Source organism: Vibrio sp. Y51_MX_L26, from assembly GCF_024181935.1.
Lineage (GTDB): Bacteria > Pseudomonadota > Gammaproteobacteria > Enterobacterales > Vibrionaceae > Vibrio > Vibrio diabolicus.
In genome coordinates, this window is the sequence record NZ_JAMZAS010000002.1 from 1 (window position 1) to 50,143 (window position 50,143).

At 45.0% G+C, this 50,143-nt stretch carries 42 protein-coding genes and 1 tRNA gene; 29 read left to right on the forward strand and 14 right to left on the reverse strand.

What is annotated here, in order from left to right; translation table 11 throughout:
* Positions 1–160: 160 nt before the first annotated feature.
* Complete coding sequence (locus NL645_RS06195; protein WP_047009495.1) at positions 161–928, reverse strand: 1-acyl-sn-glycerol-3-phosphate acyltransferase; 768 nt, start codon at positions 926–928, stop codon at positions 161–163.
* Positions 925–1,653 (reverse strand): beta-ketoacyl synthase chain length factor, encoded by a 729-nt coding sequence (locus tag NL645_RS06200; RefSeq protein WP_253651432.1) that lies wholly within the window; start codon positions 1,651–1,653, stop codon positions 925–927. Before NL645_RS06200 ends, NL645_RS06195 begins: the two co-directional genes overlap by 4 nt.
* 77 nt (positions 1,654–1,730) lie before the next feature.
* Here NL645_RS06200 and NL645_RS06205 point away from each other — a divergent pair, with 77 nt between their 5' ends.
* The 4 genes from NL645_RS06205 (at position 1,731) to NL645_RS06220 (ending at position 5,437) form a co-directional block, all read left to right on the forward strand.
* Positions 1,731–2,129: a hypothetical protein gene (locus NL645_RS06205; RefSeq protein WP_012842027.1), complete on the forward strand. Its 399-nt coding sequence runs from the start codon at positions 1,731–1,733 to the stop codon at positions 2,127–2,129.
* Positions 2,130–2,156: 27 nt separating this feature from the next.
* Entirely contained in the window at positions 2,157–3,224 is a 1,068-nt protein-coding gene (locus tag NL645_RS06210) for a methyltransferase (protein ID WP_253651433.1), read from the forward strand.
* 7 nt (positions 3,225–3,231) lie between these two features.
* Complete coding sequence (locus tag NL645_RS06215; RefSeq protein WP_253651434.1) at positions 3,232–4,476, forward strand: NAD(P)/FAD-dependent oxidoreductase; 1,245 nt, start codon at positions 3,232–3,234, stop codon at positions 4,474–4,476.
* 220 nt (positions 4,477–4,696) lie between these two features.
* On the forward strand, positions 4,697–5,437 hold the full coding sequence (locus tag NL645_RS06220; protein ID WP_006742867.1) for a transglycosylase SLT domain-containing protein: 741 nt from the start codon (positions 4,697–4,699) through the stop codon (positions 5,435–5,437).
* A gap of 9 nt (positions 5,438–5,446) precedes the next feature.
* Here the strand turns inward: NL645_RS06220 and NL645_RS06225 are convergent, their stop codons facing one another.
* Positions 5,447–6,751, reverse strand: a complete 1,305-nt coding sequence (locus tag NL645_RS06225; RefSeq protein ID WP_164666897.1) for a hemolysin family protein — start codon at positions 6,749–6,751, stop codon at positions 5,447–5,449.
* A gap of 176 nt (positions 6,752–6,927) precedes the next feature.
* Here NL645_RS06225 and NL645_RS06230 point away from each other — a divergent pair, with 176 nt between their 5' ends.
* The 9 genes from NL645_RS06230 (at position 6,928) to NL645_RS06270 (ending at position 19,711) form a co-directional block, all read left to right on the forward strand.
* A complete protein-coding gene (locus NL645_RS06230) occupies positions 6,928–8,136 on the forward strand; it encodes a DEAD/DEAH box helicase (RefSeq protein ID WP_170903036.1) in 1,209 nt (402 codons plus the stop codon).
* Positions 8,137–8,389: 253 nt separating this feature from the next.
* A complete protein-coding gene (locus NL645_RS06235) occupies positions 8,390–9,052 on the forward strand; it encodes a TrkA family potassium uptake protein (RefSeq protein WP_006742864.1) in 663 nt (220 codons plus the stop codon).
* On the forward strand, positions 9,049–10,416 hold the full coding sequence (locus NL645_RS06240) for a TrkH family potassium uptake protein (protein ID WP_069527688.1): 1,368 nt from the start codon (positions 9,049–9,051) through the stop codon (positions 10,414–10,416). Before NL645_RS06235 ends, NL645_RS06240 begins: the two co-directional genes overlap by 4 nt.
* A 356-nt stretch (positions 10,417–10,772) precedes the next feature.
* Complete coding sequence (locus NL645_RS06245) at positions 10,773–13,757, forward strand: M6 family metalloprotease domain-containing protein (protein WP_253651435.1); 2,985 nt, start codon at positions 10,773–10,775, stop codon at positions 13,755–13,757.
* 174 nt (positions 13,758–13,931) lie between these two features.
* On the forward strand, positions 13,932–14,744 hold the full coding sequence (locus tag NL645_RS06250; protein ID WP_005390499.1) for a hypothetical protein: 813 nt from the start codon (positions 13,932–13,934) through the stop codon (positions 14,742–14,744).
* Between the two features lie 176 nt (positions 14,745–14,920).
* Positions 14,921–16,390, forward strand: coding sequence for a protein adenylyltransferase SelO (locus NL645_RS06255; protein WP_253651436.1), 1,470 nt, complete (start codon positions 14,921–14,923; stop codon positions 16,388–16,390).
* 212 nt (positions 16,391–16,602) lie between these two features.
* The gene (locus NL645_RS06260; RefSeq protein WP_005390503.1) at positions 16,603–17,601 is read left to right on the forward strand and encodes a TRAP transporter substrate-binding protein; all 999 of its coding nucleotides are present in this window, start codon (positions 16,603–16,605) and stop codon (positions 17,599–17,601) included.
* A gap of 70 nt (positions 17,602–17,671) precedes the next feature.
* On the forward strand, positions 17,672–18,346 hold the full coding sequence (locus NL645_RS06265; RefSeq protein WP_005390505.1) for a TRAP transporter small permease: 675 nt from the start codon (positions 17,672–17,674) through the stop codon (positions 18,344–18,346).
* 3 nt (positions 18,347–18,349) lie between these two features.
* Complete coding sequence (locus NL645_RS06270) at positions 18,350–19,711, forward strand: TRAP transporter large permease (protein ID WP_005390510.1); 1,362 nt, start codon at positions 18,350–18,352, stop codon at positions 19,709–19,711.
* A gap of 42 nt (positions 19,712–19,753) precedes the next feature.
* Here NL645_RS06270 and NL645_RS06275 read toward each other — a convergent pair whose 3' ends face one another.
* The 3 genes from NL645_RS06275 to NL645_RS06285 form a co-directional block, all read right to left on the reverse strand.
* A complete protein-coding gene (locus NL645_RS06275; protein WP_041853050.1) occupies positions 19,754–19,936 on the reverse strand; it encodes a hypothetical protein in 183 nt (60 codons plus the stop codon).
* A 78-nt stretch (positions 19,937–20,014) separates the two neighbouring features.
* Entirely contained in the window at positions 20,015–21,352 is a 1,338-nt protein-coding gene (locus tag NL645_RS06280; RefSeq protein WP_253651437.1) for a sigma-54 dependent transcriptional regulator, read from the reverse strand.
* A 4-nt stretch (positions 21,353–21,356) separates the two neighbouring features.
* Positions 21,357–23,162 (reverse strand): ATP-binding protein, encoded by a 1,806-nt coding sequence (locus NL645_RS06285; protein WP_253651438.1) that lies wholly within the window; start codon positions 23,160–23,162, stop codon positions 21,357–21,359.
* Between the two features lie 527 nt (positions 23,163–23,689).
* On the opposite strand from NL645_RS06285, the gene tig reads away from it, so the two are divergent.
* The 7 genes from tig (at position 23,690) to NL645_RS06325 (ending at position 32,596) form a co-directional block, all read left to right on the forward strand.
* A complete protein-coding gene (gene tig / locus NL645_RS06295; protein WP_005390526.1) occupies positions 23,690–24,997 on the forward strand; it encodes a trigger factor in 1,308 nt (435 codons plus the stop codon).
* 105 nt (positions 24,998–25,102) lie between these two features.
* On the forward strand, positions 25,103–25,729 hold the full coding sequence (gene clpP / locus NL645_RS06300; protein WP_005382347.1) for an ATP-dependent Clp endopeptidase proteolytic subunit ClpP: 627 nt from the start codon (positions 25,103–25,105) through the stop codon (positions 25,727–25,729).
* A gap of 70 nt (positions 25,730–25,799) precedes the next feature.
* On the forward strand, positions 25,800–27,080 hold the full coding sequence (gene clpX / locus NL645_RS06305; RefSeq protein ID WP_005390528.1) for an ATP-dependent protease ATP-binding subunit ClpX: 1,281 nt from the start codon (positions 25,800–25,802) through the stop codon (positions 27,078–27,080).
* Between the two features lie 129 nt (positions 27,081–27,209).
* On the forward strand, positions 27,210–29,561 hold the full coding sequence (lon, locus tag NL645_RS06310) for an endopeptidase La (RefSeq protein WP_005390529.1): 2,352 nt from the start codon (positions 27,210–27,212) through the stop codon (positions 29,559–29,561).
* 191 nt (positions 29,562–29,752) lie between these two features.
* The gene (locus tag NL645_RS06315; RefSeq protein WP_005382341.1) at positions 29,753–30,025 is read left to right on the forward strand and encodes an HU family DNA-binding protein; all 273 of its coding nucleotides are present in this window, start codon (positions 29,753–29,755) and stop codon (positions 30,023–30,025) included.
* Between the two features lie 201 nt (positions 30,026–30,226).
* Complete coding sequence (gene ppiD, locus NL645_RS06320) at positions 30,227–32,086, forward strand: peptidylprolyl isomerase (protein WP_005390530.1); 1,860 nt, start codon at positions 30,227–30,229, stop codon at positions 32,084–32,086.
* 225 nt (positions 32,087–32,311) lie between these two features.
* The gene (locus NL645_RS06325; protein ID WP_253651575.1) at positions 32,312–32,596 is read left to right on the forward strand and encodes a helix-hairpin-helix domain-containing protein; all 285 of its coding nucleotides are present in this window, start codon (positions 32,312–32,314) and stop codon (positions 32,594–32,596) included.
* 98 nt (positions 32,597–32,694) lie between these two features.
* On the opposite strand, the gene rrtA is transcribed toward NL645_RS06325, so the two are convergent.
* Positions 32,695–33,246, reverse strand: a complete 552-nt coding sequence (rrtA, locus tag NL645_RS06330) for a rhombosortase (protein ID WP_005390532.1) — start codon at positions 33,244–33,246, stop codon at positions 32,695–32,697.
* 3 nt (positions 33,247–33,249) lie between these two features.
* On the opposite strand from rrtA, the gene NL645_RS06335 reads away from it, so the two are divergent.
* Positions 33,250–33,864: a tRNA-uridine aminocarboxypropyltransferase gene (locus NL645_RS06335; RefSeq protein ID WP_237311907.1), complete on the forward strand. Its 615-nt coding sequence runs from the start codon at positions 33,250–33,252 to the stop codon at positions 33,862–33,864.
* A 6-nt stretch (positions 33,865–33,870) separates the two neighbouring features.
* On the opposite strand, the gene NL645_RS06340 is transcribed toward NL645_RS06335, so the two are convergent.
* The 3 genes from NL645_RS06340 to NL645_RS06350 all read right to left on the reverse strand — a co-directional run bounded on the left by NL645_RS06340 (position 33,871) and on the right by NL645_RS06350 (position 37,098).
* The gene (locus NL645_RS06340) at positions 33,871–35,193 is read right to left on the reverse strand and encodes an anti-phage deoxyguanosine triphosphatase (RefSeq protein WP_167426774.1); all 1,323 of its coding nucleotides are present in this window, start codon (positions 35,191–35,193) and stop codon (positions 33,871–33,873) included.
* Between the two features lie 15 nt (positions 35,194–35,208).
* Positions 35,209–35,793, reverse strand: a complete 585-nt coding sequence (gene yfbR / locus NL645_RS06345; RefSeq protein ID WP_046874210.1) for a 5'-deoxynucleotidase — start codon at positions 35,791–35,793, stop codon at positions 35,209–35,211.
* 90 nt (positions 35,794–35,883) lie between these two features.
* The gene (locus NL645_RS06350) at positions 35,884–37,098 is read right to left on the reverse strand and encodes a pyridoxal phosphate-dependent aminotransferase (protein ID WP_005390543.1); all 1,215 of its coding nucleotides are present in this window, start codon (positions 37,096–37,098) and stop codon (positions 35,884–35,886) included.
* A gap of 217 nt (positions 37,099–37,315) precedes the next feature.
* Here NL645_RS06350 and NL645_RS06355 point away from each other — a divergent pair, with 217 nt between their 5' ends.
* The 7 genes from NL645_RS06355 to NL645_RS06385 all read left to right on the forward strand — a co-directional run bounded on the left by NL645_RS06355 (position 37,316) and on the right by NL645_RS06385 (position 44,828).
* Entirely contained in the window at positions 37,316–38,623 is a 1,308-nt protein-coding gene (locus NL645_RS06355; RefSeq protein ID WP_006743248.1) for an isochorismate synthase MenF, read from the forward strand.
* The gene (gene menD, locus NL645_RS06360) at positions 38,620–40,338 is read left to right on the forward strand and encodes a 2-succinyl-5-enolpyruvyl-6-hydroxy-3-cyclohexene-1-carboxylic-acid synthase (RefSeq protein ID WP_253651439.1); all 1,719 of its coding nucleotides are present in this window, start codon (positions 38,620–38,622) and stop codon (positions 40,336–40,338) included. Before NL645_RS06355 ends, menD begins: the two co-directional genes overlap by 4 nt.
* Positions 40,325–41,152: a 2-succinyl-6-hydroxy-2,4-cyclohexadiene-1-carboxylate synthase gene (menH, locus tag NL645_RS06365; protein WP_253651440.1), complete on the forward strand. Its 828-nt coding sequence runs from the start codon at positions 40,325–40,327 to the stop codon at positions 41,150–41,152. Before menD ends, menH begins: the two co-directional genes overlap by 14 nt.
* Positions 41,145–42,011, forward strand: coding sequence for a 1,4-dihydroxy-2-naphthoyl-CoA synthase (gene menB, locus NL645_RS06370; RefSeq protein ID WP_012842018.1), 867 nt, complete (start codon positions 41,145–41,147; stop codon positions 42,009–42,011). Before menH ends, menB begins: the two co-directional genes overlap by 8 nt.
* A gap of 126 nt (positions 42,012–42,137) precedes the next feature.
* On the forward strand, positions 42,138–43,127 hold the full coding sequence (gene menC, locus NL645_RS06375; RefSeq protein ID WP_253651441.1) for an o-succinylbenzoate synthase: 990 nt from the start codon (positions 42,138–42,140) through the stop codon (positions 43,125–43,127).
* Positions 43,112–44,539 (forward strand): o-succinylbenzoate--CoA ligase, encoded by a 1,428-nt coding sequence (gene menE / locus NL645_RS06380; protein WP_253651442.1) that lies wholly within the window; start codon positions 43,112–43,114, stop codon positions 44,537–44,539. Before menC ends, menE begins: the two co-directional genes overlap by 16 nt.
* A 100-nt stretch (positions 44,540–44,639) precedes the next feature.
* Complete coding sequence (locus NL645_RS06385; RefSeq protein ID WP_005390556.1) at positions 44,640–44,828, forward strand: hypothetical protein; 189 nt, start codon at positions 44,640–44,642, stop codon at positions 44,826–44,828.
* Here NL645_RS06385 and NL645_RS06390 read toward each other — a convergent pair.
* The 3 genes from NL645_RS06390 to NL645_RS06400 form a co-directional block, all read right to left on the reverse strand.
* The gene (locus tag NL645_RS06390) at positions 44,818–45,753 is read right to left on the reverse strand and encodes a YeiH family protein (RefSeq protein ID WP_118789411.1); all 936 of its coding nucleotides are present in this window, start codon (positions 45,751–45,753) and stop codon (positions 44,818–44,820) included. The genes NL645_RS06385 and NL645_RS06390 overlap by 11 nt on opposite strands.
* 116 nt (positions 45,754–45,869) lie before the next feature.
* Entirely contained in the window at positions 45,870–47,744 is a 1,875-nt protein-coding gene (locus NL645_RS06395; RefSeq protein ID WP_182032634.1) for an MFS transporter, read from the reverse strand.
* A gap of 13 nt (positions 47,745–47,757) precedes the next feature.
* Positions 47,758–48,348: a TetR/AcrR family transcriptional regulator gene (locus NL645_RS06400; RefSeq protein ID WP_006743255.1), complete on the reverse strand. Its 591-nt coding sequence runs from the start codon at positions 48,346–48,348 to the stop codon at positions 47,758–47,760.
* Positions 48,349–48,726: 378 nt separating this feature from the next.
* On the opposite strand from NL645_RS06400, the gene NL645_RS06405 reads away from it, so the two are divergent.
* On the forward strand, positions 48,727–49,599 hold the full coding sequence (locus NL645_RS06405) for a Tim44 domain-containing protein (RefSeq protein ID WP_046874203.1): 873 nt from the start codon (positions 48,727–48,729) through the stop codon (positions 49,597–49,599).
* Between the two features lie 426 nt (positions 49,600–50,025).
* On the opposite strand, the gene NL645_RS06410 is transcribed toward NL645_RS06405, so the two are convergent.
* Positions 50,026–50,110, reverse strand: a tRNA-Tyr gene (locus tag NL645_RS06410).
* Positions 50,111–50,143: the final 33 nt, after the last annotated feature.

Here is a 50,143-nt window from a genome sequence, read left to right on the forward strand (position 1 = left end):
TTGCGGATAAATTATCGACCGAGAAAATGTTTAGACTTCAAGCAGCCAGCAATTGTATTTAAAGAAATGGCATTGGCTGCTTGATATTAGCGAGTGTCGCACTTCGCAGTTGAATTCGGGCTTAATGTCGTTGTGTAACTGTTCCACTGGGACCTGCTTATTAATAAAAGTTTTCTGGAAAAATGTTTTCAGCTAGGTGCTGTTGTAAGCGTCGCGCCGCTATTGTCGGCGACGTAGTTTGCTTTATAAAAGGGTCAATCTCAACTTTATCCTTAACTTCAACCCTGAAAAAAGGCTTTGTTGCCGGTACTTGATACCATTTTTTCTCTTTTGTGAGGAAACTTGGCGTTACCGTAATATGGACAACTCTTAAATCTCGTTCTGTTCTTACCGCAATTTGTGCTGCGCCGCGTTGTAATTTTGGTTCTACACCAGGTGTTGTTCTTGTCCCTTCAGGAAATATAAGCAACACGTTGCCTTTGTTAAATCGTTCATCACAAAGTGCTAATAAATCATCCGGCGCTTCATTGGGAATATATCCGGCTGCTTTTACGATGTGCTTCATAAAAGGATTCGACCATATTGCCGATTTTACTAAACAGTCGCAGCGATTTAATTGTGAAGCAATGAGAACGTAATCGATTAAACTCGGATGGTTGGCAACAATTAAACAATTACGATCTTGTTGAAGAATATCGGCACCAATAATTTCGTAATCGATTGCTCCACTTAACTTCATCAATTTACAAAAGGTGTTGAATGAATATCGAATGGCACCTTGAACTTTATATTCACGTTCGGTTTGATCCGAAACGAAAATACGAATGGTCGGAATAACAATGAAGCTCAGTGTTAAACCACCTAACCCAAATACTGAAAAACAAAAGCCGGTTGCTAGCACACGCCAATACTGATTTAAGCGACTCATTGCTTGTGCCATTCCCAAATTTGTTGCGGAGCGTGAATAGTCCACTGATTTTTATCTGACAAGTAGTGTTGCAAAAACGCTAAGCCTTGTGGCAACGGGTGGTTTGAGCATTTTGCACTGATGCCGCTTTGCACCGTGAAGCCATCTCCATGAGAAAGTATCAAACCGAGTCCAAACCCTTGGTATTGTTGGTTTTCATATTCTAAATAAGAGTCAGGCATAGGCTCATCAAAGTCAACAAGCAGCACTTTTTTATCAGGATTGTCGGACAAAAACAGCCATGCTTCTAATATTGCACTTTGGAATGTGTTTTCTGCCGCAGCGATCGAAGTTAGGGGGATGGGCTGTTTGGTTGCAATAGTGGCAAGCCCTGCGGCGGTATTATGTACGGACTGAGAAAAAGCCATCGGAGACGCTTCTTCTCCGTTAATAATATCTTTAACTAATGCAACACTGCGATGCAATTCGCCATGACGACTCGAAAATACGAGGTAATCAACCTGATGTTGATTAAGCAATTCGATTGCCGTTTGCACTGCCAGTTTGCTAAGTGGACTCATTCTTCTGCGCATCATCGCAGGAATATCTGCAACATTGATTTTGCCATCTTCTGGCCATGTTATCTCTGTTGCCCATTGTTTCCATTCATTGGATTCGGATAAACCGAATGAATTCGCTGTCCACGCATCAATATTGAACGAAATGTTGATCTTCGAGTTTGGCATATTGGGTTAAATTGTTTATTTTACAGCTCGATACAAATTGGGTTTTGCCCAAAGTCATAATAAAAAAGGAAATTATCATGTCGCGTTTTAAGCTGTATGTCTCGTTATTATTAACTTTGCTTCTTGTCGGTTGTGGACGAGTACAACCTGTAATGAATGTGGAGGATACTCCAGTTGCTTATGATCTTCAAAATAAACAAGTAAAAATGGCTATTGTGCAATCGGCAACCAACCGAGGTTGGACGATTGAAGAAGTAAGCCCAGGTGTTCTTATTGCAAAAATTCACGTTCGTAAACACTTTGCAGAAGTAAAAATTCCATATAACAACAAATATTACTCAATTATTTATCTCAACTCAGTAAATCTAAAAGCCAGCAATGGCAAAATCCATCGCAATTACAATCGTTGGATAAACAACTTGAATGTTGATATTCAACGAGCTATTGCATTGTTAGGCTCTCAGTCTAAACAATAAAAATATTAATTGCAGTTAGGTTTTTCCGTGTTAAATCAAAATAATGACCCTTTTAATGCTTTTGAAGCAAAAACAGAAGCTCAGAAGTTATCTTTTGCACCAATCGTGTTCCAGACCGCCAGAACGCTCCGAGATTTAGGTATTTTAGCCGCGCTAGACAGCGCCGGTTCACAAGGCATGAGTGCCACGGACATTGCCGAGAAAACGGGCGTGTCAGAATATGGTGTCAAAGTATTGTTGGATATGGCGATTAGCGCACATATTGTTTTATGGGAAAGACCTAACTATTCGCTTGCGAACCTTGGTTTTTACCTTCTTCACGATGGTATGACGAACGCAAACATGGATTTTACGGCTGATGTCTGTTACGCCGCGATGATGCATCTGACGGAAGCGATTCAAGAAGGTAAGCCTTCAGGTTTGAAAGAGTTGGGCAATTGGGAGACGATTTATCAAGGTCTGTCGACGCTGCCAGACCAAGCCAAACAGAGTTGGTTTAAGTTCGATCACTTCTATTCGGATCGCTCGTTTCCATTACTGCTTAAAGAAGTGTTTGCAAGCAAGCCAAAGCACCTAGTGGATATTGGCGGAAATACCGGGAAATGGGCTATTCAGTGTTGTAAGCATGATCCTGATGTTGAAGTTACTATTGTCGATTTGCCGCAGCAATTAGAAGTGGCGATGTCAAATGTCTCAGAAAACAAGTTCGCCGAACGTGTACGTCCATACCCTGCCAACATGCTTGATAAAGCACAAACATTGCCTGAGCATGCTGACGTATGGTGGATGAGCCAGTTCTTGGATTGCTTTTCACCAATTGAGATCCTAAATATCCTTAAAAAAGTCAAAGCCCAGTTAACGAAGGGAGATACTATTTACGTATTGGAGCTATTTTGGGATGCCCAAAAATACGCGGGTGCTTCCTATAGTCTTAATGCAACCTCTCTCTACTTTACCTGTTTAGCCAACGGCAATAGTCGTTTTTATCGCAGTGATGATTTCTTAGAAATTGTCGAAGCGGCAGGTTTATCGGTCGCCGAAAGAACCGACAACATTGGCCTTGGTCACACCTTATTAAAACTACAAGCAAACTAAATTCAGAATGAAAACAGAGCTCAAGCAAGTTGTCGTCGTAGGAGCGGGCCCATCTGGCTCCACCGTTTCTGCGTTATTAAAATCGCGTGGCATAGATGTCGTTGTCATAGAAAAAGCCACCTTTCCACGTTTCTCTATCGGAGAAAGCCTGCTTCCTGCATGTATGGAGGTTGTCGAGCAAGCCGGAATGACCAATGCGGTAAAGCAGTTTGGCTTCCAATATAAAGATGGCGCTGCATTTCGTCGCAATGGTGTTTACACCCAGTTCGATTTTACGGACAAATATACCCCAGGGCCGGGTACGACGTTTCAGGTGCAACGTGCCAGTTTTGATAAAGTGCTCGCCGACAGTGCCGCAGAGCAGGGCGTCGATATTCGTTATCAACATGAGCTAGTTAGCTTGGTGTTTGAAGGCAAAAAATCGCGCTTAGAAGTTGTTGGTCCGGATAAACAGGCCTATCAAATCGAAGCAGACTTTGTTTTGGATGCGAGTGGTTTTGGCCGTGTTTTGCCACGCTTGTTGGATCTTGAAGAGCCTTCTTGTCTTCCTCCAAGAAAAGCGATATTTACTCACATTGAAGATCGTATCTCTCCACAAGAGCCAGAGTACGATCGTAATAAAATTCTGATTTCCGTGCATCCTGAAAATCACGATGTGTGGTACTGGCTAATTCCATTCTCGAATGGTACATGTTCGTTTGGTGTGGTGGGTGAGCCTGAGTTTTTTGAGCGATACCCAGAGGATAAGCTTGCAGCTTTGCAGCAGTTGGCGAATGAAGAGCCGGGGTTGGCTTCTTTGTTGCGAAACGCGAAGTACCCAAATCCAGCAGGAGAGTTGGGTGGCTATTCAGCGAACGTCAAACGCTTAGCGACAGAAAACTACGCACTGCTTGGTAATGCCGGCGAGTTTCTTGATCCTGTGTTTTCATCGGGTGTCACTATCGCCATGAAATCGGCGGAATTTGCGGCCGATTGCGTAGCTCGTCAATTAAATGGTGAAGTGGTTGACTGGCAAGAAGAGTATTCGGAACGCTTGATGGTGGGTGTGAATACATTTCGCACTTATGTAGAGGGGTGGTACAGCGGCACATTGCAAGATGTGATCTTCTATCAAAACCCGAATCCACGTATTAAGCAGATGATTAGCGCGATTTTGGCTGGGTACGCTTGGGATACAAACAACCCTTACGTAAAACAAAGCGAACAACGTTTGTCGACGCTCGCTGAGCTGGTTCGAGAAGCGGAACTGTAAGAGTATAAATTCTCTTAGCTGAGAATGCGTAAACCTAGGTCTTACCGAGAAATTGGTAAGACCTTTTTTATTCTCGGCAACACCTTTTTATTTGTACTTCGAGCTTACTGGAGACATCTTGACCACTTGTTTCGAGGTGTATCGAATTTGAGAAAATTTATAGTGATTATGATCACATACATACTCATTGTTGCTGATATTTATATTAAACGTGTAGGAAATGGATTACATTTTGGGAGTGTTCCCTAAATCCGGCTTCGTTGTGAAAACGGTTTATAAGCAACTGTATAAATTAGTAAAGTTCCAAAAACTGCACCAAAAAAAAGATAAGTTTCTTGCCAAATCAATTCGCTTGGTGAGTTCGAACCATCGACTGCGCCAAACACTTCCTTTACTTTCTCGAATTGTCAAAGAACACGACGCGCCAACTGTCTCTTCGGTTGTTGATCCCGAGAACGCGGTGGCGTGGGGAGGCAAAGTTTCTCCAGAGTTCAAATGCAAAGTCATTCGTATTAGTGAAGAGCTGGAGATCAACCCTAATCATCTGATGGCCTGCATGGCATTTGAAACCGCTGAAACCTTCAGTCCAAGCATCAAAAATGGTTCAGGAAGTGGGGCGACAGGGTTAATTCAATTTATGCCCTCTACCGCTGAGTCATTAGGAGTGAGTACGAAAACTCTTGCGAGGATGAGCGCGGTCGAGCAACTTGACTATGTAAAAGCCTATTACTGGCCATATCGCCATAAAATCAATAGTCTGGAAGATGCGTATATGGCAATTCTCTATCCTGCTGCGATTGGCAAACCGTCTTCTTTCGTTTTGTTCAAGCAAGGCTCGATTGCATACCGACAAAATGCGGGTATCGATCGTCACAATACAGGAAAAATCACGCTTAATGATGTTTCCTATAAAGTGAGGAAAAAACTAGAAAAAGGTTTACAGCCCAATTTGATGGGATAGGACCGTGCTTTATTCCACTTCGCTATTGTTAGTTGGTGTATCGGTGTCTTTGGTGACTCTGACTTGCATAATGCGATGTTTTTTAACGAGGAGTATGTCAAATCGCCAACCTTGGTAGTGAATGTGCTCCCCAACATTTGGGACTCGACCATAAAGCCATGTCAAAAGCCCATTTAATGTTTGAAAGCCTTCTCGCTCTTCGCCTTCTATGCTGCTCAGTTCGAGTTTATTCTTGAGCTCATTGAGCGGGATCAACGCGTCCATCAACCAGCTGCCATCTTTTTGTTGCTTGGCCCACACTTGCTGTGGAGCCATGCCCAGTTCTCCAGCAATTGACTTTAACAAGTCGTAAAGGGTTACTAGGCCTTGTACATCACCATACTCATCGACAATAAAGACCATTTCCGCACTGGTTTGTTGCATGTAGTTAAGGAGAGGTAACCCTTTCATTGACTCGGGTACAAAACGCGGACGCTTGAGCTGTTTAGCCAGTTTACTGATAGACAATTCGTCATATTCATCGAGCAGGACTTTGGATGAAATGGTACCAATAATATTGTCCAAACTACCCTTACAGACTGGCCATACGGAGTGTTGGGTTTGGCGAAGGTCAGTAAGGATGACATCAATAGGTTGGTTGGCATCTAGGTAATGGATATCGCACCGTGGTGTCATTAACGATAATGCTAAACGATCGTTAAGGTGGAGTAAGTTGCGAATCATCAATTGCTCTTGTGGCTCAATCGCACCGGACTCAGAGCCTTCGCTAACAATAGCAAAAATATCCTCCTCGGTAACAATCTCACCGTTGCTGTCGTTTTGGCGCAATAATCGGAGAAAAGTATCGGTTGAAAACGTCAATAAGAAGACAAAAGGAGTGGTGAGCTTGGCGAGCCAGTGGATCGGATAAGCTACGATAATAGCGATGGTTTCTGCGTTGTTTTGTGCAAAGCGCTTGGGAACGAGTTCTCCCACCACAATCGCGAAGTAGGTGATCATGAGCACGACGCTCGTCGTTGAAAGTACCGTGGCTATCTCTCTTTCTAGCCCTTGGGTTACTAACCAATTTTCGAATGGTACTGAAAGCGTTGCTTCACCAAAAATACCACTTAATAGCCCGATGACGGTAATGCCTATTTGGATCGTGGAAAGAAACTGAGTCGGATTGTTTTTAAGTTCGAGCGCTAAAGCGGCAGAGGCGTTGTGTTCTGCAATTAATTTTAGCCTTCCGCTTTTGGCTGCGACTAGAGCGATCTCTGACATAGCAAACGCGCCATTGAGTGCGATTAATCCAACCAGCAGTAATACGTCCATAACGTTTCCCAGTAATGTACACGTTAGCAGCATAACTAGATTCACGCGCAAGAAATGTGATGTTGCGAGTAAATCATGCAGCGCTCTATTATCGGGCTCTACGCGCATGAATCCTTCTGTTACTTCACTGGGATTCTGATACACTACGCGCCCATTTCCTCTGTTGAGACGTTTCTATGCCATTTTCTAAGCTTGGTTTAAGCGCATCGATTACTGATGCAGTAAAAGCGCTAGGTTATGAAAAACCGACCTCTATCCAACAAAAAGCCATTCCAATCGTACTGCGTGGTAGCAACTTAATTGCTGCAGCACAAACGGGGACAGGTAAAACGGCCAGTTTTGTTCTACCAATCTTAGAAAAGCTTAGTCAAGGCGAAACGCAACGTAAAAAACGCGCTCGCGCTATTATTCTTACGCCCACACGCGAGCTTGCGCTTCAGGTTCATCAAAGCATTGAAGCTTATGGTAAAAACTTACCGCTGCGCTCAATGGCGATGTTTGGTGGTGTGGATTATGCGCCACAAAAACAAGCCTTGATCGAGGGTGTCGATATTGTGGTAAGTACGCCGGGACGTTTGATTGACCTGTACGGTCAACGCGCTATTCACTTTGATGAAGTGGAAATGCTAGTGCTTGATGAAGCGGACAAAATGTTGGACATGGGATTCATCGATGCGATCGATAAGATCGTTGATTGCATGCCAGAACATGTTCAAAGTCTGCTGTTCTCGGCAACGCTATCTAACCCTGTTCGTGATTTGGCGAAGAACGCGATTATTGATCCTGAAGAGATCACGATTACAAAACACAGTGCATCTAAGTCGAACATCAAGCAGTGGATCACCACCGTCGATAAGGACATGAAGTCGTCGCTGTTAAGTCACATGCTCAAAGAAAACGACTGGTCACAAGTACTGGTATTTATTGAAACCAAACACGGTGCTGCCAAGCTTGTTAGCCAACTTGAAAAGCGCGGCATTGTGGCTGAAGCGTTTCACAGCGGCCGTAATCAGCGCGTTCGCCAAGAATTAATAGAAAAGTTCAAAGCCGGTGAAATCCAGTACCTAGTCGCAACTGGTGTTGCAGCGCGCGGTATTGATATCGATAACTTGCCCGTTGTTATTAACTACGACTTACCGTATCCAGCAGATGAATATGTACACCGTATTGGTCGTACTGGTCGTGCTGGCGCACAAGGTGAAGCGATCTCATTAGTCTCAAAAGATGATTTTAAAAACCTTTGTATGATCGAGAGCCGTTTAGGGCACTTGCTAGAGCGAGTGGAAATTGACGGCTTTGCACCAAGAAAGCCAGTGCCGATTTCTATTTTAAATTACGTACCTAAGAACAAGCGTAAACCGCACGATAAGCGCGAATCAAAATAGCCTATTTTATCTCTACGATCCAAAAGCCGCATTGTTGCGGCTTTTTGCGTTTTAGGGAGTTTCACTCATGGGTTGACAGTGTTGGCTTTTATGCCGTAATGAGGAAAAAAGTTAATTTATGTCATACGCTTAACACTCAAAGTGAGTCAGCTTTCGTAAAGCTTTTGTCAATTCTCTGTCCTCAGGTTTGCACAAGGTTAGGAATGGGCGCAGACTTTTTTGCTTGCTAGTGAATGCATAAGATGAGGCATAAATGAAAACAGGTGATAAGCAATTCGCCGTTATTGGTCTTGGCCGATTTGGTTTGGCAGTGTGTAAAGAGCTACAAGATTCAGGAGCTCAAGTTTTAGCGGTTGATATCAACGAAGACAGAGTCAAAGAAGCTGCCAGTTTTGTTAGTCAGGCAATTGTGGCTAATTGTACTCACGAAGAGACGGTTGCTGAGCTTAAGCTTGATGATTACGACATGGTGATGATTGCTATCGGAGCGGACGTTAACGCCAGTATTCTCGCCACACTGATCGCCAAAGAAGCGGGAGTGAAGTCAGTATGGGTTAAAGCCAACGATCGATTTCAAGCGCGTGTCCTGCAAAAGATTGGTGCGGACCACATTATCATGCCTGAACGTGACATGGGGATACGTGTCGCGCGTAAAATGCTCGATAAACGGGTTCTTGAGTTCCACCCTTTAGGTAGTGGCTTAGCCATGACGGAGTTTGTGATTGGATCTCGTTGGATGGGTAAGACATTAAGTGACCTCGCACTGTGCAAAGTCGACGGTGTGCAAGTACTCGGGTTTAAACGGGGCCCAGAAATTACCAAGGCGCCAGACCTTAATACCAAGCTAGAAATTGGCGATCTCATTATTGTGGTTGGCCCGCAAGATGCGCTGGCAAATAAATTAAAATCACTATGACGCAGTTTCATCAAAAAGGCGTTTTTTACGCGCCAGATGGTAAACGAGAAAAAGCCAAGGGTAACGAGCCGCGGATTATATTGCTGAGTTTTCTCGGTGTGTTGCTGCCTTCTGCCGTGCTGTTAACCTTGCCAGTTTTTTCTGTTACAGGCCTTTCGATAACGGACGCTTTGTTTACCGCAACATCCGCCATCAGTGTGACAGGGCTTGGTGTTGTCGATACCGGGCAGCACTTTACGTTAGCCGGGAAGATCTTGCTGATGTTTTTAATGCAAATCGGTGGATTGGGGCAGATGACGTTGTCGGCGGTTTTACTCTATATGTTTGGTGTGCGTTTAAGCTTACGCCAGCAAGCGTTAGCGAAAGAAGCGCTAGGGCAAGCTCGACAGGTCAACTTAAACCGACTGGTGAAGCGGATTGTGATTTTTGCGCTTGTCGCAGAATCTATTGGGTTTATTTTCCTTTCCGTTCGTTGGGTTCCTGAAATGGGCTGGCAAACTGGCATGTTTTACGCGTTATTTCATGCGATTTCTGCGTTTAACAACGCAGGGTTTGCTCTGTTTTCAGACAGTATGATGAGCTTTGTGAATGACCCGCTGGTCATCTTTACCCTGGCCGGGTTATTCATTTTTGGTGGGCTTGGTTTTACTGTTGTCGGAGACATCTGGCTGAACTGGCGTAAAGGTTTCCACTTTTTGCATCTTCATACCAAAATCATGCTTATCGCGACACCGATATTGCTCCTCGTTGGAACGGTGATGTTTTGGTTACTCGAGCGGAGTAATCCAAATACAATGGAATCGTTACCTGTGGCGGGTCAATGGTTGGCGGCATTCTTCCAATCCGCTAGTGCTCGGACGGCCGGATTCAACAGTGTCGACTTGGCGCAGTTTACCCAGCCAGCGTTATTGATCATGATTGTTCTGATGTTGATTGGTGCTGGGTCCACCTCAACGGGGGGCGGTATTAAGGTTTCCACATTTGCCGTTGCGTTCATGGCTACATGGACCTTTTTGCGCCAAAAGAAGCACGTGGTTATGTTTAAACGAACCGTAAACTGGCAAACCGTGACTAAGTCACTTGCCATTATCGTTGTGAGCGGCGCCATTCTGACAAGCGCGATGTTTTTATTGATGCTCACAGAGAAGGCAAGCTTTGATAAGGTCATGTTTGAAACCATTTCCGCATTTGCGACGGTAGGGCTTACCGCTGGTTTGACGGCAGAGCTTTCTGAACCTGGCAAGTACATTATGATCGTGGTGATGATCATTGGTCGTATCGGGCCACTCACGCTTGCCTACATGTTGGCCCGCCCTGAACCTACCTTAATCAAATACCCAGAAGACGCCGTTCTTACAGGGTAAAGTAGTGTTTATCTGCACCCCACCGACCATAACGAGCACTGATTAATAGCAGTGCTCGTACATTTATAAAATATGTGGGACGTTGCCCAATTTTATCTACAAAGTCGCAGAAGTTTATTTCTTCTTCCTTTTGTTTCGATACTATTCATTCACTCAATTTATACCCTCGGAAGCCACACTTACAAAAGTATTTGGGCATCCGACGCTTTTGTAACGTGATGCTAAATAATATTGTGTTATCTGAGCGAATTGATACCAGCCTTAGTCGTTAGCCACTTAACCTCATTCTATGTTTATGGGTTACTGTGTACTGGCTGTGCTTGGTATTAAACGAATCGAAAAGATGGAGCCGTACTTTGAAGTTCAACACACTCGCCTTGACTATGCTAACTGCGCTTCTTGCAGGTAAGAGCATGGCAACTACTCCGCCATCACCAGTTTGGCATACTATTGCGTTGAGCGATGGTACCTCTAGTGAGGCAATTTTACGCGGCACTGCCGATTTCCACTGGTTTGAAGATAAACAAGGTAATGCCTTGGTTCATGAAGATGGCATTTGGTTTTTTGCACAGATTCAGCGCGAGTCAGACATCCCAACGTTACGCTCGACGGGTGTTGCTAAAACTCAATTTAGTGATGCGCCTGAATCGGCGAAGTTTCGCCCGGATCTACAAGTTAAGCCGCAGTTATCTTCTCTAAAAACCATTGAACCGATGGCGCGCCAAAATCTATTGCGTTCGGCGCAAGGTTATCAGGCGATGAGTAGCTCATCGGTGAAGCAACAACCACTGTTGGTTGTGCAAGTCTCCTTTGATGACCAAGCAATGGTGCATGACTTCGAACAACGTGTGTTTAATACCGATGGCCAAAGCGTTGTCGATTATTTTGATAAAAACTCTCAAGGGAAATTCAAAGTTGTCCCTGCGATTGAGAGTTATGGTACCGCGAATGATGGTGTGATCAATGTGACCGTGGCGCAAAGCCATCCAAATTGCTACTCTAGCTCAACTGACAAGACTTGCACTGCCAAGTTGAATGCGGTCTTCACCGAAGCGTATCAAAAACTGGATCCGTACTTTAATCTTTCGGCTTACGACAGCAATCAAAATGGTACCGTAGAACCGTCAGAACTCTCAGTTATGTTTATTTTTGCGGGTGGCGACCGTTCAACCGGATTCCTTGATCGTCCTTCTATTTGGCCTCATAAATTCTCTCACGACGATGTGACACTAGATGGCAAAAAAATTGCCGATTATTGTGTGTTTGCTGACTACCAAGTTGATCATCAAGCGACGTTAGGCGTAATCGTACATGAGCTTGGCCACTTAATGCTTGGCTTGCCGGATTTGTACGCAAGGAACAGTGATGCCTCGATCGGTTCTTGGGGCGTGATGGGTGGTGGTTCATGGGCACAGAAACCGGGAGACTCATACGCAGGAGACACGCCAGTGAACATGAGCGCCTGGAGTAAACACGCCGCTGGTTTCGTAGTACCAACGATCACTCATGAAAGCCCGATGCCTATTTCCGTGAACAACGACGATGTCAAACTGGTGTATCTCGACCCATACTTGAAAGAGTTTGGCCCACGCGTTTATTTGGAAAACCGTACCTTTAGCGGTTACGACCGAGCATTGGCGGCAGAAGGCATACTAGCGACGTCGGTTAATGTCCAGAATCGCTTTAACGATGTTGGCGCGATGCAGGTTCAAATCATGCAGGCCGACGGTCTGAATGAGTTAGAACATGATGGAAGCAGTGATGCCGGCGATTTGTATCCTAATGGTGGCAATGTCATTTCAGATACATCGACCCCGGGTCTGAGAGCGATCGCCGGGTTTGATACTGGGGTTCGTATTTCCAACATTGCCAGCAATACCAACGGCGGCAGTTTTTCTCTTGAGCATATAAACGAGCCAAATAAATCGGCATGGTTGAACTCTCTTCACCAAGGTTATGTGTACGCAAGTGGCAGTAACACCCTGGCGGTATCATTGGATTTGAATGCTGAGACAAAGCTTGATGGTCTTCAACTTTACGCGCAAAGCAATAGCGCTCAAAGTGACATGACTTATCGAGTATGGCGATTCCCATTCTCAGGTAACGTGGGCTACCGATTAATATTGGATCAGAACAATGCTGAACTTTTACAGCAAGGTAGCTTCCAAAAGCCATCCCGAATTTTATTCCCTCAACCGAGCCAATTAAGTGCGGGTCAGCACCTGTTAGTAGTGGAATTAGAAGGCGGTGAATTTGAATCGAACTTTGACTTTGGCCGCTTACTAAAAACTGAAAAATCATCCCTGCCTGTAATGTGGACTGGTAATTACAATGAGATAGGTACGTTTGGTTTAGAGCAAGCCGGGTTCTCTTATGTTCCGTTTGCAGCACTCTTGAATGTGGAGGCGAACAACATTGTTGAAGCGAAAGCGGACTCACTGCAAACCGATAAGAATACGCCAATCGATCTGAACTTGATGGACAATGATTTCATGGCCTTAGGATATCAGTTCAATGTGGACATTGTGCAGAAGCCTGAGCACGGCACCATTTCTGGCAACCAATACCAACCTGAAGCTAACTTCGTTGGTTTGGACAGTTTCCAATATCGTTTGCTGTCTACGGACGGCGTGTATTCGTCTTCGGTTGTGAGCGTGCAGGTCGAAGTACTTGGTAGTAATGAAGCACCAAAAGCGCTCATCGATGTGGATAGCCAAAAGATTACTGCTGGGCAGAAAGTAACATTGTCGGCGGCAAACAGCACAGATGCGGATGGCGATGTGTTGAACTACCGATGGGAGCAATTGGCTGGTACTTCAGTTTCTATCGGAAATTCGACCAGTGCTACGGCAAGCTTTACAGTGCCTCAAGGTATAAAAGCGGGTGAGGTTCTGACATTCCGTCTAACCGTTACTGATCCAAGTAATGAAACCTCCAGTGCTACCGTCAATTTAACCATGCAAAACGCAGCGCCAGTCACGCTAGCAGATACGGCGACCGTTGCCGTTGGTGAAAGCATTGTGATTGATGCTGCTGGCAATGATTCGGATGTGAATGGCGATAAACTGGTTGTAGAAAGCGTACAGAACCTAACGGGCGTGGGAAGTGCGAGTGTAGAAAATGGCAAAATTCGTTTTCAAGCTCCGGATAGTGCGGTTGATAACATCAAGCTGCAATACACGGTTTCAGATGGCAACGGTGCTACCGCAATGGGAGAAGTGACTGTGACGGTTGTCGCTTCCTTGAAAACAACGACATTCAAGAACTCTGAAGGTAGCGGCAGTGTTTCTTATTGGGCTCTGATGTTACTCGTTGCATTGGGCTGGCGACGCCGCGTCTAAAACGATATCGAATTACGGTATAAGCCACTCACATTGAGTGGCTTATTTTTTGTGCCTGTTTTACTTCCTAATACTTCTCATTATCTTATGAGATGTGTTTCTCATTATTTTTAAAGCGATTTTTCTATTCAGCGGTTACCCTATGGGCAGATTTTCATAAATTAAGGATGTTGTATGTCAACCGAGGACTTTTCTGTTTCGGCAATATGCCGAGAAGCAGCAGTGATGGTCAGAAGGAACCTACTCGCAATTGTCATTGCTTGTATTCCATTGATCATCGTGCACTCAATTTTTGTGTTTATGTATCCTGAAATGACGGGGCAAGATCAAGCGAACGCTCAAGAAGGAAACATCGCGGGATTTTATTTCGTCACAATCATTTTATACCCACTTGTTGCCGCGATGGCGGCTGTGCGTGTACACCGAATTTATTTGGTTGGCGATTACATGCACTCAGCGTTGGATGTATTTCGCTTGTCAGCCAGAGAATTCCGTTTCATTGGCTGGTGGATATTATTTGGGTTGATGATGATGCTCGTCATTGGTATTCCCATCTTTGTGTTGTCGTTTCTCTATATTGCAGAAAGCGGTGAACCCGATTTTGTCGCCATGGCGTTTATCACAACGGTTGCAAGCATTCCAGGCTATTGGGTTATGGCGCGCTGGTCATTTGTATTGCCTGCGACCGCAATGGATCATCAGCCGCGCAGCTTGCGTCGTTCGTGGAACCAAAGCAGACCATACAACAAACAAGTATTCATTTTGATGGGCTTAATTCCATTGGGCGCGGGATTGCTCAGTCAGCTTATCTTTAGCCACTTTACTAACCTCTTCATGCTGAGTCTTGTGGGTGTTGCCTATGGTATTTTCGGTGCGTACCAGTTGGCTTTGTTATCGTTGAGCTATAAAACGGTCGTGGACATTGAACGCGCTCGTTTTGATACACCATCAGAGCCACCAAAAACGGGTGAAGAGTTTTCCGCTTAATCATTTGATCGCTTTTACATACCACTTCCGTTTGTGAGGTGGTATGCAGCGGGTTAACACCTTCCTATCGCCTTCGCTTTATTCACGCAAAATACCCATGCCCATTTCATGGCTGAATGACAGTGACGTTCACACGTATACTGACAGCAGTACTTCTTTTTATTAAGGAACCCCACATGTCCATTTGGCAACGGGTCAGTTTCACCCATCGCTTTAGTCAATTACCGTCAGCTTTCTATACTTTGGTCGAGCCGCAACCCTTGGATAATACTCGTTGGGTCGCTTGGAATGGTGAGTTTGCGCAGCAGTTTGGTTTACCAGCAAAGCAAAGCGATGAGCTATTGGCGGTTTTTTCTGGGCAAAGCGAATTCGAACCGTTTCGCCCTCTGGCGATGAAATACGCAGGACATCAGTTTGGCGTTTACAACCCAGACTTGGGCGATGGACGTGGATTGCTGTTGGCGGAAATTGAGCATCAAGATGGCACTTGGTTTGATCTTCACCTCAAAGGCGCGGGGCTAACCCCCTACTCGCGAATGGGGGACGGCAGGGCGGTGTTGCGCTCAACCATTCGTGAGTATCTATGTAGTGAAGCCATGGCGGGGCTTGGGATCCCGACGACTCGTGCTCTTGGCATGATGGTCAGTGACACGCCGGTTTATCGCGAGAAAACAGAATTCGGCGCAATGTTGATTCGTATGGCGGAGACCCACGCGCGTTTTGGCCATTTCGAGCATTTTTTCTATACCAATCAATTGGCAGAGCAAAAGTTGCTGGCGGACAAAGTGATCGAGTGGCATTTTGCTGATTGTGCATCGGCAGAGAAGCCATACGCTGCAATGTTTGGTGAAATTGTTCAGAAAACAGCGGACATGATTGCTTATTGGCAAGCGTATGGGTTTGCTCATGGGGTAATGAACACCGATAACATGTCGATCCTTGGTCAAACGTTTGATTACGGCCCGTTTGGTTTTCTTGATGATTATGAGCCGGGATATATTTGTAATCATTCCGACTACCAAGGCCGTTATGCATTTGACCAACAGCCAAGAATTGCGCTTTGGAACCTATCAGCACTCGCGCATGCGCTATCGCCACTCGTTGAGCGAGAAGATTTAGAAGCGTCGTTGAGCCAATTTGAAGTCCGGTTGAGTCAGCAGTTCAGCCGCCTAATGCGTGAGAAGTTGGGTTTAAAAACCCAGATCGCGGAAGATGGGCGTTTATTTGAAGCAATGTTTGAGCTCCTTCACCAAAATAACACGGATTACACTCGCTTCTTTAGAACGCTTTCAAATCTTGATACTGATTCTTCTCAATCCGTAATCGACTTGTTTCTCGACCGAGAAGCTGCGCGAGCTTGGCTTGATCTGTACTTAGCTCGATGTGAGCTAGAGGTTGATGAACTAGGGGGCCTGATTTCAGCCGAACAGCGTTGCGAACAGATGCGTCAAGCCAATCCCAAATACATCTTGCGTAACTACTTGGCTCAGTTGGCGATTGATAAAGCGGAAGAAGGGGACTTTAGCGAATTACACCGATTGGCCGAACTGTTAAAGCGCCCATTTGATGAGCAACCCGAGTTTGATGATTACGCGAAATTGCCACCAGAATGGGGGAAGAAAATGGAGATAAGCTGTTCTTCATAAATGGGTCATTTCCCACCCATTTGAATCTTTTTCTTGGGTGGAATTCACTCGTTATACTCTGTGTTCATGTTAATGGGCTTTGTTAATTTATTGAAATACATATGAATTTTAACATGGTCCATTAATTGCTCTTTGTTGAACATCCGTACCCATCGCCTAATACCTAGTTATTCATGGACGGGATGGGATGTGATTCAACAAGGAGAATAATAATGTTTAAGCCTCTAACTCTACTATCTGTCTCTGCGCTTGCTGTAACGAGCTTTAACGCTGCCGCGAATTGTGACCCAGGTGAAACGGTCATCAAGTTCAGCCATGTAACGAACGCGGACAAACACCCAAAAGGTATTGCGGCTTCGTTACTTGAAAAACGCGTTAACGAAGAGATGAACGGTAAAGTCTGTATGCAGGTGTTTCCGAACTCAACGCTTTACGATGATGATAAGGTGTTGGAAGCACTACTAAATGGTGATGTTCAACTCGCTGCCCCTTCTCTTTCTAAGTTTGAGAAATTCACCAAAAAGTACCGCCTTTTCGATCTGCCTTTCTTATTCGACGATGTCGACGCTGTTGACCGCTTCCAAAACTCTGAAGCCGGTGAAAAGCTGAAAAACTCAATGAAACGACGTGGTCTACAAGGTATTGCGTTTTGGCATAATGGCATGAAGCAAATGTCAGCCAACAAGCCGCTCATTTCTCCAGCCGACGCTGAAGGGCTTAAGTTCCGTGTTCAAGCTTCTGACGTTCTCGTTGCTCAGTTTGAACAGCTAGGCGCAAACCCGCAAAAAATGTCATTCAAAGAAGTGTACGGTGGCCTGCAAACTAAGGTTATTGATGGTCAAGAAAATACTTGGTCAAACATCTACGGCAAAAAGTTCTTCGAAGTTCAAGATGGCATTACGGAAACGAACCACGGGATTCTGGATTACCTAGTGGTGACGTCAAATGACTTCTGGAAAAACTTACCAGACGATCAGCGCGAGCAGCTAAACACAATCATCCAAGAGGTGACAGCGCAGCGTAATGCTGAGTCGACCAAGGTGAACCTTGCGAACAAAAACAACATCATCGAAGCTGGTGGTGTGGTTCGCACGTTAACGCCAGAGCAGCGCCAAGAGTGGGTCACTGCACTTCAGCCAGTATGGAAGAAGTTTGAAAAAGACATTGGTTCTGACCTAATTGAAGCCGCTTTGGCTTCTAACCAAAAATAATAACGCCTAGCACGCTTAGCCCTCTCGATTAGAGGGGGCTCTTTTCCCCTACAGACGACGTGATGTAATTATGGAACAGACTTTTTTTGCCAAGGCTGGACGAATCACCGATGCCATTGAAGAGACTTTGATTGCTTTCTTCTTAGGTGCCATGACCTTGTTAACCTTTGCCAATGTCATCTTTCGTTATGTCTTTAACGACAATATTCTTTGGGCGCTTGAGCTCACCGTCTTTATGTTCGCATGGATGGTGTTGGTCGGCGCTTCTTACGGTGTGAAAAAACACTTTCATATTGGTGTTGATGTGATCATCAATATAGTGCCAGAGGGCAAACGAAAAGCCTTGGCGTTATTTGCTGCAATATGCTGTTTAGCCTTCTCTATTTTGCTTTTAATTGGCTCTTGGAACTACTGGTATCCGTTCGCCACAGACCGAGCGTGGTATGAAACGGATGATATTCCAATGCCGGAAATGCTTCAGTTTATGGCGGATTGGTTAAACGAGGGAGAGCGTTACGAAAAGCTGCCACGTTTTATTCCTTATTTCGCTTTGCCGCTTGGTATGGCGTTGCTAACGCTGAGATTTGCTCAGGCAACATGGCAAATTGCTACCGGAAAGCTCGACCGACTGATTGCAGGGCATGAAGCAGAAGAAGAGCTAGAGGCGCTTCAAGAAGAGATGAGTGATGCCGGTGATCTTATGGCTCCAAAGGCCTCAGACAATTCTAAGAGCAAGGAGCAATAAGCCATGGATATCTTATTTCTATTTTTGATGGTGATTGGCTTCATGCTCGTCGGCGTGCCAATCGCAGTTTCTCTGGGTCTTTCCAGTATTCTTTTCCTTTTGATTCATTCGGATGCGTCTTTGGCGTCTGTTGCTCAAACGTTGTTTAATGCATTTGCTGGACACTACACTCTATTAGCAATTCCATTCTTCATTTTAGCTTCAAGCTTTATGTCGACAGGTGGTGTAGCGAAACGGATCATTCGTTTCGCGATTGCGATTGTAGGCTGGTTCCGTGGTGGTTTAGCGATGGCTTCGGTTGTCGCGTGTATGATGTTTGCCGCGCTGTCAGGTTCATCTCCAGCAACGGTTGTTGCCATAGGTAGCATCGTTATCGCAGGTATGATCAAAAACGGTTACTCAAAAGAGTTTGCGGCCGGCGTAATTTGTAACGCAGGTACGCTAGGGATTTTGATTCCGCCGTCTATCGTTATGGTAGTTTACGCTGCCGCGACTGATGTATCAGTTGGACGTATGTTCCTCGGTGGTGTGATACCGGGTTTGTTGGCTGGCGTCATGCTGATGATAGCGATCTATATTGCTGCCCGTATTAAGAACCTGCCAAAACAACCATTTGTCGGTTGGAAAGAGACGTTTGATGCAGCTAAGGATGCAAGCTGGGGCTTGTTGCTGGTGGTGATTATTCTCGGTGGTATTTATGGCGGTATTTTCACCCCAACAGAAGCCGCTGCGGTTGCTGCTGTGTACTCGTTCTTTATTGCCAACTTTGTATACAAAGATATGGGGCCATTTGCTGATAAGCAAAATACTAAGCCTGCGTTAGTCAAAATTTTTCACACCTTCGTTCATAAAGACACCAAACACACGCTTTATGAAGCGGGTAAACTCACCATCATGCTGCTTTTCATTATTGCCAATGCGTTAATTTTGAAGCACGTTCTCACGGAAGAACGCATCCCGCAAATGATCACAGAGTCGATGATGTCAGCAGGTCTAGGACCAATCACCTTCTTGATTGTGGTGAACGTATTGCTGTTGATTGGTGGTCAGTTTATGGAGCCATCAGGCTTATTGATCATTGTTGCACCACTGGTGTTCCCAATTGCGATAGCACTGGGGATCGACCCAATTCACTTAGGTATTATGATGGTGGTGAATATGGAGATAGGTATGATAACACCACCTGTTGGGCTTAACTTGTTTGTTACTGCAGGTGTTGCCAAAATGTCGATGATGAATGTAGTAAAAGCCGCACTGCCATGGGTGGCGGTGATGTTCCTATTCCTCATTATTGTAACGTACGTGCCATGGGTGTCGACTTGGTTACCAACCACCTTGATGGGGCCAGAAATCATTACTAAGTAATGGCACCAGATATTTGAAGAAAAACAAAAGAGGTGTGATGATTCACACCTCTTCGTCTATGGGTTTGTAGCTAGGCCTACGAGGGTCTGGGTGGACTCGCCGCTCGTAGCTTCGCCACTTCTTTTTATTCTTGCGCCGCTCCTCGCCTGAACGTCTCTCTTCTTGATATTGCCCGTCTACCATCACGGTATCTGTAATGATCGGTATTCTCACTTTCTCGTTCATATCCGTAACAACCATGATGAATCAATTATTAAAAATTATGATTCAAGTTGGATATAATACCAATCCTTGAGAATCGTTTTATTTATAGAGCTCTTTATCTATTTGATAGCGTTGCATTTTGTCATACAGAGTTTTTCGAGGCACATTCAGTTGCGCCATTGTTTGTTTAATGCTGCCGTTATTTTCCAGTAATGCGCCTTCAATGGCAGCTCTCTCGAACTCTGCTACTTGTTCTGCAAGACTTGAAGAAGGCTTGGCAACCGGAGTCGATTCTCCTAACTGAATTAATTTACCCAATAGCACGAAACGCTCTGCTGCATTTCTTAGCTCGCGAACATTGCCTGGCCAGTCATGGTTCATCAGTTGGTCGAGGTCGTGGGATGACAAGCTAGGAGAGCTTTTACCGTAACGTGAAGCCGCTACCAATAGGAAATGATGGAAGAGGGCAGGGATGTCTTCTTTCCGTTCACGCAGTGGCGGGAGATCTAAGGTAACCACATTCAGTCGATAGTAAAGATCTTGGCGAAAGGTTCCCTCTTCAGCAGCGCGTTTCAAATCGACTTTGGTTGCGGCAATTACTCTAATATCTAAGGGCAAGAGTTCATTCGAGCCGACACGCTCAATCACACGCTCTTGCAGTACTCTCAGTAAACGGATTTGGGCTTGGATTGGCATTGACTCGATTTCATCCAAGAAAAGTGTACCGCCTTGAGCAAATTCAAACTTACCGATACGGCGGCTTTCTGCGCCAGTAAATGCGCCTTTTTCATGCCCGTAGAGTTCGCTCTCAATCAAATTCTCTGGTACTGCACCACAATTTACTGCGACAAAGTTTTGGTTCCGTCGAGAGCTTTGCTCATGCAAAGAACGGGCGATTAACTCTTTACCTGTACCAGTTTCGCCAAACAATAAGATATCTGCATCAGTATCGGCGATGTGAGCAATGGTTTCGCGTAACATTTGAATGCTAGACGTTTCTCCGATAACACGAGGTCCGAGCGTTTTACTTGCCTTGAGAGACAGGCGTAACTTCTCGTTTTCAACCGTTAATTGGCGCTTCTCAATGGCGCGCTTGACGGTTTCAACTAGGTGCTCAGGTGGGAATGGCTTTTCGATAAAATCATACGCTCCTTGGTGTAACGCATTAACCGCCATTGAGATATCGCCATGACCAGTAATCATAATCACGGGAAGATGGGTGTCTTTGCGCACAAGGGTATTCAGTAAATCCATCCCTGAAATACCGGGTAAGCAAATATCGGTAATCACCACACCTGGCTCGGCTCCCTGCTTAATGGCGAGTAAGGCAGATTCAGCGTCTGGAAAGAATGTGGCATCGATATCTGCCAATTCAAACGTTTGTTCTATTGCCAGTCTAAGATCGGCTTCATCATCAATAAAAAACACCTGACACATGATCTCATCCTTTTGATTGTTCTGTGTTGTTAGGAGCTATAGGTAAACACAATGAAAATCGAGCTCCGCCTTGTTCTCGATTTTGGGCACATAATCTTCCGTTCATACTGGCTAAGATTTGTTGCGAGATAGAGAGTCCTAAACCTAACCCATTTTGTTTGGTAGTTAGGAAAGGCTCACATAAGTCCGAAAGTGAGAAATCTCCAAGCCCTGGACCATTGTCATCTACATGAATCCAAACCAAACCGGCATGTTCGTCTTGCTCTATGGATAACTGTACTTGTTTGTCTTGTTGCTCTTTGAGAGCCTCTATCGCATTGGTCAGCAGATTAACCAACACTTGTTCAAGTTGAATGATATTGATCTGAACTTCAACATCGTGCTCTGGTACCTGCATTTTTAGCGTGACACGTGCAGATTTAAGTGCGGGTTTCATCAGCTCTTTGACTGAGGCAATTACTGGAAACAAACGAGATTGAGCCAGCTCGTTTCCACTGGTTTTTTTAGCGAAAGAACGAAGCTGCTGACTGATGTTTGCCATACGATCAGTGAGGGCTGAGATGCGAGTTAGATTATCTTCCACTCGCTCATATTTTTCTTTTTGGAGGAACAGCTTGCCGTTTTCAGCAAAGCTGCGAATGGCCGCAAGTGGATTATTCAGTTCATGACTGATACTGGCTGACATTTGCCCCAATACTGCTAGTTTCGCAGCTTGAACGAGTTCGTCTTGCGTTAGGCGAAGAGTTTGTTCGGTTTCAATTCTCTGGGCGATTTCTGCTTGCAATTCTGCGGTGCGAGCCATGACTTGATATTCAAGTTTTTGATTGGCCTCTTGATGAATTCTCTCAAGTTGTAAGTGGCGCTGTTGACGGTGATAGATGAGCTGGCCAATTAAAAACAACACGGTGAATGCAAGAGTAAGTACAAAAATGTAACCCATTGTGAGCCAGACGATAGACTGCTTAGGAGATAGTACACGGATAGTCAGCTTGAGCTCTGGTAGGGGCAACGAAGAGACCACCAAGGTCCCTTTGTTATATGGGTAACCTTGTTTTAGCTCAGAATGCGTTTCCTCCACATTGCCCACCAATCCTAGAGTTTCAATTGGCTCATCAAGGTATTGTCGGCTTGCCCAAACTTGTTTTCTTTCATTCTCAGTCAGTGGTTGTAAGCTTTTGAGTAGCCAATCACTTCGGCTGCTCATGAAAACAATCCCGTGCGGATCGCTCGCGACGAACACACTATTTGGCTGCTGCCAGTTGTCTTCTATCTTACTCAAGTCCATCTTAACCACGACCACACCAAGGACGCCGCCCGCGTATATGATCGGATAAGAATAGTAGTAGCCACGCTTACCCGAAGTCGAACCCAGCGCGTAGTATTGGCTTCGTTCCCCAACGATTGCTTGTTTGAAATAAGGGCGGAACGCAAAATTTCGTCCAAGAAAAGATCGCTCTTTACGCCAGTTGCTGGCCGCGATCGTCGTACCCCATTGATCGATTAAATAGGTATCTGCCGCTTCAATCACGTCATTAACGGATTCTAAATACCGATTGGTGAGTTCCAGTTGGGCACTGTTATTTGGATGCAGTAACGCTTGATGGAGAGGGTCATCTTTGGCCAGAAGGTTAGGGATATGGGCGTATTTGTCGAGTTTGTTTTTAATATGACTAGAAAATTGCTCAAGTTGTGACTGGTGTTTATCAAGTAATGATTGATAACTAGTCTGCCAAACCCAATGACCACCTATGATTGCGCAAAGGAAATAGAAGGCAAAAAAAGTCAGCAGAATCCGGTTTTTTTGCGACATCCTTACACTCCTTAAACCTTTCCTTTGGTCACGTAAGAAAATGTTAATAGTTTGTAGGGAGGATTAGGGATTTAGTTTTCAACTCTGTGGAGTAAAACAAGAGCAAGATCTCTTTTTAGGCTTTTCGATAAAAAAACCGGTCGATTCTCTTGAAAAAGTCGCTATTGTCCCCATTCTAGATATGCTGACGATACTTAGACGGTGTTTGAATCGCATTTTTGAAGAAAAAATGGGTCAGCATTCGAGAATTTAGCGCAGACAATGTCCACATAGTGGCTATTGGCTCGACAGGGTTGCGACAGATCGCTAGAATGTCGCGTCTAAAAATTCTGTCCTGAGGCTAATAGGAGATACCTTTGGTAATTTTTATCGAAGATATCACTGATTAGTCCGGTACTGACAAACAGTATCGATACTCGATTTAAATTAGGTGTTCGGACAGAACACTACACAAGGATGAAGCGTAAGCTCCGCTGAGTTTCGCTCATACGCTCGGAAAACCGAGCCACTTTAGAGGTTTATATATAATGCAAGTTACTGTTGAAACGCTAGAGGGCCTAGAGCGCCGTCTAAACATTACTGTTCCAGCTGCAAACATCGAAGACGCTGTAACAGCTGAACTACGCAACATCGCTAAAAACCGTCGTTTCGATGGTTTCCGTAAGGGTAAAGTGCCTCTAAAAATGGTTGCTAAGATGTACGGCAAAGCAGTACGTCAAGACGTTCTTGGTGAAGTTATGCAACGCCACTTCATCGAAGCTATCGTTAAAGAGAAAATCAACCCAGCTGGCGCTCCAACTTTCGCTCCTGTAGAAAACAAAGAAGGTTCAGACCTAGTTTTCACTGCAACTTTTGAAGTTTACCCGGAAGTTGAGCTTAAAGGCCTAGAAAACATCACTGTTGAAAAACCGCTAACTGAAGTTAAAGACGCAGACGTAGAAGAGATGATCGATACTCTACGTAAGCAACAAGCTACTTGGGTTGAAGTTGAAGAAGCAGCAGAAGATGGCAAACGCGTAAGCATTGACTTCGTTGGTTCTATCGACGGTGAAGAATTCGAGGGCGGTAAAGCTGAGAACTTCCCACTAGAAATGGGCGCTGGTCGCATGATTCCTGGTTTCGAAGACGGTATCGCAGGTAAAACTGCAGGTATGGAATTCGACATCGATGTGACTTTCCCAGAAGATTACCACGCTGAAAACCTAAAAGGTAAAGCAGCTAAGTTCGCAATCAAAGTGAACAAAGTTGAAGCTCGTGAACTACCAGAACTAAACGACGAGTTCGTTGCTAAGTTCGGTGTTGTTGAAGGCGGTGTTGAAGCACTTAAAGCTGAAGTTCGTAAAAACATGGAACGCGAGCTTAAGCAAGCTGTTAAGAACCGCATCAAAGAGCAAGCGATTGACGGTCTAGTTGAGCAAAACGACATCAACGTACCATCAGCGCTTATCGAGCAAGAAATCCAAGTTCTACGTCAACAAGCTGCACAACGCTTCGGTGGTAACCCAGAAGCTGCTGCTCAGCTTCCACGTGAGCTGTTCGAAGAGCAAGCTAAACGTCGCGTAGTAGTTGGTCTTCTACTAGGTGAAGTAATCAAGTCTGAAGAGCTAAAAGCGGACGACGAGAAAGTTAAAGCTCTAATTGAAGAAATGGCTACTGCATACGAAGATCCATCAGAAGTTATTGCTTACTACGAGCAAAACGAAGAAATGATGAACAACATGCGCAATGTAGCTCTAGAAGAGCAAGCAATCGACGCGATCATCGCTAAAGCACAGGTTTCTGAGAAAGAAGTAGGCTTCAACGAGCTACTTAACCAACAACAACCTGCTGCTTAATAAGCAATATCTTGCGTAGAAGGTTGACTTAACGTTAACTATTCTGCTAACAATGGTCCGTATGATAGTCATCATCCGGGCCATTTATTTTAGGGACATAAGAATATGAGCTACCAAGAAAAAAATGCAATGTCGCCAATTATGGACGCGCTAGTACCAATGGTGGTTGAACAAACTTCCCGCGGCGAACGCTCTTACGACATCTACTCACGTCTGCTGAAAGAGCGCGTGATTTTTTTAACGGGTCAAGTGGAAGACCACATGGCAAACCTTGTCGTGGCTCAGCTACTTTTCCTAGAATCTGAAAATCCAGATAAAGATATTTTCCTATACATCAACTCGCCAGGTGGCAGCGTAACAGCTGGTATGTCTATCTACGATACCATGCAGTTTATTAAGCCAAATGTGAGCACTGTATGTATGGGTCAAGCATGTTCAATGGGTGCCTTCCTGTTAGCAGGTGGTGCGCCAGGTAAGCGCTACGTACTGCCTAACTCTCGTGTAATGATCCACCAACCATTGGGTGGTTTCCAGGGTCAAGCTTCTGATATCCAAATCCATGCTCAGGAAATCCTGACCATTAAGCAGAAGCTAAACAAGTTGTTAGCAGAACATACTGGCCAACCTCTTGAAGTCATTGAGCGCGATACTGATCGTGATAACTTCATGTCATCAGAGCAGGCTGTGGAATACGGTATCGTGGATGCAGTGTTAAGCCACCGCGGCGAGTAATTAGCCAGCGCATTTTGGCAAAAATTGATATACACTCATTCATGAAGAGTAAAGGCTAAGAGGTTAGCGAATGACAGATAAAAGCAAAGAAAGTGGCAGCGGTAAATTGCTGTACTGTTCTTTCTGCGGCAAAAGTCAGCACGAAGTTCGCAAGCTAATCGCAGGTCCGTCAGTGTACATTTGCGACGAGTGTGTCGACTTATGTAACGATATTATTCGCGAAGAAATCAAGGATGTTCTCCCTAAGAAAGAATCTGAAGCGTTACCAACGCCAAAACAGATCCGTGAACACCTTGATGACTATGTGATCGGGCAAGATTACGCGAAAAAAGTGCTCGCAGTTGCGGTATATAACCACTACAAGCGTTTACGCAATGGTGATACAACGAGTGAAGGTGTGGAGCTTGGTAAAAGTAACATCCTTCTAATTGGCCCAACAGGTAGCGGTAAAACACTACTTGCTGAGACATTAGCTCGATTCTTGGATGTGCCATTTACAATGGCAGACGCAACCACACTAACCGAGGCTGGTTATGTGGGTGAAGACGTTGAAAACATCATCCAAAAGCTTCTGCAAAAATGTGATTACGATGTAGCTAAAGCTGAACGCGGCATCGTTTACATTGATGAAATTGATAAAATTTCACGCAAAGCTGAAAACCCATCTATTACGCGTGACGTATCTGGTGAAGGTGTTCAGCAGGCGCTACTAAAACTTATCGAAGGTACGGTTGCATCGGTTCCACCTCAAGGTGGTCGTAAGCACCCTCAGCAAGAATTCCTACAAGTGGACACGTCGAAGATCCTGTTCATCTGTGGTGGTGCATTTGCTGGCCTAGATAAGGTGATTGAGCAGCGTGTTGCAACAGGTACAGGTATTGGCTTCGGTGCTGAAGTTCGTTCTAAAAACGAATCGAAGACCGTGGGTGAGCTATTTACTCAGGTTGAGCCTGAGGATCTAGTGAAGTACGGACTCATTCCAGAATTCATTGGTCGTCTTCCTGTGACAACAACCCTGACTGAGCTTGATGAAGAAGCGTTGATTCAGATCCTATGTGAACCGAAGAACGCATTAACCAAGCAATACGCAGCATTGTTTGAGCTTGAAAACGCCGAACTTGAGTTCCGAGAAGATGCGCTGCGCGCTATCGCTAAGAAAGCAATGGAGCGTAAGACAGGTGCTCGTGGTTTACGCTCGATCCTTGAAGGCGTATTACTGGAAACCATGTACGAACTGCCATCTGCGACAGACGTAAGTAAGGTCGTGATTGATGAGTCCGTCATCAATGGTGAGTCAGAGCCATTGCTTATTTATAGCAACTCAGACAATCAGGCCGCTGGAGCAGAATAAATTCAGCCGTAATGAAAAAGGAGGTAAGTAATTACCTCCTTTTTTTATTTCTCTTATTGAATCCAAACAATTAGCCCCCATATAAATCGATAAGTAATACGTAAACGTGAAAGCGGAAGAGAGAATTATATGAACTTGGAACGTTCCGAGCGTATCGAGATCCCGGTACTACCTCTACGTGACGTAGTGGTCTACCCGCACATGGTTATTCCATTGTTTGTTGGTCGTGAGAAATCGATTAGCTGTTTAGAAACGGCGATGGAAACCAACAAACAAGTTCTTCTTGTGGCACAAAAGCAAGCTGATACTGATGAGCCTACGGTTGACGACCTATTTGAAGTAGGTACGGTAGCCACCATTCTCCAGCTACTGAAGCTTCCGGATGGCACAGTAAAAGTACTGGTTGAAGGCCAGCAACGTGCGAAAATTAATCACTTTAAAGAGAGTGACTTCTTCCTAGCGGAAGCGGAATTTGTTGTTACGCCAGAATTGGATGAGCGTGAGCAAGAAGTGATTGTTCGCAGTGCGATTAATCAGTTTGAAGGCTTCATTAAGCTAAACAAGAAGATTCCACCAGAAGTTTTAACCTCACTCAACGGTATCGACGAAGCAGCACGCTTAGCGGATACCATTGCAGCTCATATGCCGTTGAAGCTGGTGGATAAGCAGCAAGTACTTGAAATTGTTGATGTCACTGAGCGTCTGGAATTCCTAATGGGCCAGATGGAATCAGAGATCGATTTGCTGCAAGTTGAAAAACGCATTCGTGGTCGCGTTAAAAAGCAAATGGAAAAATCTCAGCGTGAGTACTATCTGAATGAGCAAATGAAAGCGATTCAGAAAGAACTTGGTGAGATGGAAGACGCACCAGACGAGTTCGAAACGCTGCAGAAGAAGATTGACGAATCAAAAATGCCTCAAGAGGCACGTGAAAAGACTGAGCAAGAGCTTCAAAAGCTTAAGATGATGTCTCCGATGTCTGCCGAAGCAACAGTGGTTCGTAGCTACATCGATTGGATGGTCAGCGTGCCTTGGGCTAAACGCTCAAAAGTTAAGAAAAATTTAGCGAAAGCAGAAGAGATTCTTAATGAAGACCACTACGGTCTAGAGCGCGTAAAAGAGCGTATTCTTGAATACTTGGCGGTTCAAAACCGAATCAATAAGTTAAAAGGTCCAATCCTTTGTCTTGTTGGTCCTCCAGGTGTGGGTAAAACGTCTCTTGGTCGTTCAATTGCTTCTGCTACAGGTCGTAAGTACGTTCGTATGGCGCTGGGTGGTGTACGTGATGAAGCAGAAATCCGCGGTCACCGTCGTACTTACATTGGATCATTGCCAGGTAAATTAATCCAGAAGATGTCGAAAGTTGGCGTGAAGAACCCACTGTTCTTATTGGACGAAATCGACAAAATGTCTTCAGATATGCGCGGCGATCCGGCATCAGCGCTACTAGAGGTACTTGATCCTGAACAGAATAACTCGTTCAACGATCACTACTTAGAAGTGGATTACGACCTTTCTGACGTTATGTTCGTTGCAACCTCGAACTCAATGAACATTCCAGGTCCATTGTTAGACCGTATGGAAGTTATTCGTTTATCTGGTTACACCGAAGACGAGAAGCTGAACATTGCAAAACGTCACCTTGTTGATAAGCAAGTTAAGCGCAATGGTCTAAAACCGGATGAGATCATCATTGAAGACTCTGCAATTATTGGCATCATCCGTTATTACACTCGTGAAGCGGGTGTACGTAACTTAGAACGTGAGATCTCTAAGATCTGCCGTAAAGCCGTGAAGAACATCTTGCTGGATAAAGACATCAAGTCAGTAACGGTAACGATGGACAACCTAAAAGAGTACTTGGGTGTTCAACGTTTCGATTACGGTAAAGCGGATGAAAGTAACCGAATTGGTCAAGTGACAGGTCTAGCTTGGACAGAAGTGGGTGGCGACCTGCTAACGATTGAAACTCAATCTATGCCAGGTAAAGGTAAGCTGACGCAAACGGGCTCTCTTGGTGACGTGATGCAAGAGTCTATCCAAGCCGCAATGACAGTAGTTCGCTCTCGTGCAGAAAAACTGGGTATCAATACTGACTTCTACGAGAAGAAAGATATTCACGTGCACGTACCGGAAGGCGCGACGCCAAAAGATGGCCCAAGTGCGGGTACTGCAATGTGTACTGCCTTGGTTTCTGCTCTGACAGGTAACCCTGTGAAAGCAGAGGTAGCGATGACGGGTGAAATCACACTGCGTGGTGAAGTCCTACCTATCGGTGGCCTAAAAGAGAAGTTACTTGCGGCACACCGTGGTGGCATTAAGACTGTGCTAATTCCAAAAGACAACGAGCGTGATTTGGAAGAAATTCCTGATAATGTTATCGCTGATCTGGAAGTCATCCCTGTACAGTGGATTGATGAAGTACTGAAAGTCGCACTAGAGCGAGACCCGACGGGCGTTGAGTTTGAGTCTCAAAAATAGTGATGTGCAGCAAAAATAAGTAAAAGTTTACGCTGATAAGTCTAAAAAGGCTTGTCAGCGTTTTTTTTGGGCGCTAAGTTAGTTTCGATAGCTGCCAGCCCTTGACGAATAAGGGATGGAGCATATTTTCTTAACAATGGAACGAAAGTCATCACAAAAATAATCACAGATGACACAAAGGGGAAATTACAGTGAATAAAACTCAGTTAGTAGAACAAATCGCAGAAAATGCAGACATTTCTAAAGCGTCAGCGGGTCGTGCTCTAGATGCATTCATCGAAGCAGTAAGCGGTACTCTTCAGTCTGGTGATCAAGTTGCTCTAGTTGGCTTTGGTACATTTAGCGTTCGTACTCGTGCTGCACGTACTGGTCGTAACCCAAAAACTGGTGAAGAAATCCAAATCGCAGAAGCAAAAGTACCAGCTTTTAAAGCTGGTAAAGCACTGAAAGACGCTTGTAACTAATCACAGCATTAATTCTGTAACCGGCCATTTGCTTAACTTTTGCTCAAACAATAAGTTTCGAACAAAAATTTACAAACTTCGAGCCGAACTTTCTTAAATTATGCGCATCATACTGATGCGCATTTCTTTTTCTGATATTATTGCGCCATTATTTCTATTAGATAGAAGCAGTAGGCTTCAATTGTGGAGAGCAGTTAAATTATGATGGATCGACTACGCGAAGGCGTGAATAGCATCGCGGTCAAAATTATCCTTGGGCTTATCATCCTGTCTTTCGTATTTGCAGGTGTGGGTAGCTACATCGTTAGTGGTAACAACAACTCTGCAGCGAAAGTCGGTAACACTGAGATTCCTCGTGGTGAGTTCGAGATGGCATACCAAAATGAGCGTAACCGTATGCAAGCTCAGTTGGGTGACTACTTCTCTCAAATGCTGGCTGACCCTGCATATGTTGAATCTTTCCGCAAATCCGTTTTAGATCGAATGATCAATGACGTGTTGCTTGACCAACAAGCAGAAGCTTTAGGTCTGCGAATCAGCGACACTCAAGTTCGCAGCATGATTCTAGACATGCCTCAATTCCAATCTAATGGTCAGTTCGATCAAGAGATCTATCAAGCTTCTCTGCGTCGTGCAGGCTTTTCGCCAGATTCTTTTGCTGAGTACATGCGTCGTGAATTGGTTCGTGAACAACTGCTGAATGCACTACAAAACAGTGAATTTATTCTGCCAGGTGAAGTACAGGCAGAAGGTAAGCTGTTCACTCAAACTCGTGATATTCGCACGATTAAAATCGACTTAGCAGAGTTTGCGAAAAACATTGAATTGACTGACGAAGAAATTCAACAGTACTACAAAGCAAACCCTGACAACTTTACTCGCCCAGAGCAGGTTAAAGTCGCTTATATCGAACTGTCTGCTGAAGCGCTAAAGGAACAAGTTAATGTTTCTGACGCTGAGGTGAAAAAGTACTACGATGAGCACTTAAACAAATACTCTTCAGAAGAGCAGCGCCGTGTCGCTCATATTCTTGTAGAAGGGGACGATGAAGCAAAAGCGCAGGCTATCCTAGATGAGCTAAATGCAGGAGCAGATTTTGCGACGCTTGCTCAAGAGAAATCTGACGATTTTGGCAGCGCTGAAAACGGCGGTGACTTAGGTTGGATTGAGCGTGATGTGATGGACCCTGCTTTTGAAGAAGCGGCATTCGCGTTGAAGAATCCAGGCGATACGTCGGGTCTAGTAAAGTCGGACTTTGGTTACCATATTATCAAGCTTGAAGAGCTAAAAGACTCTGTGGCGAAGCCATTTGAAGAAGTAGCCGCTGAAATCAAACAAGAAATGGTTGACCAACAAGCAGTTGATCAATTCTACGAGCTACAAAGCGAGCTTGAGCGCGTAGCGTTTGAATACCCAGACTCATTGTATGACGCTTCTCAAGCGGTTAACCAAGAAGTGAAGACAACGGACTTTATTTCTCAAGTTGACGCACCTGAAGTGCTTCGTAACCCTGCGGTAATGCAAGCTATCCTTAGCCCTGAAGTAAAAGAAGATGGCTTAAACTCTGAAGCTATCGAAGTTGCACCTGAGCATATTATTGTTGTTCGTGTTGAAGATGCACGTGATGAGACGGTTCTTCCACTAGAAGAAGTGAAAGATCAGGTTATTGCAGAGCTTTCTCGCGTTAAGGGTGAGCAAGATGCGATGGAACTTGGTACACAGGTTGTTGCTGCATTGAAAGAAGGTAAGACAGATGTGCTTACTGAAAACAACCTTGCATTTGGTGAACAAGAGACAGTAGATCGCCGTTCTCCGTTGGCAACAACGGTATTCGCGATGGCAAAACCAGTCGATGGTAAGCCAGTATATGGTCAGTCTAAAGATCTTGAAGGTAACATTGTTATCATCGAGCTTGATGCTGTAAATGCTGAGCTAGATAGTGAGTTAGAAGAGCAAGTTGCGATGCAAATGCAGCGTGCATCTTCTCAGCAAGACCTATCATCTGTGCTAGCAGTACTGCGCGCAAACACTGACATTGAGTACTTTATTGTGAGCAACTAAGCACAATTAGTGTAATTTGCATGTTAACTAAAACGGACCGCATAAGCGGTCCGTTTTATTTTTGTCTTTATTAACTTCAATCATCAATAAACATTACTTAAATTAGTGCGCGTTTAAGTGATACCAGTCATTGCGAATATCGGGTCATCTAGGTTTGTTAAATGGATAGTGACTTGCTACTGGTGACTGGTTTTAGCCTACTATTTTGGAGATTGTATGTTCAATATGAAATGGATTTTGACATTGTGCTTATTTGTTTTTGCGCCTTTTAGCATGGCTGCGGATTCAGCCACTGACAAATATGAAGGAATTGAAATTACCGTAAATATCAACACGGCCTCTGCTGAAGAAATAGCGACCATGTTGAAAGGTATTGGTGAGAAGAAAGCGCAGAGTATCGTGGACTACCGCGAGGAGCATGGCCCTTTTAAAACGGCAGCAGATTTGAAGAGCGTAAAAGGCATGGGTGAAGCGACAGTTAAGAAAAACGAAGACCGCATTTTACTGTAGCTTGATGTATTTCAGATATTGAGTCTGAATTCAGAACAATATCTGTTTCCCTATTACTGCTTTCCCGAACCAACCCCTCTTTCGTGGTTCGGGATTTTTTAACCGAATAAACGACGGCGAAAGCCTTTTTCCATTAGAGCCATTGTTAACCCACCGAGTGCGCCAAATAAATGAGCATCAATAGCAACGTTTGCGCCGATAAGCGCAGCAGTGCTGCTTGATGGACCATAGATCTGCTCCCATGCTACTTTGGCAATAAGCCCGCCGACCAACAACAAGCTGCTTCTTCTGCTTTCAAAGACTTCTCTGAGTGCCCAGAATCCAAATAGTCCGTGTAGTACGCCAGATAATCCCACGTACACCGACATGTTGGTAAACAAATTCATTGCGCCAACAAATGCGCACAAGAGTGAGAAAACGATAAGGAAGTTGCGAGTGCTTGGACGAAAAATAAAAGTAATGATCCACAATCCTGCCAGGTTCATCCCTAAGTGCGCAAAGTTGGTATGTGTGAGATTTCCTGTTACGATTCGCCACCATTCGCCATGTCGTATATTGTAGCTGTGCCACTCGGTTAGGCTTGCCATTGGTTCGAATTGAAGTATCAAACAGATCACGCTGATAATACTCAGCAAGGTATAAAGGTTCACTCTATGTCTCGTTATTGTTCTCGTTGTGGAAAATCGCAAAAAGCGTGTATTTGCCAATGGATTGTACCGTTGGCAAGCGAGGTAGAACTTATCATTCTTCAGCACACGAGTGAAGAACATCGTCCGCTTGGTACGGCACGGATTCTCAATTTGAGTTTAGATAACTGTATTTGTCTGATAGGAGAGGACTTTTCTGGTGATGATGTCTTAAATCACTTGTTGGCGGATGAATCATATCAACATTTTGTTCTTTACCCATCGGAACAGTCACGATGCATCTCTGAAATTAATCAAGCGAGCCTTAGTGTATCTAAGAAAATACGTTTGATTTTGCTCGATGGGACGTGGAAAAAAGCGTACAAAATGTGGCAGCTTTCTAGCAATTTACATCCACTCCCAACCGTGCAATTACCGAAGCAATTACAAGGGCATTACACCATTCGTAAAGCGCCCTCTGAGAATAGCTTATCGACAGTCGAGGCAGGTTATCATTCGCTTCGCTTGCTTGAACCCGAGAGAGACTTTACACCGCTTATGCATGCCTTTGAAAAGATGATCGAATTCCAAATCGCCCAGATGCCGCCGGGCGTATTTGAAAAGAATTACTTGAAAGGTTGAGTGTTACTAAAGAACGATGGAAGAGAAAAGTTGACGGTGCAGCTTTTGCGCGTGACCATCGGTCATAGCAGAAATGTAATCGGCGATGACTCTCATCTTATTGCTTTCGCTTTTCGCTTGGCACCACAGTTCTCTTGTATGAACAGGCAGCAAGCGCTCTGGGTCCGCTGTTAAGGCTTCAAAAATGTCCATAATAATTTGCTGACCCTTATACTCAACGATCTGGACCTGAGGGACTTGGATAACGAAGGTGCTGACAAAGTGCTTGAGCACGTCAAGTGCTCGTGCCATTTGTGGCTCTAAACACGCATTCCAAGACAGTAATGGATTATTGAAAGGCTCATCCATCGCCTTGATTGAAATGCTGGTCAGGAGGGCGTTAACCATACCACCGATGGCATCTTTCCGTTCATGATGCTTACCACTAAATAGCATCTGTCCGATGGAATCGATATGTGCTTCAAACCACGGGTCGCCACAGTCCGCTAATTGACTTGCTGCGCCTTCTTGCCATTGCTGACGTGTCACCATACCAAGCACGATTGCATCTTCTAAATCATGAACGCCGTAGGCGATATCGTCCGCTAGCTCCATGATTGAGCAATCGAGTGATTTAAAGCGCGTTTTACTGTGCTCAAACTCCGATTCTGGTTTTGAGCGCATTAGGCTAAGCAATGCCTTGTCGTTGTCAGAAAGCGGTGCAATTACCCAATCAAATAAGTCTTTGTCACAATCATAAATGCCCTTAGCTGGGCTCCAATCTTTGGCTTTTAGTTTACGTTGATGCTCAGCTGGTTGAGGCAACTTGACGGAGCGTGTTTGACTAATAAGGGCAGGGTACTTAATCAAACCAAGCAGTGTGCGGCGTGATAAATTCATTCCGAAATGCTCGGTATAAGGCTCTAACTTAGTGACGATACGAAAGGTTTGGGCGTTCCCCTCGAAGCCGCCATGTTCGCGCATTACGTAGTTTAGAGCGACTTCTCCCCCATGACCGTATGGAGGATGCCCGATGTCGTGCGCCAAACATAATGAATCAATTAAGCTGTCTGATGGCAATAGATCACGGAACTCTGGTTGTTTTTTCTTTAACTGGGCGACGATACCGGTCCCGAGTTGCGACGCTTCTAAGGAGTGTGTTAACCGGCTGCGGTGAAAGTCTTCCAAGCTATTGCCGTGTACTTGGGTTTTTGCTTGTAAGCGTCGAAATGCAGCCGAGTGAAGAATGCGCGCTCGGTCTCGTTGGTACGGGCTCCGATGGTCGTCACGACGGATTTTATGCTCATCATCATGGCGCTCTTGCCATTGCGGGTGTAATTCAAACGACACGATTATCTCCGTAAGCTAACTGATTTCATCTAACGATAATTCGAAACTTGGGGCAAAGGTATTGAGAAAGTAATCCATTTCAGGCGTTCTACGTTCTTGCAAAGTGACATCTAAGCGTTTTTTTGCCAGAGCGAACTCATGATTGCCTGCGCTTAGTTCTTCGAGACATTTTAAATAGGCACAGATGGAGTCGGCTTGCTTAACGATTTTTGCGTCCTCTTCGTGTGCAGAATGAGAAAGAAGGTAGGGGGCAAATTCATCTTGGAACTCTTCCGGTAACATTGAGAGTAATTTTTGTTCCGCTGCTGATTCTATCTTCTTATATTCTTTGGCAATTTCAGGGTTGTAATACTTCACTGGGGTTGGAAGGTCACCCGTTAATACTTCGCTAGAGTCATGGTACATGGCAAGAATCGCGATGCGTTCTGGATTGAGGTTGCCGCCGAACTTTTTGTTTTTAATTAGGGCAAGGGCATGAGCGACAAAAGCAACTTGTAAGCTATGCTCTGAAACGTTTTCTGGTGAGACGGACCGCATTAAAGGCCAGCGTTGGATCAGCTTCATTCGAGCCAGGTGGGCGAAAAAATGGCTTTCTTTCATGGCTTTCTCCGTTTCTGGTGTAAAAAAGGAACTCACTAGGAGTTCCTCTAAGCATATGAGAGATCAGCACTAATTACTACCAGTGATTCATTACTGGCTGTAGGTTGATAGGAATCGCTCAAAACGTCCAATGGCGATTTCTAGATCTTCAACGTGTGGCAGTGTCACGATGCGGAAATGGTCTGGTTTTGGCCAGTTGAAACCGGAACCTTGCACCAGTAAGACCTTCTCTTGTTTTAAGAAATCTAAAACCATCTGCTGATCGTTCTTGATGTTGTACATTTTTGTGTCGATTTTCGGGAAGAGGTACATCGCACCCTTAGGTTTGACACAAGAAACACCAGGAATCTGATTGATCAGTTCATACGCTCTATTGCGCTGCTCTAATAAGCGTCCGCCAGGTAAAATCAGTTCATTGATACTCTGGTATCCACCTAACGCGGTTTGAATCGCATGTTGCATTGGTACGTTTGCACATAAACGCATCGATGAAAGCAGCTCCAAGCCATTCACGTACCCTTGAGCTAGGTGTTTAGGTCCCGTTAGGAACATCCAGCCACCACGGAAACCGCAAACACGGTAGGCTTTTGAAAGGCCATTGAATGTCATGACGAGCACGTCTTCAGTGAGTGTTGCGACTGAGGTATGTGTTGCACCGTCGTACAACACTTTGTCGTAGATCTCATCTGCGAAAATGATCAGTTTGTGCTGGCGCGCGATTTCAATCACTTCAAGTAGGAAGTCACGGCTGTATACCGCACCTGTCGGGTTGTTCGGGTTGATCAGAACAATGCCACGTGTCTTCGGTGTGATTTTCTTTTTGATGTCTTCAAGGTCAGGGTACCAGTCTGCACCTTCATCACATAGGTAATGAACCGGCTTACCGCCTGATAGTGCAACTGAAGCTGTCCACAACGGGTAATCAGGTGCTGGGATCAGCATTTCGTCGCCATTGTTTAATAGCGCTTGCATGGCCATCACGATCAGCTCAGACACGCCGTTACCCACATACACATCTTCGACATCTAGAGAGCGGATACCTTTACGTTGATAGTGTTGGACCACGGCTTTACGAGCAGAGTAAATGCCTTTGGAATCACAATAGCCTTGAGAAGTCGGCAGATTACGAATCACGTCGACTAAAATCTCATCAGGGGCGTCAAAACCAAATGGGGCAGGGTTACCAATGTTTAGCTTTAGGATTTTATGCCCTTCTTCCTCCATGCGCTTAGCATGTTTGAGTACAGGACCCCTAATGTCGTAGCAGACATTATCGAGTTTTGACGACATCCCGATATTTTGCATTGTATAATTCCTAAAAATTCGTTAATTTCTTTATTAAAATACAATAATTTGTTTTTTATTAGAATATATATCTGTAAATTATCTGTTTGCTGGTTGAGTTTTGCTCGTTTGCTATCACAGGATTTTGCAAAAGATCGCATACGACCTTGATTTGCTTTGGGTCTAAACTTAGAGTAGCCGTCAGTTACCATTTATCCTCACATACTACGAGGTTGATTTGTCACAGTTCCATCAAGCCGTAAAGAGAATTATCGAGCGAGTTCAGCAAGCGGAAGGCAATCAAACACGTCTGGTCGAGCCCCTGAGCGAGAAACCTAATTTCTCATTTATTGATTGGCTTGATGCACAACCACTTTTCCCTAAATTCTACTGGCAGTCCCGCGATACTCGTGAAGAGGTCGTTGCACTAGGGCAATTACACGCTTTTGTTGAGCCAGGCCCTGCTTATACCATTCTAGGTGAAGGGCAACGAGTCTGGGGCGGACGCTCTTTTGACGGCCAGCATGAGAAGAATCGTCGCTGTATGCCTTCTTTCTTCTTTTTGCCTCAAATTGAGTTAATTCGTTTTGACCAACAATGGTCTCTCGCAGTTAATATTTCAGAAGACAAAGCGCGAACCCTAGCAGGACTGCATAAACTGGTTTGTGAGGTCGCGACCTTAGCTCCGATTTCTTCTCACATCCGCTCTATTGTTCATACGCCAAGTCAGCCTCAATGGAATGAGTTAGTTCATAAAGTTCTGACTGGTATAAAGAATGATGATTTTAAGAAAGTGGTATTGGCGCGTCGCTCTACCGTGCAGCTTGATAACACATTAAGCGCTGCACAGTTGCTGAAAGCGAGTTACTTAAATAACCATCATAGTTTCCATTTCATGCTGAGCTTAGACAGCAAACACAGCTTTATGGGCTCTACGCCAGAACGTTTGTATTCTCGCGTAGGGCACGAACTTCATACCGAAGCGTTAGCAGGCACGATTGGTCGAGGGGACAACGCCACTCACGATATGGAGTTGGCGAATTGGTTATCCCAAGATGAAAAGAACCTCAATGAAAACCAATATGTAGTTGATGACATTATTGATCGCCTATCACCGCATTCCGAAGCGGTTGAAGTGGAGGCCGAGGCTAGTTTGGTTAGGCTACGAAAAGTGCAACACCTCAAGCGAAATATTCACGCGAGCCTAAAGACGGGCATAAACGGTGTTCAGTTGTTATCGGCGCTTCAGCCAACGGCGGCGGTTGCTGGCTTACCTCGACAAGAATCCATGCAGTTTATTCTTGATAATGAGCCCTTTGCACGCGGCTGGTACGCGGGGTCAATGGGGTACATAAGCCATGAACGAGCAGAGTTTTGTGTCGCGATCAGAAGTGCGCTTGTGCTCGGTGACCAAGTACAACTGTTTGCGGGCGCAGGTATTGTGCCAGGTTCTGTGGCAGAGCATGAGTGGGCGGAACTTGATAAGAAAATGTCGACGTTACTTACGCTGATTTCTGATCACCCTCCGTTGGGAGTCGCATCATGAATCGTGACCAAGCGGTGCTCAATCGAATTTGGTCAGAAACCATATTGATTGAGCTTCAGCGATTTGGCGTTAAGCATGTTTGTATCGCTCCTGGCTCTCGTTCTACTCCTTTAACTTTAGAGGCGGCAGAACAGTCCAATTTTTCTATTCATACTCACTTTGATGAGCGTGGTCTCGGCTTTATGGCTCTTGGCTTAGCGAAAGCTACTCAAGAGCCAGTGGCAATCATCGTTACCTCTGGTACGGCAGTGGCGAATTTATTACCAGCCGTTGCGGAGGCTAGGCTTACTGGTGAAAAGCTGGTGCTGCTCACTGCGGATCGTCCGGTGGAGCTCGTTGGCTGTGGCGCAAACCAAGCGATTAACCAGTTGGGTATTTTTTCACATCATGTCTCGGCGAGCTTGAATTTACCAAGCCCAACTTTAACAACATCGCTTAATTGGTTGCTGACCTCTGTTGACGAAGTGATGTTTACTCAGCAACTGCAAGGCAGTGCTGTTCATATTAACTGTGCATTTCCAGAGCCTTTGTATTCCAGCGGCGCAAAAGCGGATTATCAAACCTACTTAGACTCGGTAGCCGGATGGCGAAAAGGAAGTGGTAGTTATACCCAGCGTTTTAGCCACTTGTCACAGGCGAAAATCCCGTCTTGTGCGGATAAAAAAGGCTTGGTTGTGATTGGCAGCTTACCGCTTGAACAAGCGAAGTCGGCGCAGGCATTTGCACAAAAGATGGGATGGCCGGTACTTGCAGACCCGCAAAGTGGTCTCAGTTCGGATTGGGCGCATTACGATGTATGGCTTCAACTTCCCGAGCTCGCAAACGAGCTTGAATCTTGTGAACTTATTATCCAATTTGGTAGCCGAATCATCTCCAAACGTTTGAATCAGTGGATTGATAAACAAGTTTCGCAAAATCAACAAAGTAAAGACGTTCAATACTGGTATATCTCGCCGCGTATGGACCGTAATAACCAAAATCATCTGGCGCAAATGCACTGGGTTGAGCTTCCTCAAACTTGGGTTTCTCGCATTAGCTTTGAGAAGCCAATATTTGCTGGGTGGGCTGATAGGTTAGCGAATGGAGTTAAGCGAGTTCATCAACGTATCGAAGAAGCTTTCCTATCTGATTCAGCTTCTGCCATTGACGAAATTGCGTTGGCAGCAGACATTAACGAGCGCACTAAAAACGCTGATGTCTTTTTGGGTAACAGTTTGTTTGTTCGACTTGTCGATATGTACGGCAAACTTGATGATGTAGAAGTGTTCACTAACCGAGGCGCGTCAGGAATTGACGGTTTGTTTGCTACCGCATCAGGTGTGCAGCGAGCAAGAGGTAATCCGTTACTGATGTATATTGGTGACACATCAGCACTGTATGATCTCAATTCACTAGCGCTGTTTTCTCACAATAAACTGCCGACGGTGCTTGTGGTCACAAACAATGATGGTGGCGCAATTTTCGATATGTTACCGGTGCCTCATGAGCATCGCACTGCGTACTACCAAATGCCCCACGGTTATCAGTTTGAACATGCAGCCAAACAGTTTGGTTTAAAGTATGAGAAGCCAACTACGTTAGAAATGTATCAAGCAATGGTTGCCGAGCACCTGTCGAGCGGCCAAGGCACACTGCTGGTGGAAGTTAAAACCCCACCAAGCCAAGCCGCAGAGTTGATAAAGGCATTTAATAAGAGCCTGCATGCTTCACTCTGAGCGTTTCTCTCCAACTGAAAAACACCAAAGTGGTGATCTTCCCACTCTGGTGTTTTTGCATGGCCTTTTAGGAAATGGTGCAGATTGGCAAGCTTGTTTGGATGAGCTGACTCAGTTTGAACGAGTCGTTATAGACCTTCCTGGTCATGGTCGCAGTCAGTTTACAAAGTGCAACGATCTCGATGATTGCTGCAAACTTCTTAATTCCACACTATCTTTATTATTTCCTCCGCAACAACCACTTATTTTGATTGGTTACTCGATGGGCGGCCGTATTGCGATGCATGGTATTGCCAATCAATGCTTCCCAGATCTCAATATTGTGGGTGCAATTGTGGAAGGGGGAAACTTCGGGCTTCAAACTGAGTCAGAGAAACAGGTGAGATTGGAGAATGATGTTCGCTGGGCAAAGCGTTTCAAAACTGAACCACTTGAACGTGTTTTGAACGATTGGTATCAGCAAGCGGTGTTTTCTTCACTAAACCATGAGCAAAGACAAACATTAATTGCGAAGCGAAGTGATAATCTTGGCTCGGCGGTCGCGAGCATGCTGATGACAACATCGTTAGCCAAGCAGGCGTATTTGTTGCCCACACTGAAAAAGCAGAATATACCGATGTATTACTTGTGTGGCGCGAAAGACCAAAAATTTAGCCAACTGGCACAACGTAGCGGGTTGGCGTATCGACAAGTTGAAGGCGCAGGACATAACGTTCATCAAGAGCAGCCCCAACAATTTGCGATGCATATTAAGCAAATAATTCAATCTCACTTTGGTGAGAGTAACGAGAACAATGGGAATCACCATGGCTAAAACAGTAGGCATTTCTGAAGAAGAACTTTACGCTCCGGTTCAATGGAAAGATTGCAGCGAGAAATACGAGGATATTCACTACCATAAATCTGAAGATGGTATCGCGAAAATTACCATTGCACGCCCACAAGTGCGTAATGCATTCCGCCCTCAAACAGTAAAAGAGATGATTGATGCGTTGGCAGATGCGCGTTACGACTCTGGTGTTGGCGTGATCATTCTGACAGGTCTAGGTGAAGACGCATTCTGTTCTGGCGGCGACCAGAAGATCCGTGGCGACTACGGCGGCTATAAAGACGACCAAGGTACACACCACCTAAACGTATTGGACTTCCAACGTGATATTCGCACTTGTCCAAAACCAGTGATCGCATCGGTAGCAGGTTGGGCTGTGGGCGGTGGTCACGTACTGCACATGATGTGTGACCTAACGATTGCGGCAGACAACGCGCAGTTTGGTCAAACGGGCCCTAAAGTGGGTTCATTTGATGGTGGTTGGGGCGCGTCTTACATGGCTCGTATCGTCGGTCAAAAGAAAGCTCGCGAAATCTGGTTCCTATGCCGTTTCTACAACGCGCAAGAAGCGTTAGACATGGGTTTGGTCAACACGGTTGTGCCGCTAGAAGAGCTAGAGAAAGAAACCGTTCGTTGGTGTCGTGAAGTGCTTCAGCATAGCCCAATGGCACTACGCTGCCTGAAAGCAGCATTGAATGCGGACTGTGATGGTCAAGCCGGTCTTCAAGAGCTTGCGGGTAACGCAACGATGATGTTCTACATGACCGATGAAGGACAAGAAGGCCGTAACGCATTCAACGAGAAACGTCGCCCAGACTTCGACAAATTCCCTCGTAACCCATAATTCGTATAAAAAGAGGAGTGTTTTAGCTCCTCTGTTCCATTTTTCCTGAGCGCCTCGCCCTCTGGGAGGCTGGTGGGATTGCTCGCCAGAACGCTCAAATATACGGCATTACATAGGACTCGAATTATGCGTGAAGCGAAAATTTATCGTTATAGCTTGCCCATGGATAGTGGTGTCATCCTGCGAGACAATAAGCTAACAGAACGTGTTGGTTATGTTGTCGCGCTTTCTGAACGTGACCAAATAGGGCTTGGAGAAGTCGCTCCTCTTCCTGGTTTTAGTTTAGAGAACACCGAAGATGCTGGTATTCAGCTACAAGAACAAGCGGAGCGTTGGGTAGCAGGATTGGATGTGGATTACGCCAACATGTATCCATCGGTCGCGTTTGGTTTATCGATGGCACAGTTAGAGTTAGCTGGTGGCTTACCCCAACAAGGTAAGTATCAAACAGCGCCGCTGTGTACTGGTGACCCAGACGAGCTCATTCCAAAGCTGAACGAAATGGAAGGCGAGAAAGTGGCGAAAGTAAAAGTCGGGCTTTATGAGCCAATTCGCGATGGCATGCTTGTGAACCTTTTCCTTGAATCTATCCCTCAATTAACGCTTCGACTTGATGCAAACCGCGCTTGGACACCAGAAAAAGCGCAACAGTTTGCTAAATACATTACTCCGTCTCTGCGTCAGCGCATTACCTTTTTGGAAGAGCCGTGCCGCTCTCCTGGCGATAGTCTCTCTTTTGCTATCAATACTGGTATTGCGATTGCTTGGGATGAAACGTTGCAAGATGCGGTTCGTCGAGAGGATTTCCGTCTTGAAGATCTAACTGGTGTGAAAACGATCATCATCAAACCCACACTCATTGGTTCGGTGGATTTTTGTATTACACTGATAGAGAAGGCGAAGTCACTGGGGATGAAAGCGGTTATTAGCTCGAGCATTGAATCCAGTCTCGGTTTAACGCAATTAGCGCGCTTTGCCCAATGGCAGCTGCCTGATGAAGTTCCAGGTTTGGATACGATTGGCCTATTCAAAGCTCAGTTAGAGCAAGGCTGGCCTAAGTGTGAACTTCCCGTTTTTCCTCTGAAAGATCAGGAGATTGTGTGGCATTCTGCATAGACAATGTTGCGAAGGCACCGTGGAAATATTGGGCTCAAACGAGCCCTTTTTCTATTGCACTCAAGACACCAACAGAAACATTAAACTGGCAACAACTCTCAGTACGTATTGACCAATACGCTCACTATTTGAATGACTTGGGCGTAACGCGGGGAGATGTGCTGACTTTGGTAGGTAAAAACCAAGTCGAAACTCTGCTGTTTTATCTTGCTTCCAAGCAGTTAGGTGCACTTGCCGCGCTGACCATGGTACAACCACTCGATACGCTACAGAGTAAACTTGCGACCCTTTATAAACCTGAACAAACTCGGTTTATCTGGTTTGCTCAGGAGTGCGCTTCGACCTTTTCTGAACATGATATACAAAAACTCAAGGCAACATTGCTTTCACCGCCCTTAGTTTCACAACAAGAGAGTGATTCGTTGACTGAAGATAGCTATCATCATGACCGGCTCGCTTCAGTAGTATTTACCTCTGGCTCGACAGGGGAGCCTAAAGCTGTGGTTCATACACATCGACAACACCTTGCTTCAGCAGAAGGCTTGTTGCAAGAGTTCATTTTCACTCAGCAAGATTCTTGGCTATTGTCGCTTCCGCTTTATCACGTCTCTGGATTGGCGATTGTATATCGTTGGCTATATGTCGGAGCGACATTGAAAATCGGTACAGGAAAACTTGTCGAAGATATTCAGGGCGTGTCACACGCCTCTTTGGTTGCAACGCAGCTCAAACGGCTATTGGATGATGATGCTCACTTGTCATTGACGCATGTGCTATTGGGCGGCAGCCACGTTGCTCACGAGTTGGCGTTGCGAGCAACAGGACGAGGGATTGAGGCGTGGTTAGGTTATGGGATGACGGAAGCAGCCTCTACCGTTACCGCAAAGAGAATTGACAGTACCAGTAATGCTGGACACGTATTGAATCACCGTAAGATAAAGTTGGTTGACCAACGCATTTTTGTCGGTGGTAAAACATTAGCGGCAGGGTATTTTCATCAAGGTCATGTTACTCCGTTTCTGGATGAGAAAGGCTGGTTTGACAGCAAGGATCTTGGTGAGTGGCAAGGTGACGAGTTAAAGATCATCGGCCGTGCCGACAATCAATTTATCTCTGGTGGTGAGAACATTCATTGTGAAGAGATTGAGGCAGCATTGAACCAAATTGATGGCGTGGTGCAGAGCATAGTGGTTCCAGTCGAAGATGCGGAATTTGGTCATCGCCCTGTTGCTGTGATTCAGACCAATGATTTGCGCAGCAAAGCGGAATATGACCTGCATTTGCAACCCAGATTAGAGAAGTTTAAATGGCCAGTGGAATACCATCTAATGCCACAAGTGCTACTAGAAAGTGGGATCAAAGTTTCTCGGAAGGCAGTGAAGGAGTGGCTATTGCCATCAATTCAGCATTAGTCAATTTTGCTATGTATTAGTCAGAAAGGGAATTTCGTATCCTTATAACTCTGAATCATAATTATGCTTCTTCGAAGAGAGAAAAGGCATAAGGTTCAGGATGGTAAAGCTAGTATTAATTGCGGCGGTAGCACTACAAATTGGTATTGCAATAAGCAGTGAAGGGCTCGCCCGCTCTCTTGCAGAGCTGACGGCCTTTTTGATCGCTATCGCATTGGTTGTTACATACAAAAACAGCAAACTTGAGCCGTCGTCATCTCAACACGATGAGAAGACCACTAATATCTAAACAATAACCAACTTAGAGAAGTGGTTGAAATTAACACCCACAGAGTTATACCAAATAACAGTGGCTTAGCTCCAGCAGACCTCAGCTTCGAAATTGAAATGCTGCAACCAATCAGGAACAGACACACCACCAAAGCTTGTTTCGCTCCAACGAAAATACCGTGATAGACCATTTCAAATTGAGGGAAGAAGTCGCTAAACGCGATGGCTGCGCAGTACCAAAAAATGAAATAAGGAATAACTAACTTTTTCGTTCCATTCTCTTTCTGGTCTCTCGAAAAGATCACGGCACTGATCAGTGCGACAGGGATGATCCACAAAGCTCGTGCGAGTTTTAACGTTGTTGCTGTAGTTAGCGCTTCTTCACCGTAGGCTGAGGCAGCCCCAACAACAGAAGACGTGTCATGAATAGCAATCGCGGCCCATGTACCAAATGTGTGTTGATCTAGCCCTAAAGCATGCCCAACCACAGGAAACACGAATAGTGCGATGGAGTTTAGGACAAATACCGTTGCCAGTGCTAATCCAATCTGTTCGTCTTTTGCTTTAATCGCTGGTGCTACAGCGGCAATTGCACTACCACCACAAATTGCTGTACCTGACGAGATTAAGTATGCGGTTACTCGCTCCAACTTAATTATTCTGGCAATGATAGTGCCTATGATCAGTGTGCCCGCAATCGTGGCGATAATCAGACCGATACCATCCGATGTAACAGAGAGTGCTTGCTCAAAGTTGATGCCAAAGCCTAAACCAATAATCGAGTAGGACAGCAGCTTTTTAGTAAAAGAAGCAATGGGCAGTTCTGAAGGCACAAAACCAAAACTTGCGAGTAGAAAACCAATAACTAGGGCAATAGGAGAGGAGACAAAAGGGGTTAAGCAAAAGAGTAACGCCAATCCAAACAAGAGGTAGTTTCTATTCAAGGTTTTTATTCGCTGTTGTGAATGAAAGCGCGAGTATATCGCACTGAGCGTGGTCAGTTTGTCTTAATGATTTGAACACATGTTCAATTATTCTAAACATGTGTTCAAATGTATTTTTATCGCCAGTCGCCTCTGAGTTGATGCACTTTATCGAACATCGTTTTTGCCGTTGCTTCATTTGGTGGAACCGGCTGTCCGGCTTCAATTTCTAGCTTTGACCAAAATCGAGTCGGTAAGCCACAACATGCGCGGCCTTTCGCGCGGCTGAAATAGCTTCCCCACAAGCCTTTGAGTGCCACGGGTATGACAGGTACTGGGCTGCGACGCAGAATAATATCAATGCCACGCATGAATTCATTCATTTCACCGTCTGAGGTTAATTTCCCCTCTGGGAAAATACAGACAATATGTCCTTCGCTTAATGCGGTTTCTACATCATTAAATGCACGCCTGATGGAGTTTCTGTTACTCGCTGAAATTGGAATTACCCCAGTTCTGCGTAAAAAGCGTCTTAGTGGAGGTAGGTTGGCGTAATCTTCCTCCATCACAAAACGAATCAACCTTGGGCATACTGCGCTAAGTAGCAAGGCGTCCATATAGCTCACGTGATTACATACGATTAATGCACCGCCTTGTTCTGGCAAGTTATGTAGGTTTTTATGTTTCACTCGATAAATAGTGTGAGTTAGCATCCAAACCACAAAACGGACAACGAATATCGGTATTTGCAAAAAAATGTAAGCAGCGACCAAGAAATTCAAAATGGCTAACAATGCAAACAACTGAGGAATTGTCATCTTGATGACACTCAGGCACACAATACCTAAGACAGCACTGCCGACCATAAACAGAGAGTTAAAGATGTTGAGCCCTGCGATGACTTGTGCGCGCTCGGTTTCCTTTGCTCTATGTTGCATTAATGCGTAAAGCGGTACGATAAACAGCCCGCCAGAGGCGCCAATCATCAATAGATAGAAAAATAATGGCCAAAAAGGCTCATATCTAAAGAAGTCTACAAAGTTATGGAAGATAGGTAGGTCACTTGGAATGGAGGTTGCCATCAAGTACCCAAATACCGTAATGCCAAGTGCGCCAATAGGCACAATACCGACTTCGATACGATGATTTGAGATCCAATTGCAAAGTAGCGACCCCAGCGCGATACCAATGGAAAACAGAGCTAGCAAGAAAGACACCGCACTCTCGGTGCCATTTAAGTAAATCTTGGTGAAATTCGGGAACTGGGTTAGATAGGCGGCGCCTAAAAACCAAAACCAGCTTATCGCCATAATACATTGAAAAACAACACGATCTGATTTTGCGATGGATAGCGTGTGTTTAGTTTGTTTGTACGGTTGCCAACGAAAAGAAAGATTAGGTGCGCTGGCGGCTGCAAAGGGTATTGAGCGGCTCGACAAATATCCCAATAATGCAAAGAGTACGACACAAAATGCGGCAAGGTATTTTGCGTTGTCTGCTGAGGCGATAATTCCAGCACCTAGGGTACCAATAAGGATGGCGATAAAGGTACCAGCTTCAACAAGGGCGTTGCCTGGCACTAACTCTTTTGCGTTTAATTTTTGGGGCAAAAGGGCATATTTAACCGGTCCAAAGAATGCTGACTGTGTGCCCATTAAGAACAGTAGCAGCAAAAGCACACCATAACTTTCGGTTATAAAACCAATGGCGCCCAAAAGCATGATGGCGATTTCAAACAGCTTTACCTTGCGAATAAACCATGATTTTTCATATTTATCGGCTAATACGCCAGCTGAAGCGGAGAATAGAAAGAACGGTAGAATGAACAAGCCAGCCGCTAAATTGATGAACAAGTTGCTCGAAATAGGTAGTGCGCTGGATCCCGCGAAGGCGACAAACAGCAGCAAAACGTTTTTAAAAATATTGTCGTTGAAAGCGCCAAAAAACTGAGTGATGAAATAGGGTAGGAACTTTCTTTGCGTAAGTAAGGACGGCTGTCTGTCGGACGACATGGATAATCCTTTGTTACCAGTTTGTGAGGTAGTTAGAAAGCAGGTTACTGATTAATTCTTTACCATCAATTGGTTCACTAGAGAAAAATTTATCATCAACACTGAGTAAAGTAATACCGTGTACGCCAGACCAAAGCACTCGACTCGCTTGAATCACTTCGGACTCGGTACGATGTGGTGCGATTTGAGCCAATAGTGACTCCAGCATTCCTGTCATCCCGTCGATACGTTTGGCATGCCATTCTGGAAGCTCTGCACCATTCATGTTGTGCTCGAAAACTAACTGCCAACGGTAAGGGTGCTTTTGAGCGAAATCGTGGTAGCAATAAGCCAGTTCAAATAGAGCTTGATGAGCGTCTTTACTGCTATTGGTCGCCTTCAGTGCTTCTTGGGAGAGTTCGTCTAAAGTTTGCGCGACTACGTGTAAAAGTAACAGGTTATAGTTGCCAAAAATGTTGACTAATGTGCTTGGCACGTAACCAATCATGTTAGCGATTTTACGAAGACTGAGTTCGTGGTAAGAATTCTCATCTAAAAAGTTTTTGACTGTTGTTAACGTCAAATTCACTAACTCTTCTCTGGTGTGATCGTTTCTGCGCGCCATACTCTCAAACTGCTTTATTGAACATCGTTCAATATGATAGTCAGCTACCTATTAACCGTCAACAAGGCAATATACTCAAGTGACGTCAAGGTGCAGGATTCTGAGCTGTGTCACTGATTCTAATTCAATTAAAACATCCCCAAGTAGCAGCGAGTTCATTCCCAGCATTTCTAAACGAACCAAGTATCTCGAAATTAACCGAGAGCAGTCTGTATCTTTGGCAATATTCTGATACATGTCAGCTTCTGTAAGCTGTTTTCATCAACAGGCATACAGAGTATGATGACGTAACAATCATCTTTGGCGTGCTACTGTTTGAAACAATCGTTGTTTCGTCTGATAGAGCACAATCTTAGATAGCTAACCTTAAGGATAACGATGAAACGTTTATTTTCTATTGTTGCTCTGTTGATGTTTACCGTTGCTGTAACACCTATCGCGGAAGCGAAGAAGTTTGGTGGCAGTAAGTCTTTCGGTAAGAGCTACAAAACAGCGCCAGCACCAAAACAACAGCAACAAAACACCAATACGGTCGGCAAAGATCAGACGGCGAAGTCTTCAAGTAAAAAAGGCTTAATGGGTGGTCTGCTAGGCGGACTTCTTGCTGGTGGTCTACTTGCTGCATTCTTTGGCGGTGCTTTTGAAGGTATCCAGTTTATGGATATCTTAATTATTGGTTTGATTGCCTTTGTCATCTTTAAATTAATGCGCGGTATGCTAGGTGCGAAGCAGGGCAGTATGAACCAGCATCGCCAGCAACCTGCATTTGGTGGTAACGCATCTAAGTTTGAGCAACCAAACATGCAAAACTTTGAGCAACAGCCAAACACAAATAATGGTGGCTTTGGTGGTTTCGGCGCTCAAACGGACGTACCACATAACTACCCACCGGGCTTTGACCAAGCTGCGTTCATTAACGGCTCTCGTGAACACTACCGAATCCTGCAAGGAGCGTGGAATCACAATCAACTGGAAACCATTGAAGAATATGTTTCTCCAAGCTTGTTTGAAGATCTGAAAGCAGAGCGCGCGAAGCTCGACGGTGAGCAGCATACTGATGTAATGTACGTTGATGCAGAGATCGTCCGTGCCGATTACGATGCAAATAAAGCACAGCTTAGCCTGCAGTTTAGCGGTCGTTACCGTGACACAGTAGAAGGTGTTGAAGAAGAAATCGAAGATATCTGGCACCTAGAGCGTGACCTGACTGTGCCTAATGCACCATGGTTAATTGTTGGTATTCAAGGCTAGTCACCTTTAAACCAATTTAGTCACTAATAAAAATCCCGCGCCCCCTGCGGGATTTTTTGTATCTGTCGTTTGTATCTACGAAAGATATTTTTATAAAACCTGCCAGGTGGAGCCTTCATCATAGCTCGCGCTTAACTCTGCCGAATATCTTTTTTGCTAGCTACTCCTCAAGTGCTTTACTGAATGTTTTTAGCATTCACATTATGGTCATTGCGATAAAACAAGGACAAAGTGCTAGTACATTGTTTGTATTACAACGACCAGATCCGAACTTTGGCCATCGGAGATTCGCTTTGGCCCAGTTGTTAAAGTAGGATCCAACAGAGGGAGAACCGCGAAGAAGTTGGGTTAAATAAGGAAGGCCTTGTTACTTTATCAAGAATCCGAAACGAAAAAAGCCAGCTCAATGAGCTGGCTTTTTCAATATGGTGGAGGGGGACGGATTCGAACCATCGAAGGCAGTGCCGGCAGATTTACAGTCTGCTCCCTTTGGCCACTCGGGAACCCCTCCAGGGTGTTTTATACTTAAAAGATAGTTTCCCAA

Excerpts from the sequence above, each read along its gene's own strand:
- NL645_RS06200 (WP_253651432.1), bottom strand. The coding sequence starts at position 1,653 with ATGCCAAACTCGAAGATCAACATTTCGTTCAATATTGATGCGTGGACA.
- yfbR (WP_046874210.1), bottom strand. The coding sequence starts at position 35,793 with ATGAAAGAAAGCCATTTTTTCGCCCACCTGGCTCGAATGAAGCTGATC.
- clpX (WP_005390528.1), top strand. The coding sequence starts at position 25,800 with ATGACAGATAAAAGCAAAGAAAGTGGCAGCGGTAAATTGCTGTACTGT.
- NL645_RS06235 (WP_006742864.1), top strand. The coding sequence starts at position 8,390 with ATGAAAACAGGTGATAAGCAATTCGCCGTTATTGGTCTTGGCCGATTT.
- NL645_RS06225 (WP_164666897.1), bottom strand. The coding sequence starts at position 6,751 with ATGGACGTATTACTGCTGGTTGGATTAATCGCACTCAATGGCGCGTTT.
- NL645_RS06400 (WP_006743255.1), bottom strand. The coding sequence starts at position 48,348 with ATGGCGCGCAGAAACGATCACACCAGAGAAGAGTTAGTGAATTTGACG.
- NL645_RS06270 (WP_005390510.1), top strand. The coding sequence starts at position 18,350 with ATGGATATCTTATTTCTATTTTTGATGGTGATTGGCTTCATGCTCGTC.
- NL645_RS06240 (WP_069527688.1), top strand. The coding sequence starts at position 9,049 with ATGACGCAGTTTCATCAAAAAGGCGTTTTTTACGCGCCAGATGGTAAA.
- NL645_RS06230 (WP_170903036.1), top strand. The coding sequence starts at position 6,928 with ATGCCATTTTCTAAGCTTGGTTTAAGCGCATCGATTACTGATGCAGTA.
- NL645_RS06395 (WP_182032634.1), bottom strand. The coding sequence starts at position 47,744 with ATGTCGTCCGACAGACAGCCGTCCTTACTTACGCAAAGAAAGTTCCTA.
- NL645_RS06405 (WP_046874203.1), top strand. The coding sequence starts at position 48,727 with ATGAAACGTTTATTTTCTATTGTTGCTCTGTTGATGTTTACCGTTGCT.
- NL645_RS06195 (WP_047009495.1), bottom strand. The coding sequence starts at position 928 with ATGAGTCGCTTAAATCAGTATTGGCGTGTGCTAGCAACCGGCTTTTGT.
- NL645_RS06280 (WP_253651437.1), bottom strand. The coding sequence starts at position 21,352 with ATGTGTCAGGTGTTTTTTATTGATGATGAAGCCGATCTTAGACTGGCA.
- menB (WP_012842018.1), top strand. The coding sequence starts at position 41,145 with ATGGCTAAAACAGTAGGCATTTCTGAAGAAGAACTTTACGCTCCGGTT.
- NL645_RS06220 (WP_006742867.1), top strand. The coding sequence starts at position 4,697 with ATGGATTACATTTTGGGAGTGTTCCCTAAATCCGGCTTCGTTGTGAAA.
- NL645_RS06205 (WP_012842027.1), top strand. The coding sequence starts at position 1,731 with ATGTCGCGTTTTAAGCTGTATGTCTCGTTATTATTAACTTTGCTTCTT.
- NL645_RS06215 (WP_253651434.1), top strand. The coding sequence starts at position 3,232 with ATGAAAACAGAGCTCAAGCAAGTTGTCGTCGTAGGAGCGGGCCCATCT.
- NL645_RS06260 (WP_005390503.1), top strand. The coding sequence starts at position 16,603 with ATGTTTAAGCCTCTAACTCTACTATCTGTCTCTGCGCTTGCTGTAACG.
- NL645_RS06350 (WP_005390543.1), bottom strand. The coding sequence starts at position 37,098 with ATGCAAAATATCGGGATGTCGTCAAAACTCGATAATGTCTGCTACGAC.
- clpP (WP_005382347.1), top strand. The coding sequence starts at position 25,103 with ATGAGCTACCAAGAAAAAAATGCAATGTCGCCAATTATGGACGCGCTA.
- NL645_RS06250 (WP_005390499.1), top strand. The coding sequence starts at position 13,932 with ATGTCAACCGAGGACTTTTCTGTTTCGGCAATATGCCGAGAAGCAGCA.
- NL645_RS06255 (WP_253651436.1), top strand. The coding sequence starts at position 14,921 with ATGTCCATTTGGCAACGGGTCAGTTTCACCCATCGCTTTAGTCAATTA.
- NL645_RS06285 (WP_253651438.1), bottom strand. The coding sequence starts at position 23,162 with ATGTCGCAAAAAAACCGGATTCTGCTGACTTTTTTTGCCTTCTATTTC.
- ppiD (WP_005390530.1), top strand. The coding sequence starts at position 30,227 with ATGATGGATCGACTACGCGAAGGCGTGAATAGCATCGCGGTCAAAATT.
- menD (WP_253651439.1), top strand. The coding sequence starts at position 38,620 with ATGAATCGTGACCAAGCGGTGCTCAATCGAATTTGGTCAGAAACCATA.
- menH (WP_253651440.1), top strand. The coding sequence starts at position 40,325 with ATGCTTCACTCTGAGCGTTTCTCTCCAACTGAAAAACACCAAAGTGGT.
- lon (WP_005390529.1), top strand. The coding sequence starts at position 27,210 with ATGAACTTGGAACGTTCCGAGCGTATCGAGATCCCGGTACTACCTCTA.
- NL645_RS06275 (WP_041853050.1), bottom strand. The coding sequence starts at position 19,936 with ATGAACGAGAAAGTGAGAATACCGATCATTACAGATACCGTGATGGTA.
- tig (WP_005390526.1), top strand. The coding sequence starts at position 23,690 with ATGCAAGTTACTGTTGAAACGCTAGAGGGCCTAGAGCGCCGTCTAAAC.
- NL645_RS06325 (WP_253651575.1), top strand. The coding sequence starts at position 32,312 with ATGAAATGGATTTTGACATTGTGCTTATTTGTTTTTGCGCCTTTTAGC.
- NL645_RS06385 (WP_005390556.1), top strand. The coding sequence starts at position 44,640 with ATGGTAAAGCTAGTATTAATTGCGGCGGTAGCACTACAAATTGGTATT.
- NL645_RS06335 (WP_237311907.1), top strand. The coding sequence starts at position 33,250 with ATGTCTCGTTATTGTTCTCGTTGTGGAAAATCGCAAAAAGCGTGTATT.
- NL645_RS06265 (WP_005390505.1), top strand. The coding sequence starts at position 17,672 with ATGGAACAGACTTTTTTTGCCAAGGCTGGACGAATCACCGATGCCATT.
- menC (WP_253651441.1), top strand. The coding sequence starts at position 42,138 with ATGCGTGAAGCGAAAATTTATCGTTATAGCTTGCCCATGGATAGTGGT.